The sequence below is a fragment of the Mesorhizobium sp. A556 genome, assembly GCF_054489545.1.
The window spans coordinates 56,451-111,399 of record NZ_JBTMXA010000013.1 but is presented as its reverse complement, the minus strand read 5'-3'; the positions used below and the strand labels follow the sequence as shown (position 1 = coordinate 111,399).

General features: G+C 63.4%; 57 protein-coding genes (2 of these 57 only partly in view). 23 read left to right on the top strand and 34 right to left on the bottom strand.

The window, feature by feature from the left end; all coding sequences use genetic code 11:
- The 3 genes from ACX3P0_RS21010 to ACX3P0_RS21000 all read left to right on the top strand — a co-directional run.
- On the top strand, positions 1 to 427 hold the 3' portion of the coding sequence (locus tag ACX3P0_RS21010) for an ABC transporter permease (protein ID WP_459091559.1). It extends 416 nt beyond the left edge of the window; the window shows 427 of its 843 coding nt (coding positions 417-843); the start codon falls outside the window, past its left edge; its stop codon occupies positions 425 to 427.
- Positions 424 to 1,566, top strand: coding sequence for an extracellular solute-binding protein (locus tag ACX3P0_RS21005; RefSeq protein ID WP_459091557.1), 1,143 nt, complete (start codon positions 424 to 426; stop codon positions 1,564 to 1,566). Before ACX3P0_RS21010 ends, ACX3P0_RS21005 begins: the two co-directional genes overlap by 4 nt.
- Before the next feature lie 68 nt (positions 1,567 to 1,634).
- Entirely contained in the window at positions 1,635 to 2,723 is a 1,089-nt protein-coding gene (locus ACX3P0_RS21000; RefSeq protein ID WP_459091555.1) for an ABC transporter ATP-binding protein, read from the top strand.
- Between the two features lie 13 nt (positions 2,724 to 2,736).
- Here ACX3P0_RS21000 and dapF read toward each other — a convergent pair whose 3' ends face one another.
- Positions 2,737 to 3,624: a diaminopimelate epimerase gene (gene dapF, locus ACX3P0_RS20995; protein ID WP_459091553.1), complete on the bottom strand. Its 888-nt coding sequence runs from the start codon at positions 3,622 to 3,624 to the stop codon at positions 2,737 to 2,739.
- A 91-nt stretch (positions 3,625 to 3,715) separates the two neighbouring features.
- Between dapF and ACX3P0_RS20990 the strand changes: the two genes are divergently transcribed.
- Both ACX3P0_RS20990 and ACX3P0_RS20985 read left to right on the top strand, forming a co-directional pair.
- On the top strand, positions 3,716 to 3,844 hold the full coding sequence (locus ACX3P0_RS20990) for a hypothetical protein (RefSeq protein ID WP_459091551.1): 129 nt from the start codon (positions 3,716 to 3,718) through the stop codon (positions 3,842 to 3,844).
- A gap of 150 nt (positions 3,845 to 3,994) precedes the next feature.
- A complete protein-coding gene (locus ACX3P0_RS20985) occupies positions 3,995 to 5,533 on the top strand; it encodes a trimethylamine methyltransferase family protein (RefSeq protein WP_459091549.1) in 1,539 nt (512 codons plus the stop codon).
- A gap of 69 nt (positions 5,534 to 5,602) precedes the next feature.
- On the opposite strand, the gene ACX3P0_RS20980 is transcribed toward ACX3P0_RS20985, so the two are convergent.
- Genes ACX3P0_RS20980 through ACX3P0_RS20950 form a run of 7 tightly spaced genes read right to left on the bottom strand, consistent with a single transcriptional unit; the run spans position 5,603 to position 15,098 of the window.
- The gene (locus tag ACX3P0_RS20980) at positions 5,603 to 7,162 is read right to left on the bottom strand and encodes an ABC transporter substrate-binding protein (RefSeq protein ID WP_459091547.1); all 1,560 of its coding nucleotides are present in this window, start codon (positions 7,160 to 7,162) and stop codon (positions 5,603 to 5,605) included.
- A complete protein-coding gene (locus ACX3P0_RS20975) occupies positions 7,159 to 8,193 on the bottom strand; it encodes an oligopeptide/dipeptide ABC transporter ATP-binding protein (RefSeq protein ID WP_459091545.1) in 1,035 nt (344 codons plus the stop codon). The genes ACX3P0_RS20980 and ACX3P0_RS20975 overlap by 4 nt, the downstream gene beginning before the upstream one ends.
- Complete coding sequence (locus ACX3P0_RS20970) at positions 8,190 to 9,155, bottom strand: ABC transporter ATP-binding protein (protein WP_459091543.1); 966 nt, start codon at positions 9,153 to 9,155, stop codon at positions 8,190 to 8,192. Before ACX3P0_RS20970 ends, ACX3P0_RS20975 begins: the two co-directional genes overlap by 4 nt.
- Positions 9,152 to 10,039 carry an ABC transporter permease gene (locus ACX3P0_RS20965; RefSeq protein WP_459078893.1) on the bottom strand — a complete coding sequence of 296 codons (888 nt, stop codon included), beginning with the start codon at positions 10,037 to 10,039 and terminating at the stop codon, positions 9,152 to 9,154. The genes ACX3P0_RS20970 and ACX3P0_RS20965 overlap by 4 nt, the downstream gene beginning before the upstream one ends.
- Positions 10,023 to 10,973, bottom strand: coding sequence for an ABC transporter permease (locus ACX3P0_RS20960; protein ID WP_459091541.1), 951 nt, complete (start codon positions 10,971 to 10,973; stop codon positions 10,023 to 10,025). Before ACX3P0_RS20960 ends, ACX3P0_RS20965 begins: the two co-directional genes overlap by 17 nt.
- Positions 10,974 to 10,989: 16 nt before the next feature.
- On the bottom strand, positions 10,990 to 12,999 hold the full coding sequence (locus tag ACX3P0_RS20955) for a CocE/NonD family hydrolase (RefSeq protein WP_459091539.1): 2,010 nt from the start codon (positions 12,997 to 12,999) through the stop codon (positions 10,990 to 10,992).
- Positions 12,996 to 15,098, bottom strand: a complete 2,103-nt coding sequence (locus ACX3P0_RS20950; RefSeq protein WP_459091537.1) for an oxidoreductase — start codon at positions 15,096 to 15,098, stop codon at positions 12,996 to 12,998. The genes ACX3P0_RS20955 and ACX3P0_RS20950 overlap by 4 nt, the downstream gene beginning before the upstream one ends.
- 211 nt (positions 15,099 to 15,309) lie before the next feature.
- Between ACX3P0_RS20950 and ACX3P0_RS20945 the strand changes: the two genes are divergently transcribed.
- Positions 15,310 to 15,951, top strand: a complete 642-nt coding sequence (locus tag ACX3P0_RS20945) for a TetR/AcrR family transcriptional regulator (protein WP_459091535.1) — start codon at positions 15,310 to 15,312, stop codon at positions 15,949 to 15,951.
- Between the two features lie 72 nt (positions 15,952 to 16,023).
- Here the strand turns inward: ACX3P0_RS20945 and ACX3P0_RS20940 are convergent, their stop codons facing one another.
- The 4 genes from ACX3P0_RS20940 to ACX3P0_RS20925 all read right to left on the bottom strand — a co-directional run bounded on the left by ACX3P0_RS20940 (position 16,024) and on the right by ACX3P0_RS20925 (position 21,082).
- Complete coding sequence (locus ACX3P0_RS20940) at positions 16,024 to 16,593, bottom strand: GNAT family N-acetyltransferase (RefSeq protein ID WP_459091533.1); 570 nt, start codon at positions 16,591 to 16,593, stop codon at positions 16,024 to 16,026.
- 105 nt (positions 16,594 to 16,698) lie between these two features.
- Positions 16,699 to 17,478: a Bax inhibitor-1/YccA family protein gene (locus ACX3P0_RS20935; RefSeq protein ID WP_459078887.1), complete on the bottom strand. Its 780-nt coding sequence runs from the start codon at positions 17,476 to 17,478 to the stop codon at positions 16,699 to 16,701.
- Between the two features lie 240 nt (positions 17,479 to 17,718).
- Complete coding sequence (locus tag ACX3P0_RS20930) at positions 17,719 to 20,265, bottom strand: ABC transporter permease (RefSeq protein ID WP_459091531.1); 2,547 nt, start codon at positions 20,263 to 20,265, stop codon at positions 17,719 to 17,721.
- Positions 20,266 to 20,383: 118 nt separating this feature from the next.
- The gene (locus ACX3P0_RS20925; RefSeq protein ID WP_459078885.1) at positions 20,384 to 21,082 is read right to left on the bottom strand and encodes an ABC transporter ATP-binding protein; all 699 of its coding nucleotides are present in this window, start codon (positions 21,080 to 21,082) and stop codon (positions 20,384 to 20,386) included.
- Between the two features lie 64 nt (positions 21,083 to 21,146).
- On the opposite strand from ACX3P0_RS20925, the gene ACX3P0_RS20920 reads away from it, so the two are divergent.
- The 4 genes from ACX3P0_RS20920 (at position 21,147) to ACX3P0_RS20905 (ending at position 23,744) form a co-directional block, all read left to right on the top strand.
- On the top strand, positions 21,147 to 21,791 hold the full coding sequence (locus tag ACX3P0_RS20920; protein WP_459091529.1) for an arylesterase: 645 nt from the start codon (positions 21,147 to 21,149) through the stop codon (positions 21,789 to 21,791).
- A gap of 135 nt (positions 21,792 to 21,926) precedes the next feature.
- A complete protein-coding gene (gene thpR / locus ACX3P0_RS20915) occupies positions 21,927 to 22,517 on the top strand; it encodes an RNA 2',3'-cyclic phosphodiesterase (protein ID WP_459078883.1) in 591 nt (196 codons plus the stop codon).
- A 92-nt stretch (positions 22,518 to 22,609) separates the two neighbouring features.
- A complete protein-coding gene (locus ACX3P0_RS20910) occupies positions 22,610 to 22,972 on the top strand; it encodes a YkvA family protein (protein ID WP_459091527.1) in 363 nt (120 codons plus the stop codon).
- 265 nt (positions 22,973 to 23,237) lie between these two features.
- Positions 23,238 to 23,744 carry an invasion associated locus B family protein gene (locus ACX3P0_RS20905; protein WP_459091525.1) on the top strand — a complete coding sequence of 169 codons (507 nt, stop codon included), beginning with the start codon at positions 23,238 to 23,240 and terminating at the stop codon, positions 23,742 to 23,744.
- A gap of 127 nt (positions 23,745 to 23,871) precedes the next feature.
- On the opposite strand, the gene ACX3P0_RS20900 is transcribed toward ACX3P0_RS20905, so the two are convergent.
- Positions 23,872 to 24,183, bottom strand: coding sequence for a DUF1294 domain-containing protein (locus tag ACX3P0_RS20900; protein ID WP_459091524.1), 312 nt, complete (start codon positions 24,181 to 24,183; stop codon positions 23,872 to 23,874).
- Positions 24,184 to 24,222: 39 nt separating this feature from the next.
- Between ACX3P0_RS20900 and ACX3P0_RS20895 the strand changes: the two genes are divergently transcribed.
- From ACX3P0_RS20895 to ACX3P0_RS20885, 3 genes are all read left to right on the top strand, one after another.
- On the top strand, positions 24,223 to 24,942 hold the full coding sequence (locus tag ACX3P0_RS20895) for an HAD family hydrolase (protein WP_459091522.1): 720 nt from the start codon (positions 24,223 to 24,225) through the stop codon (positions 24,940 to 24,942).
- A gap of 98 nt (positions 24,943 to 25,040) precedes the next feature.
- Complete coding sequence (gene rlmN / locus ACX3P0_RS20890; protein ID WP_459091520.1) at positions 25,041 to 26,276, top strand: 23S rRNA (adenine(2503)-C(2))-methyltransferase RlmN; 1,236 nt, start codon at positions 25,041 to 25,043, stop codon at positions 26,274 to 26,276.
- Complete coding sequence (locus ACX3P0_RS20885; protein WP_459091518.1) at positions 26,273 to 26,755, top strand: hypothetical protein; 483 nt, start codon at positions 26,273 to 26,275, stop codon at positions 26,753 to 26,755. Before rlmN ends, ACX3P0_RS20885 begins: the two co-directional genes overlap by 4 nt.
- Here the strand turns inward: ACX3P0_RS20885 and ACX3P0_RS20880 are convergent.
- Entirely contained in the window at positions 26,727 to 27,368 is a 642-nt protein-coding gene (locus ACX3P0_RS20880; protein ID WP_459091516.1) for a LysE family translocator, read from the bottom strand. The genes ACX3P0_RS20885 and ACX3P0_RS20880 overlap by 29 nt on opposite strands.
- A gap of 144 nt (positions 27,369 to 27,512) precedes the next feature.
- On the opposite strand from ACX3P0_RS20880, the gene ACX3P0_RS20875 reads away from it, so the two are divergent.
- Positions 27,513 to 28,652, top strand: coding sequence for a Gfo/Idh/MocA family protein (locus ACX3P0_RS20875; RefSeq protein WP_459091514.1), 1,140 nt, complete (start codon positions 27,513 to 27,515; stop codon positions 28,650 to 28,652).
- A 9-nt stretch (positions 28,653 to 28,661) separates the two neighbouring features.
- Here ACX3P0_RS20875 and ACX3P0_RS20870 read toward each other — a convergent pair whose 3' ends face one another.
- Both ACX3P0_RS20870 and tlpA read right to left on the bottom strand, forming a co-directional pair.
- A complete protein-coding gene (locus ACX3P0_RS20870; protein WP_459091573.1) occupies positions 28,662 to 29,702 on the bottom strand; it encodes a Gfo/Idh/MocA family protein in 1,041 nt (346 codons plus the stop codon).
- 16 nt (positions 29,703 to 29,718) lie between these two features.
- Positions 29,719 to 30,414, bottom strand: a complete 696-nt coding sequence (tlpA, locus tag ACX3P0_RS20865; RefSeq protein ID WP_459091512.1) for a thiol:disulfide interchange protein TlpA — start codon at positions 30,412 to 30,414, stop codon at positions 29,719 to 29,721.
- A gap of 36 nt (positions 30,415 to 30,450) precedes the next feature.
- Between tlpA and argH the strand changes: the two genes are divergently transcribed.
- The 3 genes from argH to lysA all read left to right on the top strand — a co-directional run bounded on the left by argH (position 30,451) and on the right by lysA (position 33,414).
- Entirely contained in the window at positions 30,451 to 31,851 is a 1,401-nt protein-coding gene (gene argH, locus ACX3P0_RS20860) for an argininosuccinate lyase (protein ID WP_459091510.1), read from the top strand.
- Positions 31,852 to 31,916: 65 nt separating this feature from the next.
- Complete coding sequence (locus tag ACX3P0_RS20855; RefSeq protein ID WP_459091509.1) at positions 31,917 to 32,126, top strand: hypothetical protein; 210 nt, start codon at positions 31,917 to 31,919, stop codon at positions 32,124 to 32,126.
- A gap of 19 nt (positions 32,127 to 32,145) precedes the next feature.
- The gene (lysA, locus tag ACX3P0_RS20850) at positions 32,146 to 33,414 is read left to right on the top strand and encodes a diaminopimelate decarboxylase (protein ID WP_459091507.1); all 1,269 of its coding nucleotides are present in this window, start codon (positions 32,146 to 32,148) and stop codon (positions 33,412 to 33,414) included.
- A 98-nt stretch (positions 33,415 to 33,512) separates the two neighbouring features.
- Here the strand turns inward: lysA and ACX3P0_RS20845 are convergent, their stop codons facing one another.
- Positions 33,513 to 34,835, bottom strand: coding sequence for an ammonium transporter (locus tag ACX3P0_RS20845; protein WP_459091505.1), 1,323 nt, complete (start codon positions 34,833 to 34,835; stop codon positions 33,513 to 33,515).
- Positions 34,836 to 35,044: 209 nt separating this feature from the next.
- On the bottom strand, positions 35,045 to 35,905 hold the full coding sequence (locus ACX3P0_RS20840; protein WP_459078868.1) for an acyl-CoA thioesterase: 861 nt from the start codon (positions 35,903 to 35,905) through the stop codon (positions 35,045 to 35,047).
- Positions 35,906 to 36,009: 104 nt separating this feature from the next.
- On the opposite strand from ACX3P0_RS20840, the gene ACX3P0_RS20835 reads away from it, so the two are divergent.
- The gene (locus tag ACX3P0_RS20835) at positions 36,010 to 37,266 is read left to right on the top strand and encodes a ubiquinone biosynthesis hydroxylase (RefSeq protein ID WP_459091503.1); all 1,257 of its coding nucleotides are present in this window, start codon (positions 36,010 to 36,012) and stop codon (positions 37,264 to 37,266) included.
- Between the two features lie 50 nt (positions 37,267 to 37,316).
- Positions 37,317 to 37,790 (top strand): YbaK/EbsC family protein, encoded by a 474-nt coding sequence (locus ACX3P0_RS20830; protein WP_459091501.1) that lies wholly within the window; start codon positions 37,317 to 37,319, stop codon positions 37,788 to 37,790.
- 24 nt (positions 37,791 to 37,814) lie between these two features.
- On the opposite strand, the gene pcaF is transcribed toward ACX3P0_RS20830, so the two are convergent.
- Complete coding sequence (gene pcaF, locus ACX3P0_RS20825) at positions 37,815 to 39,023, bottom strand: 3-oxoadipyl-CoA thiolase (protein WP_459091499.1); 1,209 nt, start codon at positions 39,021 to 39,023, stop codon at positions 37,815 to 37,817.
- A 224-nt stretch (positions 39,024 to 39,247) separates the two neighbouring features.
- Here pcaF and ACX3P0_RS20820 point away from each other — a divergent pair, with 224 nt between their 5' ends.
- Positions 39,248 to 39,685 carry an OsmC family protein gene (locus ACX3P0_RS20820; protein WP_459091497.1) on the top strand — a complete coding sequence of 146 codons (438 nt, stop codon included), beginning with the start codon at positions 39,248 to 39,250 and terminating at the stop codon, positions 39,683 to 39,685.
- A 55-nt stretch (positions 39,686 to 39,740) separates the two neighbouring features.
- Here ACX3P0_RS20820 and ACX3P0_RS20815 read toward each other — a convergent pair whose 3' ends face one another.
- From ACX3P0_RS20815 to ACX3P0_RS20790, 6 genes are all read right to left on the bottom strand, one after another.
- Positions 39,741 to 40,379, bottom strand: coding sequence for a YceH family protein (locus ACX3P0_RS20815; protein WP_459091495.1), 639 nt, complete (start codon positions 40,377 to 40,379; stop codon positions 39,741 to 39,743).
- Positions 40,380 to 40,551: 172 nt separating this feature from the next.
- Positions 40,552 to 41,331, bottom strand: a complete 780-nt coding sequence (locus ACX3P0_RS20810) for a succinate dehydrogenase iron-sulfur subunit (protein ID WP_459078863.1) — start codon at positions 41,329 to 41,331, stop codon at positions 40,552 to 40,554.
- A gap of 12 nt (positions 41,332 to 41,343) precedes the next feature.
- Positions 41,344 to 43,182 carry a succinate dehydrogenase flavoprotein subunit gene (gene sdhA, locus ACX3P0_RS20805; protein WP_459091493.1) on the bottom strand — a complete coding sequence of 613 codons (1,839 nt, stop codon included), beginning with the start codon at positions 43,180 to 43,182 and terminating at the stop codon, positions 41,344 to 41,346.
- 3 nt (positions 43,183 to 43,185) lie between these two features.
- Entirely contained in the window at positions 43,186 to 43,581 is a 396-nt protein-coding gene (gene sdhD / locus ACX3P0_RS20800) for a succinate dehydrogenase, hydrophobic membrane anchor protein (RefSeq protein ID WP_459078861.1), read from the bottom strand.
- 2 nt (positions 43,582 to 43,583) lie between these two features.
- Positions 43,584 to 44,000 carry a succinate dehydrogenase, cytochrome b556 subunit gene (sdhC, locus tag ACX3P0_RS20795; protein ID WP_459091491.1) on the bottom strand — a complete coding sequence of 139 codons (417 nt, stop codon included), beginning with the start codon at positions 43,998 to 44,000 and terminating at the stop codon, positions 43,584 to 43,586.
- A gap of 275 nt (positions 44,001 to 44,275) precedes the next feature.
- Positions 44,276 to 44,653, bottom strand: coding sequence for a hypothetical protein (locus tag ACX3P0_RS20790; RefSeq protein ID WP_459078859.1), 378 nt, complete (start codon positions 44,651 to 44,653; stop codon positions 44,276 to 44,278).
- Between the two features lie 249 nt (positions 44,654 to 44,902).
- On the opposite strand from ACX3P0_RS20790, the gene ACX3P0_RS20785 reads away from it, so the two are divergent.
- On the top strand, positions 44,903 to 45,268 hold the full coding sequence (locus ACX3P0_RS20785) for a hypothetical protein (RefSeq protein WP_459091489.1): 366 nt from the start codon (positions 44,903 to 44,905) through the stop codon (positions 45,266 to 45,268).
- Here ACX3P0_RS20785 and ACX3P0_RS20780 read toward each other — a convergent pair.
- Positions 45,252 to 46,466, bottom strand: coding sequence for a GGDEF domain-containing protein (locus ACX3P0_RS20780; RefSeq protein WP_459091487.1), 1,215 nt, complete (start codon positions 46,464 to 46,466; stop codon positions 45,252 to 45,254). The two genes, ACX3P0_RS20785 and ACX3P0_RS20780, sit on opposite strands and share 17 nt — an antisense overlap.
- Positions 46,467 to 46,529: 63 nt before the next feature.
- Positions 46,530 to 47,759: a GGDEF domain-containing protein gene (locus ACX3P0_RS20775; protein WP_459091485.1), complete on the bottom strand. Its 1,230-nt coding sequence runs from the start codon at positions 47,757 to 47,759 to the stop codon at positions 46,530 to 46,532.
- 156 nt (positions 47,760 to 47,915) lie between these two features.
- Here ACX3P0_RS20775 and ACX3P0_RS20770 point away from each other — a divergent pair, with 156 nt between their 5' ends.
- The gene (locus tag ACX3P0_RS20770; protein ID WP_459091483.1) at positions 47,916 to 48,227 is read left to right on the top strand and encodes a hypothetical protein; all 312 of its coding nucleotides are present in this window, start codon (positions 47,916 to 47,918) and stop codon (positions 48,225 to 48,227) included.
- Positions 48,228 to 48,287: 60 nt separating this feature from the next.
- On the opposite strand, the gene leuC is transcribed toward ACX3P0_RS20770, so the two are convergent.
- From leuC to rplS, 6 genes are all read right to left on the bottom strand, one after another.
- Positions 48,288 to 49,700 carry a 3-isopropylmalate dehydratase large subunit gene (gene leuC / locus ACX3P0_RS20765; protein WP_459091481.1) on the bottom strand — a complete coding sequence of 471 codons (1,413 nt, stop codon included), beginning with the start codon at positions 49,698 to 49,700 and terminating at the stop codon, positions 48,288 to 48,290.
- Between the two features lie 233 nt (positions 49,701 to 49,933).
- Positions 49,934 to 50,473, bottom strand: a complete 540-nt coding sequence (locus tag ACX3P0_RS20760) for an MgtC/SapB family protein (RefSeq protein ID WP_459091479.1) — start codon at positions 50,471 to 50,473, stop codon at positions 49,934 to 49,936.
- 65 nt (positions 50,474 to 50,538) lie between these two features.
- Entirely contained in the window at positions 50,539 to 51,174 is a 636-nt protein-coding gene (locus ACX3P0_RS20755) for a class I SAM-dependent DNA methyltransferase (protein ID WP_459091477.1), read from the bottom strand.
- Positions 51,171 to 51,977, bottom strand: a complete 807-nt coding sequence (locus ACX3P0_RS20750) for an amino acid ABC transporter permease (RefSeq protein ID WP_459091476.1) — start codon at positions 51,975 to 51,977, stop codon at positions 51,171 to 51,173. The genes ACX3P0_RS20755 and ACX3P0_RS20750 overlap by 4 nt, the downstream gene beginning before the upstream one ends.
- A gap of 52 nt (positions 51,978 to 52,029) precedes the next feature.
- Entirely contained in the window at positions 52,030 to 52,848 is an 819-nt protein-coding gene (locus ACX3P0_RS20745) for a transporter substrate-binding domain-containing protein (RefSeq protein WP_459091475.1), read from the bottom strand.
- Positions 52,849 to 53,011: 163 nt separating this feature from the next.
- Positions 53,012 to 53,566 carry a 50S ribosomal protein L19 gene (rplS, locus tag ACX3P0_RS20740; RefSeq protein WP_459091474.1) on the bottom strand — a complete coding sequence of 185 codons (555 nt, stop codon included), beginning with the start codon at positions 53,564 to 53,566 and terminating at the stop codon, positions 53,012 to 53,014.
- A 339-nt stretch (positions 53,567 to 53,905) separates the two neighbouring features.
- On the opposite strand from rplS, the gene ACX3P0_RS20735 reads away from it, so the two are divergent.
- A complete protein-coding gene (locus ACX3P0_RS20735) occupies positions 53,906 to 54,658 on the top strand; it encodes a sulfite exporter TauE/SafE family protein (protein ID WP_459091473.1) in 753 nt (250 codons plus the stop codon).
- Here ACX3P0_RS20735 and trmD read toward each other — a convergent pair.
- Positions 54,640 to 54,949, bottom strand: partial view of a tRNA (guanosine(37)-N1)-methyltransferase TrmD gene (trmD, locus tag ACX3P0_RS20730; protein ID WP_459091472.1) — the final stretch only. It continues 392 nt past the right edge of the window; the window shows 310 of its 702 coding nt (coding positions 393-702); the start codon falls outside the window, past its right edge — the gene reads right to left on this strand; it ends in the stop codon at positions 54,640 to 54,642. The two genes, ACX3P0_RS20735 and trmD, sit on opposite strands and share 19 nt — an antisense overlap.

The window sequence follows — 54,949 nt, the reverse complement described above, 5'->3', positions numbered from 1 at the left end:
GCTGCTTCTGCTACTCGGCCATATTCTGCTGACGCTGCCCTATGTGGTGCTGATCGTGCAGGCGCGGATGATCGGCATCAGCCGCACCTATGAGGAAGCGGCGCTGTCGCTTGGTGCGTCGCGCCTGTCGTCGTTTCGCGAGATCACGCTGCCGCTGCTCATTCCGGCGGTTCTGGCCAGCCTGATGCTGGCCTTCACAATCTCCTTCGACAACACGTCGGCCAGCCTGTTCTGGCGCCCGGCCGGCGTCGAGACCATGCCGACGCAGATCCTGGCCATGCTGAAAATCTCGGTGAGCCCGGAAGTGAACGCGCTTGGCACGGTCATGATCCTGGTGACGGTCGGCATCCCGCTGCTCGGCGGATTCCTATTGCAAAGCGTTACTCGATTTAAAAAGAAGACGGAAAAAAAGGGAGCGATACAATGAAGATGTCCACTACGAAAAGACTGGAGCGACTGAGCGAGAGGCACGGAAACGGCGATCTCAGCCGACGCAATTTCCTGACGCTGGCGGCGGCGGCGGCTGCTTCCACCGGCCTTTCGATGCCGTGGATGAGCCGCGCGCTTGCGGCTGCCACGGAGGTTCGTTTCGACGGCTGGGGCGGCGTGGTGCAGGAGGCGATCGACAAATTCGCCTTCCAGCCCTACACCGCCAAGACCGGCATCAAGGTCGTGCAGGGAACGTTCGGCGACGAAAACGAGATCATCACCAAGATCAAGACCTCGAGCGAGGGCGACTTCCAGGTCGTCCATTCCTCCGGCGTCAATTACTACATCAAATATGTGAATGGCGGCTACAACTCGGAACTCAACGAAGCCAATATCCCCAACATCAAGAATGTCGCCACAGCGATGATCGAGCCGTTCCGCAAGATCACGCCGAAGATTTCGGCCGTACCCTACGACTACGGCACGACGGGCATCGCCTACAACACCGACGCCATCTCGGCCGAAGAGGCGAAGGAACAGGGCGCAAACCTGCTCACCAACAAGAAATATGCCGGCAAGATCGGCGGCTACGCCGACATGACCACGCGCGTCTGGTACGCCGCGCTGCAAACCGGCCAGGACCCCAACGACATCAAGGACATGGATGCCATCTGGGCAAAGGTTCGCGAAACCCGCGACCTTGCCAAGAAGTTCTGGAGTTCGGGCGCGGAACTGATGGACCTTCTGTCGAAGGGCGAGATCGTGGTAACGGATGCCTGGTCGGGCCGCGTCGCCGCCTTGCAGCAACAGGGTAGCCCGATCGGCTATCTCGATCCGCCCAAATCCTATGGCTGGATGGAAGACATGCTGGTGCTCAAAGGGTCGCCGATGGCCGAGTGCGAGGAACTGATCAACTTCATGCTCGATCCCGCCACCTCCATCGCCGTCGCCGAAGGCCAGAACTATCCGCCTTCGCTCGATCCGACCAAGGTGAAGCTGACCGACAAGATCGCCGCCCTGCCGGCCTTCGATCCGACAGGAACGATGGAATCGATCACCTTCGCCGACCCGATCTACTGGGCCGATAACGAAGACGCCTGGACCAAGCAGTGGGACAGGGTCTCGAAAGGCGCATGACGGCAAGTTCGACAGCCACCGCCCCGGCCAATCTGGCCGGGGCGGCCACGTTCAGCGGGAAGCAAGGAATGGAACAACCTGCCGTCGAATTCCGCGACATCGACATCGCCTACGGCAAATTCACCGCCGTGCGCAATTTTTCGCTGGCGATCCGCAAGGGCAGCTTCGTCACCCTGCTCGGGCCTTCCGGTTGCGGCAAGACGACCATCCTGCGCTCGATCGCGGGTCTGGTCGATATCGCGTCGGGCCAGATTTCGATCGGCGGAAGGCGGGTCGACGACATCCCGATCTACAAGCGCAATATCGGCCTGGTGTTTCAGAGCTACGCTCTTTTTCCGCACAAGAACGTCTTCGATAATGTCGCCTTCGGCCTCAAATACCGGGATGTGCCCAAGCCCGAGATCGTCCGCCGGGTCGGCAAGGCGTTGGAGATGGTACGGCTTCCGGGCAGCGAGAAAAAATTGCCGTCGCAGCTTTCGGGCGGTCAGCAGCAGCGCATCGCGCTTGCCCGCGCCATCGTCTTCGAACCGGAAGTCCTGCTGATGGACGAGCCTCTGTCGGCGCTCGACGCCAATATGCGCGAGGACATGCGCGTCGAGATCAAGAAAATCCAGAAGGAGACCGGCATCACCGCCATCTTCGTGACGCACGATCAGGAAGAAGCCTTGTCGATGTCCGACCAGATCGTCGTCATGAACGCCGGCACGGCCGAGCAGATCGGCTCGCCCGAACAGGTCTATGACGAACCTGCCACCGCCTTCGTCGCCGACTTTCTCGGCAAGGCCAACATGCTGCAAGGCACGGTGACGGCAGCGGACGCCACAAGTGCGACGATCACACTGACTGATGGCCGCTCGGTCAAGGCGCAGTCGCCCACGCCCCTGGCACGGGGCAGCCGCGTCACCATCGTCATCCGGCCGCAGAAATTGCTGGTGGGCGCTGCAGCCATTACCAACAGGCTTTCGGGGCGGATCGTCTCGACCTCCTATCTCGGCGGCAATGCCGTCTACGAGATCGATATCGGCGACAACACGATCCTGCGCGCCAATACGCTGATCGATGGCAAACCGTTGCGCGAGGGCGAGACGGTGGATGTCGGCTTCGACCCGTCGGGATGCGTGCTTCTCGATGAGAACGGTTTGCGCATCGGGGTATAAATGAAGCCGGGCTCTACAGCCCCGCCGGATCCGCCTCGCAGTCGACGACACCCCGGCAGCAATAGGCCACCGGTCCGGTCATCACCGCCCGGTCGCCCGAAATCTCGACGGTCAGCGCACCGGCGGGAAGGTGCACCGTAAAACGGCTGCTGTGCGACAAGCCCCGCAAACGTGCGGCAAATGCCGCGACGCAGGCCCCTGTCCCGCACGCCTCGGTCAGCATCCCCGGCCGTTCCCACACCGCCAGCCGGATCGTCTCGCTGTCCAACAATTGAGCTGCCCCGACATTGACGCCTTCCGGAAACAGCTTGTGGTTCTGGATCGCGGGCGCGAACTCGGCCAGGTTTACTGCATCGAGATCGTCGACGAAGAACACCACATGCGGGTTGCCGATCCAGATGGCGAGGCCGTCCACCAGCGGGCCGCTTGAAACCGGCAGATGCAGCGTATCGACCTCGCGTGCCATCGGAAAGGCGCGCCAATCCCGGCTGATCGGCCCCATCCCGACGCTGATCTGCATCGGACCGGCACGGCTGCACGCCAGCATGCCGCCGCCGGTCTCCAGAACAAGCTCGGTTGCGCCGCTTTCCTCGAACAGCAGATGCGCCACGCAACGCGTGGCGTTGCCGCAAGCCGATACTTCGCGGCCGTCGATGTTGAATATCCGCATTGCTGCATGGGCGCCTGCGGCAATGCCGGCCGCCGAAGGTTGTTCGATGGTCAGCAATTGGTCGCCGCCGACGCCGACATGCGCGTCGCAGATGCGCACGATGTCATCCAGCCGGAAGCCGCGCCGATCGACACGACGGTCGAAGATCACGAAATGGTTGCGCAGGCCGTGCATCTTGACGAACGGCCGTCCGCTATCGGCAAGCACATCTGGCAACGAAAACTGGTTCATCCTGCGTAACCTATCGTTCTCATTGCGGACAACCAAGTCGTGACACGGCCCGCAACTTCATCCAGCGGGGAGCAGCGTCATTTGATCCATTATGCTTCGTCGAAGCAAGGGCGACGGCACTGTCGCGAACCGCACCGTAACGTTGCCGGCCATCGACCCCGGCATCCGCGTCCGCGCCACGGCTGGTTCGGATATTGCCTTCCCCGCGCGCTTCGGCTAGCCTTGTTGTACGGTCGTTTAACAAGTGGGATGTGCCCCATGATCCACGCCAGTCAATCCGAAATCGCACTTGGGCAATTCACCTGATTCAACTGCCGTACCCGCCTCAAACCGTGACCGCTGCATGATATTCCCGACCAGGAGAACAGCCATGGAACGCACCTCGATACGTCGCCGGCCGGGTCGTCCGCCGCGTGAGATCGGCGGCATCCAGCAGCGCCCCTGGAAGCAGTTGACGCGGCCCTACGCGCCGATCGAAATCCTCTCAGCCGATCAGGTCATGACCATCCACGAAATGGGCCTCACCATTCTGGAAGAGATCGGCATGAAGGTCTTGCAGCCGCAAGCCCGCCAGCTTTACCGCATGGCGGGCGCCGACGTCGACGAAGGCGAGATGCGCGTGCGCTTCGACCGCGCCATGGTCATGAAACACGTTGCCATGGCGCCGTCTTCGTTCGAACTGCGCGCCAGAAATCCGCAGAAGAACGTCAAGGTCGGCGGCCGGCACTGCATCCTGTCTTCCGTCGGCGGCCCTGCCTATGTGATGGACAACGACCGCGGCCGCAGGCCCGGCACCTATGCCGAGATGTGCGACTACCTGAAGCTGATACAGTCGTTCAACGTGCTGCACCAGGAAGGCGGCGGGCCGTTCGAACCGCTCGACCTGCATCAGAATACGCGCCATCTCGACCTGTACTATGCCGAGATCACCCTGCTGGACAAGAATTGGCAGCCGCAGGCGCTGGGCGAAGGCCGGGCGCTGGACGCGCTTGAAATGGTCGCCATCTCGCTCGGCACCACGCGCGAAAAACTGGCCGACGAAATGCCGGTATTCACCGCGATCATCAACACCAATTCGCCGCTGCAACTCGACGTTCCGATGGCCGAAGGGCTGATCACGATGGCCAGTCACGGTCAGGTCAACGTCATTACACCGTTCACGCTGGCCGGCGCGATGTCGCCGGTGACACTTGCCGGCGCGCTTTCCCAGCAGCATGCCGAAGCGCTGGCCGGCATCGTGCTGACCCAGATCGTGCGCCCCGGTGTGCCGGTCATGTATGGCGGCTTTACCTCCAACGTCGACATGAAGAGCGGCGCGCCGGCTTTCGGCACACCGGAATACACGCAGGCTGCACAGATCACCGGGCAACTCTGCCGCCTGATCGGTATCCCCTTCCGTTCCAGCAACGTCACCGCCGCCAACGCGGTCGACGCACAGGCGGCTTATGAAAGCGCCATGTCGCTGTGGGGCTGCCTGATGGGCGGCGCCAATCTCGTGCTGCATGCGGCCGGCTGGCTGGGCGGCGGCCTGACCGCCTCCTTCGAGAAACTGGTCATCGACGCCGAGATGCTGCAGATGATGGCGGCCTATTTCGAGCCGCCGGTCATCGACACCGATACGCTGGCGCTCGAAGCGGTTCGCGAGGTCGGGCCGGCCGGGCATTTCTTCGGCGCGGCCCACACCATGCAGCGCTACGAGCACGCCTTCTATTCGCCGCTGGTTTCCAACTGGGACAATTACAACCAGTGGCTCGAGCGCGGCCAGGTGACCGCCCCCGAACGCGCCAACACGATCTGGAAGCGGATGGTCGCCGACTACGAGCAGCCGCCGATCGACCCCGGCATCGACGATGCTTTGCGCGACTATATGGAACGGCGCAAGCGCGAGGGTGGCTCGCCGCTCAACTGATTTTTCGCCCATTCGAACGGAAAAGCGGCGGCAATCTCCTGCCGCCGTTTTTCGTCAAACGCGGGCGCGCTACACCTTCTTGAACAGCGCCGGATTCGGGTGGCCGTCGGGATAGATGACCGGTTCGAAATTCGACTTGTGGATGACGACCAGCGGCTGGTGGCAGATGAAGACGAAACAGCCGGACTCCTCCATCAAGTCCTCCATGCGCTGCGAAAGCTGAATGCGCTTTTCCTCGTCCACCTCAGAGACCAGCTTCTGGTAATTGGCCTCGAACTCGGCGTTGTCAAAGCCGGACCAGTTATAAGCGCCGATCTGGTCGGGCCGGAACCAGACGAGATTTTCCGACGGATCGACGCCGCCCGCGAAATCCATCAGCGCCAGATCGAGGTTCTTGTAGCCGTCGCCTTGCGTTTTGTCGCCGACGCCCCAATAGGCGGCCTCGTCATAGGGCTGGATCTCGACCTTGATGCCGGCCTGTTCGAGGCTCGCCTGGATGATCTGGGCGGTGGCGCTGCGGATGGAATCGTTCATCACGGTCAATGTCAGCGTCAGATCGCTGACCCCGGCCTCGGCAAGCAGCGCCGCCGACTTCTCGTAGTCCGGTGCCTCGATCAGGTTCTTGGCCCGGGCAAACTTGGTGCCGGGTTGCACAACGCCGGTGGAACGCTTGGTCAGGTCGTCATACACGCCTGTCAGGATTTGACTGACGTCGACGCCGTACTGCACGGCCTGGCGCACCTTCAAATCCTGGAGGCGCGGGCTGAGCATGTTGATGGTCAGCCAGACATAGCGGGTCGATTGCGCCTCGATAATGGTGGTATCGGACGGCGGGGCTGCCTTCACCGCCTTGGTCGAGGAAATGGCGATCTTGGTGTAGTCGAAGGCGTCGGCCTCATAGGCCAGTTGCGCCGCCTGATCGTCGGTGACGATGTAGATCTCGACCTTGTTGAAATCCGGCTTCGGGCCCGGCCAGTCGGGATTGGCGGTCAGCGTCACTTTCTGCTTCTGCTGCCAGTCGCTGAAAATGTAAGGGCCACAGGATGCCGGTGGTTCGGTGGTGAACTTGCCGCCGACCTTTTCGGTGGCCGCCCGGCTCAGGATATGCCCGCCATAATAAGGCAGCGAGGTCACGAACAGCGGCTGGTAGGGGTTCTTCAGATGGATGATGCCGTTGCGGCTGTCCACGACCTCGACCCGGTCGAGCGGCTCGAACTGATAGGCCCAGGGCGAAGCGAGCTTGGGATCGGCAATCCGCTCATAGGAGAATTTCACGTCGTCGGCTGTTACTGCGCCGAAGCCGTTCGACCATTTCAGCCCGTCGATGAGCGTGAAGGCGATCGATTTCGGATCGGTCTGCTCCAGCTTTTCCGCACCCCACAACGCCCATGGCGAGCCCTGTCGGATGTCGCCAAGCCGGTTCAACGTCACGTAGATGCCGCGCATGATGACGTCCTCGATGCCGCCATTCATGGTGGCGGGGTCGAGGCTTTGCAGGTCACCTTCCATACGGATGCGCAACGTGTCGCCATCGGCGGCCCAGGCGAAGCCCGGCCTCAGGGCGATGCCGGCTCCCAAGGCCCCGGCGGCCTTGAGGAAGGTTCGTCTGTCGGTACTCCATTCAGTCATGTCGTTCTCCCCTGCTGGTTTACGGAAGCGCATGAGAAGGCTTCCCTTTCTTGCCCGCCTGGTGTCAGCGGGAAATGACAGCGCACCATCCTGCCCTCGCCAAGCTGGCGATAGGCCGGTGCCTCCACGCGGCAGCGATCGCGTACGATCGGGCACCGCGTGTGGAATTCACAGCCGGCAGGACGCCGGAACACGCTCGGAATTTCGCCACTGACAGCGAGGCTGTAGCTGCGGCGACGAGGGTCCGGCACCGGTTCCGAGTGGATCAAGGTCGCGGTGTAGGGGTGCAGGGGCGCGGAAAACACCGCCTGCGTCGGCCCCGTCTCGACCAGCCGTCCCAGATACATGATGGCGAGGCGGTCGCTGACATGCCGGATCATCGCCAGATTGTGGGTCACGATCATCGCGGCAAAGCCGAGTTCGCGCTTCAGGTCGCCGATCAGGTTGAGCACGTCCCCCTGCACCGATACGTCCAGACCGGCGGTCGGCTCGTCCGCCAAAAGCAGCTTGGGCCTGGTCGAAAGCGCGCGCGCGACGCCGACGCGGCGCGCCTGCCCGCCTGAAAGCTCGTGCGGATAACGGTCGACGAAGGAGGCAGGCAGGCCGACCTGCGCCAAAAGCATCTTGGCTGCGGCGCGGCGATCAGTGATCTTCTCGCCCTGGATGATGCGCGGTTCGACCAGCAGCGAACCGACGCGCAAGCGCGGGCTGAGCGAACCGACCGGGTCCTGGAACATCATCGCCGAGCGGCGGCGCATGGCGCGGAAATCGGCCGGTATGCGCACCTCATTGCCCTCGAAAATGATGCGGCCCGCCGCCGCCGGCATCAGCCCGAGTATGGTGCGGGCCAGCGTGGTCTTGCCGGACCCGGATTCGCCGACCAGCCCCAGCGTCTCGCCCGGCATCAACGACAGGTTCACGCCGTCGAGGATATTGACGGGCGGTAGCGGAAACGGATTGACGAGGCGATTGAGCAGCCCGCCCCGCGAGAAATTTGCCGAGATGCCGTCGACGGCGAGCAGCGGCGTCATGGCGTCACCGCGTGGCAGCGCGCGACGTGGGAGGGCGAAACCTGCACCGACGGTGGGGCAATCGTGCGGCACGGCGCAAAGGCGCGCGCACAGCGCGGCGCGTAGACACAGCCGGCAATCTCTTCCGTCAGGCTGGGCAACGAACCGGGGATGGTGGGAAGCCTGTCCAGCTTTTCGCGAAAGCGCGCCGGATCGCAAGCAAGCAGTGCCTGCGTATAAGGGTGGCGGGCGCGGTGGAAGATCGCGTCGACCTCGCCGCATTCGACGACCTCGCCGGCATACATGACGTAGACCCGGTCGCAGAGTTCGGCGATGACGCCGAGGTGGTGCGAGACGACGACGATGATGCCGTTATAGTCGCGCCGCAACTGGCGCAGCAAATGGATGATCTGCGCTTCCATCGTCACGTCCAGCGCCGTCGTCGGCTCGTCTGCGATCAACAGCCCCGGATCGGTCAGCAGCGCAGCCGCGATGGCGACGCGCTGGCGCATGCCGCCCGACAGTTCGTGCGGGTAGCTCGCCATGCGGCGCTCGGCGTCGGAAATGCCGACGCGCTCCAGCATGGCGGCAATCCGCGCGCTCTTGGCGGCACGGCCCAGATCCTTGCGACGGTGCTGGAAATCGATCAACTGGTCGCCGATGGTCAGCACCGGATTGAAGGCCGTCATCGGGTCCTGGCCGACCAGAGCGATCTCGTCGCCACGCAACAGCCGTTGCCGGTGGGCATCGAGGGTGGTGAGGTCGATGCCGTTATAGACGATGGAGCCTTCCACCCGCGCGTTGTTCGGCAAGAGATTGGCCAGCGCGGTGACCAGCGTCGATTTTCCGCAGCCGCTTTCGCCGACAATGCCGATCACCTCGCCGGGATGCGCCTCGATGTCGACGTGGCGCAGCGCATGAACGCTGCCGTGCGGCGTCACATAGCGGACGCTGAGGTCACGCGCTGCAAGCGAGCCGGTCACGACGGTCGCCTCGCTTGCAGGCGCGGATCGAGATAATCCCGCAATCCCTCTCCGAGAAAGGTGAAGCCGAGCGTCGCCAGCACCAGCGGCAGCCCGCCGAAGACAACCATGAAGGGCGCCGCCCGGATCGAGGTATAGCCGTCGTACAGGATGGAGCCCCACGATGGCGTCGGCGGGCGCACGCCAAGGCCGAGGAAGCTCAAACCGGCCTCGACCATGATGACCACCGGGATATCCATCGACAAAAGGATGATCAGCGGGCCGACGACGTTGGGCAGCAGGTGGATGAAGATGATGCGCATCGCGCTGGCGTCGAGCAGGCGTTCGGCGAGAATGTAGTCGCTGTTTTTCAACGCCAGCGTCTGCGCCCGTATCAGCCGCGCATAGCTTGGGAAGGACGTTGCCGCGATGACGATGATCAACGTGCCGGTTCCGGTACCCAGGACGGTGATGATGGCGAGCGCGAACATGATCATCGGCAGGGAATTGAGACTGTCGAAGACAAGCACCAGCACAGCGTCGAGCCAGCGCGGTCCGTAACCCGCGATGATGCCGAGCAGGAGACCGATCGTACCCGCTATCGCCACGGAAACGATGGCGATCATGAGGGCGGTGCGCGCGCCATAGATGATGCGGGACAAGAGATCGCGGCCGAGATGATCCGTGCCGAACCAATGCGCCGCCGAGGGCGCCTGCAACTTGTGCAGCACGTCGATCTTCGTCGGCGAATAAGGGGCAAGCCAGGGCGCGAAAAGAGCGGTGATCAGGAAGCTCACGACAAGGATGAGGGCGATGCATGTAAACGGATCGGCCAGCAGCGCCCGCAGCAGCGGGAACCGTTGTCGGTCGGGATAAGGGGCTGATGCTTCAGCTACGGAAGACATCGCGAACCCTCGGGTCGAGCCGGGCGATCAAAAGATCGGCGGCGATGGTGATGGAAACATAGATGGCGGTCATGATCAGCACCGTGCCCATGACGACGGGATAGTTGCGGGTGTTGACCGCGTCGGTGATGAGTTTGCCGATACCCGGACGCGCAAACACCGCCTCGACGAAGACCGCGCTGGACAGGATGCTGCCCAAGCCCACCGCCACCAGCGAGATCGTCGGGATGATGGCGATGCGCAGCGCGTATTTGGAGACGATCTTCCATTCCGGCAGGCCGAAGGAACGGGCCGTGCGGATATGCGGCTCGCCCATCACCTCCATCATCGAGGCGCGCACCATGCGCGCGATATAGCCGATCCAGCCGAGCGCTATGGCGAAGGCAGGCAGGATCAGCGCCTTTGCCTGGCTGGCGATATCGCCCGCCTCGCCCGCGCCTATCGCCGGTAGCCAGCGCAGGGTGACGGCGAAAAGCAGCAGCGAATAAATGGCGACGACGAAGGACGGCACCGCGATGACGCCGACCGAGAGCACGCCGATGACCGCGTCGGCGGCCGTGCCGCGGCCTATGACCGAAAGGCAGCCAAGCGGCACGCCGACAAGAAGGGCAGCGCTAAGTGCTGCCACGCCGAGGATCAGCGTGTTGGGCAGCGCCTCCATGACCAGCGTAGAAACCGGCCGGTTCGACCAGACGTCATAGCCCAGATTTCCGGTCAGCGCGTTGCGGAAGAACTCGACGATCTGCCACCAGACGGGCTGGTCGAGCCCCATGCGCTCGATCAGCATGCGTTTCAGTTCCGGCGTGGCGCGCGGCCCGAGCGCCACGCTCGCCGGATCGCCGGGAACGAGAAACACAGCCGCATACATGGCCACCATGACGAAGGTGAGGATCAGGAGACCAAGGCCGATGCGCTTTACTGTGTATGCAAGCATGACCCCCTCCCCTTTCTCAGGCGAAATCGCGCCTGATGCGCCGTGTTGCAGAGGCGCTATGAACGAGCGTGCCCCGTTCTCGGGCCTCCAGCCGCCAACTCAGGTTGAAATGCGTCTCGTCCGCCGTCAATTCCGTCCACGCCCTGTTGTCGATGTCGGCTTCGCCGCTCTGGATGGCCCAACGGTATTCCGTGACGAGACATGCCGATAGGGGATCGTCGCCACGAATGCGCATCGTGTCGCTGTTGGAGGACGAAACCGTGATGCCGCGATCGTCGTAGCGCGTGCGGCCATGGTCCGAAGCCAGCGCGATCGTCTGCACGCCGCTGCCGACATCATCGGTGACGACGCGGCTGTCGAAGCCCGCCTGCAAGGTGGTGGATGCAACCGGCGGCGCGGTTTCGGCCTCGGCAAAGCGCACGGCGCTGTCGCGCGGCGACGGCGGACGAACCGGCAGGACGACCGTGCTCTCGCCCATGGCGACGGCAAGCGTCGCCAGTTTCGGCTGCGGCCACAGGATCGGCCAGTGCTGGTTGGCGATGGCCACGCGGATGCGATGCCCCTTCGGCACGGTCCGGCCGAAATCGTTGAGTTGCAACTTGACCCGGAACGGCGTGCCTACCGGGCAGGGCGTCGGGTGTTCGTGGCTGTCGCGATGGCTGAGATTGAGCACGCCATAGGTCATCAGCGCGGAAGTACCGTCGGGATAGACATCGCACAGCCTGACCGCCAGATTGACGTGCGGCTGGTCGACGCTCACCAGAAGGTCGAGTTCCGGCCCGCCCAGCAGTGTGAGGTCTTCGTCCAGCGGCGCGGTATCGAAACACAGCGCCAACCCGTCCTCGCGGCGCTGGTCAATCGGCATATCCGGGCAGCTTCCGCCATAGCCGCCCCAGCGCCCGCAATCGCGCCCCGCATGTGCCGGCGAACACACGGAACGGCTTTTGCCGGCAACAGCCTCGGTGCCGAGCCCCGTCTCGTTCAGATGCAGCGCGCGGCGCTCGATGTGCGGCGACGGCCATTGGTCCTCGGCCGCCCAGCGGCCGGCATGGTCGGGCAGATAGAACGGGCGCGGGCGCTCCTCCTCGGTGATCCACACCCGGTAGAGCGGCTCGTCCATGATGCCGGTCGCCTCGCCGCACAGCCAATGCCGCCACCAACGCAGGGCCTCCTGAAGATAGCCGATCAACGGCCCCGGCGAGCCACGGCACGGATAGCTGTGCGACCACGGGCCGACGATGCCGAGTTTCGGCCCCGGCAGGCGCTCGAGCAGGCGCGGCACGAAATTCGTATAGCTGTCCTCCCAGCCACACACGGCCAGCACCGCGCACTGAACGGCGGAATAATCCTCGCAGATCGAACCCTGCCGCCAGTAATCGTCGCGGCGCTGATGGTCGAGCCAGACTTCAGATAGCGAAGTGGCCGTCTCCAGCCGCCTCATCCACATCTCCCGCCAGGCATCGCCGACGATCTGCGGGTCGGGCGCCATCGCCTTCTTCACCAGCATGAAGTTCGACCACATCTCCTGCTCGGTCAGCAGCGCGCCGCCCATATAGTGGATGTCGTCGGAATAGCGGTCGTCGGTGGCGCAGTTGGCGATGACCGCCTTCAGCGCCGGCGGCCGGCGGGCCGCGACCTGCAACGCGTTGAAACCGCCCCAGGAAATGCCGGTCATGCCGACATTGCCGTTGCACCAGTCTTTTGCTGCCAGCAGGGCGATGATCTCGCAGGCGTCCTCCTGCTCCAGCGGCAGGTATTCGTCGGCCAGTTCGCCATCGGAATCGCCGGAGCCGCGAATGTCGACGCGGGCGCAGGCAATGCCATGGCCGGCAAGCCAGGGATGGATTTCCATGTCGCGCTCTACGGTGCCGTCACGGCGCCGGTAGGGCACCATCTCGACGACGACCGGCACCTTTATGTCCGTCACCGGACGCCACAGCGTCACGGCAATGCGCGTGCCATCGGCAAGCGTGAGGAATAGCGGGTCGGTACAGTCGACCGGATAGGGCATGGCGGCAACCGTCATTCCGCTGCCTCTCGGCTGTCATAGCCGCCCGCCGCATCCACGATCGGCATGTCGCGGCGATAGGCTAGTGCGGACGTCACCTCGCCCAGTTCCCGCGCCAGCTTGTGGCCGCTGTGGACCGCGTGAACGATCGCACCGGGCGCCATCGCATCGCCGATCCGGTCGACGCTTTTTATGCCCGCTGCGGCAAGGTCGGCAGAGCGCCCGCTCAGCGCCTCATGCAACTCGTCATGAGGATGGCGCAGGCCGACGAGCACCACGGAACGGCAGGGGATGCGGGTTTCCTCGCCGGTGAACATATGGGCAAGAGTGGCTTCGCTTCCATTGAAAGCCACCAGCCGGGTCAAGGTAGTGACCGGGATGTCGCGCCTCGACAGCGCCTGATGCACCAGCGGCAGTTCGTTGGTCATGAAGGTCCAGGCCGAAGCCTGGCCGGCAGGCGTCACATAGGAAACCGCATTGCCCTGCGCCGCCAGATGCTCCGCCAGAATGCCGCCCATATAGTAGTTGTCGAAATCAAACAGCAGCGTCGGCCCCTCGGGCATGCGGCCTGCGGCGATGTCGTCCGGCGTAAAAACGCCGGGGCCGTCGAGTTGGCCGACCGGAATTTCCTTCGAGGAATAGAGCATCCGCGTCCAGCGCGCGCCGGTCGCCAGCACGACGCGGTCCGGCTTCAGTTCGATTATGTCGTCGACGCCGAGATCGCTTTCGAGGAACATCGACACATTGGCCATTTCGGCCAATCGCCCAAGCCGGTAATCGCTGACGCGCCGCCAGGCGGAAAGGCCGGGCAGCCGCGTCTCGAACGTCAGCCGGCCGCCGAACGCCTTGCCCTTGTCGGCCAGCGTCACCTGATGGCCGCGACGGCCAAGCGTCAGCGCGCATTCGAGGCCCGCCGGCCCGCCGCCGACGATGAGGATTTTTTCAGGCGTCGTCGCCGGCTCGACCCGCTCGGGATGCCAGCCGCGTCGCCATTCCTCGCCCGCCGTTGGGTTTTGCGTGCAACGCACCGGCACGCCGTCATGCCAGCTCGAAATGCAGATGTTGCAGCCGATGCATTCCCGGATTTCGTCGATGCGCCCTTCCCTGATCTTGGCCGGCAGGAACGGATCGGCGATCGAGGGGCGCGCGCCGCCGATCAGGTCGAGGATGCCGCGACGAATTTGCGAGACCATCGCATCCGGCGAGGTGAAGCGGCCGACGCCAACGACGGGTTTTTTCGTCAGGGTTCTCACGAAATCGATGACAGGCTCATGGCTGCCCTCAGCGGTGAACCGCGACGCGGAACAGTCGGTCGGGCTCGAATCCATCTTGACGTCGAACAGGTCCGGTACGTCGGAAAGCAGCTCGATTGCCTCATGCGCTTCCGAGGGTTGGTTGCGGCCCGGCCGGCCGCGCAATTCTTCCAGGCTGATGCGCAGGGCGACACCGCAATCCTTGCCGACTGCGTCCTTCGTCACCTCGATCATTTCGCGCACGAAACGGACGCGGTTTGCGATGGAGCCGCCATATTCGTCGGTGCGGTGGTTGTATTCAGGCAGCAGGAACTGGGAGCCGAGATAGCCCATGCCGGCATAGACATAGACGATGTCGAAGCCGGCGATGCGCGCCTTGCGCGCGGCCTCCGCCTGCGCCTTCAGCACAGCACGAATGTCGGCCTTGTCCATGATCCTCGGGCGCAGATTGCCCATGAAACCGAGATGCGTGGCCATCCACGGAATGCCGGACGGCGAGAGCGGCGGCAACCGGCTGGTGCGGTTCATCACCGAAGCACCGCCGTGAAACAGCTCCACCCCTGCCAGCGCGCCATGGCGGTGTACCGCCTCCGTCATCAGCGCATGGGAGCGGATGTCGTTGTCGTCCCACAGCGTCGCGAAGGGCAGCGGCGTGTCGTCCGAATCCGGGTCGATCGAGCAGGCGCCGGTGCAGATCACGCCCCAGCCGCCCTCGGCCTTGGTTTCGCGAAAGGCAGCCCGGACGCGGGGCAGCGCATTGGTCATGCCGCTGGCATGCGGCACCTGGTAAAAGCGGTTCGGCGCCGTCACCGGGCCGATCCTCACCGGCTCGAAAAGCACGTCGTAACCGGAATTCCGCGCCATCCGCCTCTCCTCGCCGTCCGCGCCCAACAGGCACCAGCACGGCAACGATATCGAAAAAACATCGTCACGCAAGCAAATTATACGATCATATAGTTTCTCTGTCCGATGCCATTGCGGGCCTTTTCGGAAAAGGTTATCTAGGGGCCGCTGACCATCACGCTGCGGGCGACGCTCGTCCGATCCGCCATGCATTCGGCGCAGAGAACCAAGTTTGACCAAGCCAACGCCCGTAAAAAAGCCACGCGCGCACTTCCACCGAGCAACGCCCGAAGAGCGCAGCCGCCAACTCGGCGAAGCGGTGCTGCGTTGCATCGCCAAGAAGGGCGTCGCCGGCGTTTCCGCACGCCAGATCGCAGCGGAGGCCGGCGTCACGCAAGGCCTGATCACCCACCATTTCGGCGAAATCAGCGAACTGGTTTCCTACGCCTTCGACCTGATGTCCGACGGCATCCTCGATGCCATCATCGCCGCCACCGACGCCGCGCCGGACAACCCGCAGGCGCGCCTCGACGCCTATATCGACGCGTCGTTCTCGCCCATCATCTTCGACCGCGACGTGCTGCATGTGTGGGTGGTATTCTGGGGCCTGATCCTGCATTCGCCGCGCATGAGCGCATCGCAAAAGAGCGAGTATTCGTCCTATGTCTCCACGGTCGAGCGGCTGCTCTCGGACCTGGCGGCGGCCGAGGGTTTTTCGATCCGGGACCTGAGGCTGGCCGCCGTCGCCTTCACGGCGCTGCTCGACGGCCTGTGGCTGGCATGGTGCCTCAACCCGACCGCCTTCAGGCCGCAGGACGGGATAGAGCTTTGCCAGAACTGGATAGAGGGCCTGCGCCGGGGGAGCTATGCCTGAGCAGCCATCGGAACAGGCATCGACGATCGCCGCACCCGTGCGGCGATCACGCCTCAAACCGCAACCGTAAGGCTAACCCTGCTCCCTGAATTTTCGCTCCGGCAATGATTGCGGATCGGGCGGCGTCGTTATGCCGCCATTCATATCCAGCTGCATGAACACGGTGTCCAGCCAGCGCCCGTGCTTGTAGCCGGACCCTTGCAGCTTGCCGCTGTGGCTGAACCCCAGCTTTTCGTGCAGCCTGACCGATGCACTGTCTGGCGTGCCGTCGCCGATCACCGCGACCAGTTGGCGAAAGCCCAGCGCCCGCACGGCCTCGATCAGCGCCTCCAGCAGGAGCCGCCCGGCACCCCGGCCCTTCGCCTCCGGTGCGACATAGATCGAATCCTCGGCGATGAAGCGATAGGCCGGCCGGGCGCGGAACGCGCTGGCATAGGCATAGCCGAGAACCGCTCCGTCTTCTTCGGCGACAAGATAGGGATACCCATAGAGCGTCAACGCCTCGAACCGCTCAAGCATCGCAGCTTGCGCAGGCGGTTCCAACTCGTAGCTGGCTGTGCCGTTGAGGACGGCGTCGGCATAGATGGCCGTGATCCGGCCGATATCCGCCAATGTGGCGGGTCGCATTGCAATGCTGCTCATAATTTAGGCACCAATTTCCAGTGCCTCTCATTAATGCAAACATTGTCGCAAAAGAAAAGGGCGACCCCTTGGGCCGCCCTTCGAATAGTTCAGTCTCAACCGTTTTTAGCGGCGATCGCCCATGAACTGCAGCATGAACATGAACAGGTTGATGAAGTCGAGATAGAGGCGCAGCGCGCCCATGATCGACTTGCGGCCGGCAACGGCCGTGTCGTCGCCCTCGAAATACATTTCCTTGATCTTCTGCGTGTCGTAGGCGGTGAGGCCGGCGAACACCAGCACGCCGATCGCCGAGATGGCGAAGGACAGCGCCGAGGACTGCAGGAAGATGTTGATGACCATGGCGATGATGAGGCCGACCACGCCCATGATCAGGAACGAACCCATCGCGGTCATGTCGCGCTTGGTGGTGTAGCCATACAGCGACAGCGCGCCGAAGGCAGCGGCGGTGGCGAAGAAGGTCTGCGTTATGCTGGCCGAGGTGTAGACCAGGAAGATCGACGACAGCGACAGGCCGACCAGGCCGGCATAGACCCAGAACGTCGTCTGCGCCGCCGCTACGCTCATCGACTGGACGCGAAACGACAGGAACATCACGGCGGCCAGCGGCGCCAGAATAACCACCCATTTCAACGGCGAGGCAAAGATCGCATAGCCGAAAGAAGTCAGCATCTGGCCGCTCGGCAGGGTTGCTACTGCGGCGGACGGATCGGTCGTGATCGCCATCATGACGGTGGCGATAGCGGCAAGGCCGGTGATGAGAAGGCCAAGCCCCATCAAATTGTAGACCTTGATCATGTAGGCGCGAAGGCCTTGATCAATGTCAGCATAGGCGCCGGTGCCTACTTGGGCGGCGCGAGTCTGATAATTACGGGTATCAGCCATGGGTTTCCTCTATTGCTTCTGTCCCGTCCGGTGTCAGGCTTTCGTCAAGCCCAGGCGCCGCTGGCGGAACTCCAGCATGCCTGTGGCCGAATATGATGATTCTTTTCGTCAAGAACAAGACCGTAACCGACTGCAACGCTTCGTGAAACGCTTGGAAATCGCATTTATTGGGTCGTAGGGCCAAACATTACCGCGAATTAATCAAAACGAACCCGAAACAGCCGGCCGCAAGGCGCTGCATTACCCGACGCGCAGCACCGGTGCGGCCTTCTGTCCCAACACCCGCCATGTTCCGAGAAGGCCGAGGCCAACCGTCATGCCAAGCGACAGGACAACCGTGGCCAACGCCACTTCCGGCGAAAAATGCGACGGCAGTTTCATGATGCGCGCAACCACGAACCATGCCGCAACCCCGCCGGCAACAAGCGCGAACAGCGCCGTTGCCAGGCCGATCAACGCATATTCCAACGCGTAGGCGGCCATCAGCGTTCGCCTTGTCGCGCCCAGCGTCTTCAGCACCACGGCATCGTGGATGCGTGCCCGGTTGCCGGCGGCAAGGGCGCCTGCCAGCACCAGCACCGAAGCGATCAGCGCGACGCTTGCCGCAGCCCGGATCGCCGTGCCCAATTCGCCGACCAGTCGGTTGATGATGTCGAGCGCGTCCTTGACGCGCACTGTCGTCACCGCGGGAAAGGCACGGGTAACGGCATTCAACAGGCGCGCGTCGTCGGCCGTCGTGGCCTGCTTGTCGGCCAGCGTCGCGATCCATGCATGCGGCGCGCCGGCAAAGGTGTTGGGCGAAAACACCATGACGAAATTGATGCCCATGGTTTCCCACTCGACCTGACGGAAATTGGCTATTTTCGCCGTGACGTTGCGACCGAGGACGTTGACGGTGACGGTATCGCCAAGCTTCAGGCCGATCTGCGCGGCCTCTTCGGCTGAAAAGGAAACCAGCGGCTCGCCGGCATAGTCGGCCGGCCACCATGCGCCTTCGGTGAGTGTCGCGTTGGCCGGTTTCGCGGCGTCGTAGGTCAGGCCACGATCGCCCTTCAGCACCCAACCGCCTTCCGCCGGCACTGAAACCTTGGCAACATCGACGCCGTTCAGCGCCATCACCCGCCCGCGCAGCATCGGCACCTTGGCCAGTGTGCCGCCCGGCGCTTCTTTTGCGATCAGCGCTGAAAACGCGTCGACTTCGCCGGCCTGTATATCGACGAAGAAGAAGTTCGGGGCCTGTTCGGGCAGATTGCCGCCGATCTGGCGCCGCAGATTGCCGTCGATCAGGGCCAGCGTCACCAGAAGCGTCAGGCCGAGGCCGAGCGACAAGACCACGGACGGCGTCAGCGCGCCGGGCCTGTGGATGTTGCCGACCGCGAGCCGCAGCACGACGAAGCGGGCGCGCGGGCTTTTTCTCGCCAGCCACTGCACAAGCACGGCCACGCCGCGCAGCACCACAAATGAAACCAGGGTAGCGCCGACGAAAATCACCGCGATGCGGCGGTCGGTAGCCGAAAAGATCGCCAGCGCCGCCAGGGCAAGCGCGATGCCGAGCGCCGCCAAGCCATAGATCGGGCGGGGCAGGCCCTTGCCTTGCAGCGCCATTTCACGAAACAGCGCCGTCGCCGGAACATCGCGGGCGCGGCCGAGCGGCAGCAAGGCGAAAGCCAGCGTCGTCAACGCGCCGAACAGGGCGGCAAGCGCCAGCGCGCCGGGATAAAAGCCGCCGGCCGCCGGCACCGGAATGACCGAGGCAAGGGCGGCACTTGCCGCAAACGGCATCAGCGCGGCGAGCACGAGACCGGCGGCGATGCCGAGCCCGGCGATGATCAGGATTTGCACCAGATAGACGATGAAGACGAAGCGCCCCGAGGCGCCAAGGCTTTTGAAAGTGGCGATGACCCCGCGCTTGGAGTCGAGATAGGCGCGCACCGCATTGGCGACGCCGACGCCACCCACTACCAGCGCGGTCAGCCCGACCAGCGTCAGGAATTGCGAAAAGCGTTCGATGTTGGACGACAGCGAGGGCGCTGCATTGGCGCGGGTGCGCACCGACCAGCCGGCCTGCGGGAATTTTTCGCCGGCCTGAGCCTCGATTTCCTTGATCCGGGCATCGGCGGTGTCGGACGGCAGTCGCAGCTTGTAGATATGCTGGACCAGGCTGCCCGGCTGGATCAGGCCGGAAGCCGACAGGCCTTCGGCCGAAATCATCAACCGGGGCGCAAACCCGAAACCGTCGGAAAGCGCATCGGGTTCGGTGACGAGCTTGGCGCGCAATTCGAACGTGGCGCTGCCGAGTTTCACCCTGTCGCCAAGCTTCAAATGGAGGCGCTCGAACAAAAGATCGGGAGCGGCCGCACCGAACAGGCCGGCACGCTCGCCGAACAATTCTTCATGCGGCAGGGCCGGTGCCGTCACCAGTCCATCATAGAGCGGATAGGCGGCATCGACCGCCTTGACCTCGACCAAAGCCTGGTCGGAACCGTCCTCCAGCCGCGCCATGGAGCGCATGTTGGCGGTTTGCGAAACCGTGCCGAGGCTTTCGAGGAAGGCATATTCGGGCGCGGTTGCCGCGCGCTGGGTCAATTGAAAACGCATGTCGCCGCCCAGCAGCGATTGCCCCTGATTGGCAACGCCCGCCGAAATCGAGCGCGCCACCGAATTGACCCCGCCGATGGCCGCGACCCCGAGCGCGATACAGGCAAGGAAAATCAGAAAGCCGGACAACCCGCCGCGCATTTCGCGCAGCGAGAAGCGGATGGCAAGCGAGAGGGTGCGGGGGATCATGCGCGTGACGCCGGTAACGGCAAAGGCCGCGCCCTACGGCGGGCCTCTCTTTTGGGGCGCGACGGAGCGCGACATAGAAGAGAGGAGCAACGTCGAGCGCTTCCTTCAACCATCCTCATCAAGCCGTCGCCCTCACCAATGCCGGCGCGTCCTCGATCCGGCCGGAGCGCATTGCCACCTGACGCGAGCAGCGGGCGGCAAGGGCAGGGTCGTGCGTGACCAGCACCAGCGTCATGGCGCGCTCGGCCGCTTTCGCGAACAAAAGGTCGGCGACCTGCCTGCCCGTCGCCTGGTCGAGATTGCCGGTCGGCTCGTCGGCGATCAGAATGCGCGGGCTGGGCGCCAGCGCCCGCGCGATCGCCACGCGCTGCTGCTCGCCGCCGGACAGTTCGCCCGGATAGTGGGTGACGCGGTCGCTGAGGCCGACCGCAGCCAGTTCACGCGCAGCTATGCCAAACGGATCGGCATGACCGGCGAGTTCCAGCGGCACGGCGACGTTTTCCAGCGCCGTCATATTGGGGATGAGATGGAACGACTGGAACACGATGCCGATGTTTCGGCCCCGAAACGACGCGATCCGGTCCTCGCTTTTGCCGTTCAGCACTTCACCTGCGATACGCACGGTGCCGGCGTCGACCTTCTCCAGCCCGGCCAGCACCATCAGCAGCGTCGACTTGCCGGAGCCGGACGGTCCGACGATGCCGATCACCTCGCCGCTTTCCACGCCGAGGCTCACGCCCTTCAGCACATGCACGCGCGACGCGCCGTCGCCAAGCGTCAGCGACACGTCTTTCAGCTCGATGACGGCTTCTGCCAAGGGTAAATCGTCCTATATGGGAGGAAGAGGCGAAGGATTGCCTTGGTCATATGGGGCTTGCTGCATGGCTTTCAAACATCTCCTCGCCGCCGCTTTTGCAGTTTTTGTCGCGCTCGGTGCATGGACTTGTCCGGCTTTCGCCAATCCGGTCAAGATCGTCGGCTTCGGCGACAGCCTGATGGCCGGTTACGGTCTCGGGCCGGGCGAAGGATTTACCGACAGGCTGCAGGCAGCGCTACGCGCCACGGGCCATGACGTGACGGTCGCGAATGCCGGCGTGTCCGGCGACACCACCAGCGGCGGGCTGTCGCGGCTCGACTGGTCGGTTCCCGACGGCACCGATTTGGTGATCCTGGAACTCGGCGGCAACGACATGCTGCGCGGCATTGCGCCCGAGATCGTCGAGAAAAACCTCGACGCCATGATGGCGAGGCTCGCGGAAAGGAAAATCCCCGTCCTGCTGGCGGGCATGGTCGCCGCGCCCAATCTCGGCCATGCTTATCAGGAGGCGTTCGGTTCGATTTATCCAAAACTTGCCGAAAAATACGGTGCGACGCTTTATCCGTTCTTCCTCGACGGCGTGACGGGCGATGCGGCGCTGGAACTTGAAGACGTCATGCACCCCAATGCAAAGGGCATTGAGCGGATCGTCGAGGCGATCTTGCCGACCGTTGAAAAGGCACTCGCCGCATTGCCGGCCCAGCCATGAAACGCAACCAAAATGGCCCAAAGCTCTTTTCGTCATGAAGGCTTCACGGTTACTTGCAACCAACAAAGCGCTTGCTCCATCCGGCTATCGGTGATTCGCTGGGGACAGACTTCGATTCGATGAAGGGAGGCTCTCATGCCGCGTCTTTTCACCGCCCTCGAAATTCCGCGAGATGCCGCACTATCGCTTTCCCTGCTTAGGGGAGGCCTGCCGGGAGCCCGCTGGATCGACGTCGAGAATTATCATCTCACGCTGCGCTTCATCGGCGACGTCGAAGGGCACATCGCCGACGAGATCGCCGATGCGCTGGATCGGGTGCAGCGGCCCTCCTTCACCATGGCGCTGTCCGGCGTCGGCGCATTCGGCCAGAAGAAGCCGCATGCCATCTGGGCGGGCGCGACCGCTTCGCCCGATCTGAGCGCCTTGCATGGCGAGATCGACCGCATCTGCCAGCGGCTCGGCATTCCCGCCGATCCGCGCAAATTCATGCCGCATGTCACCTTGGCCCGCTTGCGCAACTCCAGCCCCATCGAAGTGGCGCACTATCTTTCGGCGCGCGGCAATTTTTCGAGCGCGCCGTTTCGGGTCGGGCGTTTCGTGCTGATGTCGTCGCGCGATTCGGTCGGCGGCGGCCCTTACGTCATCGAGGAGGCATGGCCGCTTCTGCACCAGGCTACGCGCCAGCGCTCCGAAGAGGCGGCCGACGCCACAGGCATCATGCGATAGAAAACGGCATCTTGCAGTCGGGCGGCGGCTTTACCACATTTGCCCGGAACCGGCATTTCCACCCGCAAATGTCGACCCAGTTGGAGAGTTCCATGGCGCAAAAACCGAACTTCGATTTCTTCGGCTTTGGCAGCAAGCCGGCTGACGAGAGCGAGGTGCGTACAAAATTCTGGCGCACAGCCAAGAATGCTGCCCGCCAGATTCCCTTCATGGAGGATGTGGTCGCCGCTTACTATTGTGCTCTGGACAGGAAGACGCCGGTGCGCGCCAAGGGCATATTGCTGGCCGCGCTGGCGTATTTCGTGCTGCCAACCGACGCCATCCCGGATTTCATCTTCGGCCTCGGCTTCACCGACGACATCGCGGTGCTGACGGCAGCGATCGCCACCGTGCGCGCCCATATCAAGCCGGCGCACCGGCTGGCCGCGCGCGAAGCGATCGCCGACGAAAGCTGACAGGCTTCGGTGTCGCCGGCGGGCGCACCGCCTCGGCTACCCAAAAGACAAACTCTCGCCGCTTTCATGTATTCCAAGTCGCGACGGGGACGTTGCGCCGCCCTGCCGGAAGGCGGCGGCGTGCAAACGGTGCTGGTTTCTGGATGGCGGAGGTCCTTTTCTCACGGAACTTCATTCTTTGGTAACCCAGATTAAATCAAAATGAAGCGAATGGCAGGACGCCAAGCCGGCCGGCCTCCGCATAATTTGGAATACGGGAAAAACAATGCGCGGATTGATTGCACTAGTTTCGGGCCTTGCCATGGCAGCGGCGGCGGCTTCGCCGGCGCTTGCACAGCAGGCGACCAAGATCGGCCAGCATAACGCCTGGGGCACCTACAGCTATCAAGCTTCCGGCGGCAAGGTCTGCTACGTGCTGACGGTGCCGACCGACAAGCAGCCGCCGACGCTCGATCACGGCGACATGTTCTTCTTTGTCAGCCAGCGTCCCGGCCAGCAGGTTTCCTACGAGCCGCAATTCATCGCCGGCTACGACTTCCAGGCAGGATCGAAGGCCACCGTCACCATCGACAAGAAATCCTTTTCCATGTTCACGCGCGGCAAGTCGGCCTGGGTGGAAAACGCCGCCGAAGAGCCGGTGCTGATCGCGGCCATGAAGTCCGGCAGCGACATGAAGGTGCAGGCCAAGTCCGGGCGCGGCAACGCGACCAGCTATGTCTTCTCGCTCAAGGGCATTTCGGCAGCCCTAAGCTCCATCGCCAACTGCAAATGACGGCTAGAGCGGCGGACGCTCGGGTAAACCCGCGCTGCCGCTCTATCCTCTTGTTTGAGCATCAGATTTTCCGAAAACCGGATTCCACTTTTCGGTCCGATGCTCTAGCCGGTATCGCCAGGCCTTTTCAGGCCGACAGCAGGCCGACAACTCTCGGTCCCATATCCGGCACCAGAAGCAAGGCCGCGACCCATGCGACCTGCAGGAACGCGATGAGGTAAAGCCTGGTCCGGAATGGTTCCTTGCGGGTCTTGTGCCGGAAGAGGTGCTGCGCCGATACCGCGCCCACCGTGCCGCCAAGAACCGCGAGCCATAGCAACGTGCTTTCACGGATCCGCCACGCGCCCGCTCGCGCCTGGCGTTTGTCCCACCAGAAGGCCAGGAACGCGGCGCCGTTGACCGCAAGCAGGGCGGCCAGGATCTGAGGCAGGGAAATCATCGAGAGAATCTGGCAAAGATAGACTAACAAGCTGCAAACATGGCGCGCACGGACATGAATTCCGCCAGACTTACGACCATAGGCTTCGATGCCGACGACACGCTGTGGCAAAACGAGCAGTTCTTCCGGCTGACCGAGGATCGCTTCGTGTCCCTGCTGGCCGACCACGCCGAGCAGAACGACGTCAAGGAACGGCTTCTCGACGCCGAGCGGCGAAATCTCGATCTGTATGGTTTCGGCATCAAGGGGTTCACCTTGTCGATGGTCGAAACGGCGATCGAGGTGACGGGCGGCAAGGTTCCCGCAAAAATCATCGCCGATATCGTCCAGGCCGGGCGGCAGATGCTTTCCCACCCGGTCGAGACGCTGCCTTACGCGCGCAAAACCCTTGAGCAACTGGCGGGAAAATTTCGGCTGGTGCTGATCACCAAGGGCGATCTGTTCGACCAGGAGCGCAAGCTCGCGCAATCCGGTCTCGGCGGCCTGTTCGACGCCGTCGAGATCGTCAGTGCCAAGCAGCCCGAAACCTACAGCCGCATTTTCAGCCGCCACGGCGACGGACCTGAAAGAAGCATGATGGTCGGCAACTCGTTGAAATCCGACATCGTACCGGTCCTGCAAGCCGGCGGCTGGGGCGTCTATGTCCCGCATGACCTGAACTGGGTACTCGAACATGCCGAAACCCCGGTCGATGAACCGCGCTTCAGGCAGGTTTCAAACCTCGGCGAGTTACCGGAACTGCTGGCGCAACTGGGTTAGCCCTTGGCAGGTGGCCGTGACGGCACGGCACAGCTGTGATATGTGGCCGGTAATCCCTATCTGTAGCCGGTCCGGACGGACTGAACCAAAGAACCACAATGACCCTTTCGCTCGATCTCACCACCGACACCGCACGCGATGCGTTGCGCCCCCGCGCTTCGACGGCTGAGAAGCCGTCGTTGGTCGGTTTGACGCGCGCGGAAATGGCCGAGGCGCTGGTGGCGTCCGGCGTCGTTTCCGAACGGCAGGCGAAGATGCGCACCAGCCAGCTCTGGCATTGGCTCTATGTGCGCGGCGTCTCCGACTTTGCGCATATGTTCAACATCTCCAAGGAACTGCGCGCGGAGTTGGACAGGCATTTTACCGTCGCACGCCCCGAAATCGTGGAAGAACAGATTTCCACCGACGGCACCCGCAAATGGCTGTTCCGGTTTCCCGCGCGGGGGGCAGGACGGCCCGTTGAAATTGAAACGGTCTATATCCCCGAACAGGGGCGCGGCACGCTGTGCATCTCCAGCCAGGTCGGCTGCACGCTGACCTGTACCTTCTGCCACACCGGCACGCAGAAGCTGGTGCGCAATCTGACGGCCGAGGAAATCCTGGCGCAATTGCTGACCGCCCGCGACAAGCTCGGCGATTTCCCCGACCGCGATACCCCCGCCGGGGCCATCGTTCCCGCCGAAGGGCGAAAGATATCCAACATCGTCATGATGGGCATGGGCGAGCCGCTCTATAATTTCGAGGCGGTGAAGAAGGCATTGCTGATCGCCTCCGATGGCGACGGGCTGGCCCTGTCCAAGCGGCGCATCACGCTTTCGACGTCCGGCGTTGTTCCGGAAATCTATAGGACCGGCGAAGAGATCGGCGTCATGCTGGCCATCTCGCTGCACGCCACCAATGACGATCTGCGCGACCTGCTGGTGCCGATCAACAAGAAGTACCCGCTGGCCGAACTGATGGAAGCCTGCCGTTCCTATCCGGGCCTGTCGAACGCGCGAAGAATTACGTTTGAATATGTGATGCTGCGCGAGGTCAACGATTCCATCGACGACGCCAAGGCGCTTATCAAGCTGTTGAGGGGCATTCCGGCCAAGATCAATCTGATCCCGTTCAACCCGTGGCCGGGCACCAACTACCAGTGCTCGGAATGGGAAACGATCGAGAAGTTCGCCGACTACATCAACAATGCCGGCTATGCCTCGCCGATCCGCACGCCGCGCGGCCGAGACATTCTCGCCGCCTGCGGCCAGCTCAAATCCGAATCGGAGCGCATGCGCAAGGTCGACCGGCTGGCGCTGGAAGCGATGATGATCGCAGGTCACGGCGAGGAGTGAACCGCGTCCTTCTTTATCTCTTCCGCTTCGCGGCCATCGTCGTCGGCTACATGGTCGCAGCCCTGGCCGCCAGCGCCTTCCTCCATTTGCTTTTCCTTGGAGCCGCAGGCTTCCGGCCCGAAGATAATTCGGCCGTTGTCGCCGGCTCGCTGCTGTTTTCGATCCCCTTCACCGCGCTGTTCGTCGGCTATTTCGCGTTCCTGCCTTCCCTCGTCGTGATCCTGCTCGGGGAAGTTCTCGGGCAGCGCAACTGGCTGTTCCACGCGCTCGCAGGTGCCGCCGTCGGCCTGGCGGTCGCTGGCCTGTTCTGGCAAGCGCCGATGGGCGAGATGGGCCGGATGGCAACAGACCCGGCACTGTCTGTCGGCCTGTTCATCGGCGCGGGCATCGTCGGCGGCCTCGCCTACTGGCTATGCGCCGGCCGCTGGGCTGGCGGCTGGCGCAACCACGCTACTTTACCTGGGCCGTCAGGATCTTAAGCGCAAAGGCCGAGAATACGCCGGCCAGCAGATAATCGACCACGCGCGTCGCCCTCGGGCTCGCTTTCATCGCCGACGAGAATTTCTCCGCGGCCAGCACCATCGGCACCGCCACCGGTATCGACAGCGTGATGAACATCACACCGAGAAAGAACAGTTTTCCCGGCGCATGCGGATCGTGCGCGGACACGAATTGCGGCAGAAAGGTCATGAAGAACAAGATGATCTTCGGGTTGAGCAGATTGACGCCAAGCCCGGCCGCGAAACTTCTGGGCAGCGAGATACGCGGCCCTTTCTTGGTCACGGGCGAGAAAGCCGAGCCTTTCGCCAGCGCCTGCCAGGCCAGGAAGACGAGATAGCCGGCACCAAAAATCTTCAGCACGAAGAAGGCCGTCGGCGAGGCGACGATCAGCGCTGAAATGCCGACGACGACCAGCGTTGTATGGATCAGCGTGCCGAAAAGCGCTCCCCCCATCGAGGCGAAGCCGGAGGCCCTGCCCTGGCTCAGCGTACGGCTGACGAACAGCGTCATGTCCGGGCCAGGCGTAGCGGCCAGCACAAGGGTCGCGATGCCGAACTGGATCAGCGTGGCAATATCGGGAACGAAATTCATGGTGGGCACCGAGTGAGAACGGGAGCGTATAACGCAAGGCCGTTTGCGACGCCAGTGCCAGCCCGTGCGCCTTTATGCCTGCGCCTTTACCGCGATGTAACGGGAGCCTGCTAGGCTGGATGCCTGTCTTTCTGGAAAGCCGGCATGAAAATCGCGTTTCTCGGCACCGGCTTCGTTGCCGACTATTATATGGCGACGCTGCCCAACCATCCCGGCCTCGAACTTGCCGGCGCTTTCGACCGTGACGCCGCACGGTTGGCCCAGTTCTGCGATTTTTATCGGGTCCGGCCCTATGAAAGCGCCGAAGCGCTGCTCGAAGACCCTTCTGTCGGCATCGTCGTCAATCTGACGCCGCCGGAAAGCCATTTTGAACTATCCGAAAGGACCTTGCGCGCGGGCAGGCATGTTTACTGCGAAAAACCGCTGGCGATGCGCTTCGAAGATGCCCGCACGCTGGTCGGGCTTGCCGATACGCTGGGGCTGACGCTGGCGAGCGCACCCGCCAACGCATTGAGCGCCGCACATAAAGCGGTCGCAGATGTGCTTGCCGCCGGCCGCATCGGCACGCCACGCCTGATCTACGCAGAGATGGAGGACGGCGCGGTATTCCGCGACAAATGGCGCGAATGGCGCTCGCGTTCGGGGGCCGCATGGCCGGGCGTCCATGAGTTCGAAGTCGGCTGCACGCTGGAACATGCCGGCTATGCGCTTTCGTGGCTCACCTGCCTGTTCGGCCCGGTCGAGGACCTCACCGCGTTCTCGGCGCTGACCTTTCCAGACAAGGGATCGGCCACGGAAAAGCTGGCCCTTGGGCCGGATTTCTCCGTCGGTTGCCTGCGCTTCAAATCCGGCCCTGTCGCGCGGATGACCTGCGGCCTTGCAGCACCCAAGGACCGGTCGCTGACCATTCTGGGCGATGCCGGTTCCATCACCGTGCGCGATCTGTGGGACGAGAATTCGGCCATCCATCTGGAAGCGGCCGGAGAGCCGCGCAGCCTGAAGCAGAGACTGGCCAACCGACTGGAAAGCCGGCTCGGCAAATTCCTGCCCTGGAAGCCGACACCGGGCAGGCGGCTTGCCTACCCGGCATCGAAAAAGACATTGCCCGGCTTTCCCTCGCAGATCGATTTTTGCGCCGGCATCGCGGCACAGGCGCAGGCGATTGCCCAAAGCCGGCAGCCGCAATTCTCCGGCGCGATGGCCTTGCACATTACCGAACTGGCGCTGGCCCTGAACAATGCCGGCAGCCTGCCCCAGCCATACACGATGCAAAGCTCGTTTTGAGCCTCGGCGTCACACCGGAGGCAGCGCCCGCACCGCGTCGATAATGGCGAGCACCGCCTTGCTGTCGGCTAACGGCATCGAATCGCAAACCGTCCTGCCCTGCCGGACCGCATCCATGACCGCAATGGTCTCGAATTGCAGGCCGCCGCCGGGAAACGGCTTTTTCTCGACCTTGCGTCCGCCGATGGCGAGGTGGTCGAGCATTTTCGACAGCGTTCCGCCCTCTTCCGAACCGGCACGCTGGACGCCACGATAATGCGTCAGCCTTTGTGCCTTCAGGAAGGGCGCCTTGAGCCGCAATGTGCCGCTCGTCCCTTCGATCAGGAAAGAATTCCCGCCGGCCCGGTCGAAGCCGCAGGACAGGCTTGCCGTCGCCTCGTCGTAGCGAAGTTCGATTTCGGCATGCATGTCGACGCCGCTTCGCGCCGCCTTCCAGCGCCCGGAAACGCCTTGCGGATGTCCCAGGAAATGCAGGGCAAGCGAGATCGGATAGACGCCAAGGTCCAACAATGCACCACCGCCTTGCGCCACGAAGAAGCGGCTGCCTGCCAGTTCCTCGCGACGATAGGACAGGTCGGCGTGGATGGCCGTTACCCTGCCAATGTCGCCGGCATCGATGCTTGCCTTGGCGCGCACCACCGCCGGCAGGAAGCGAGTCCACATGGCCTCCATGACGAACACGCCCCTGGCCGACGCCGCCTGCTCGATTTCCTCGACCTCGGCCACGGATAGCGCCAGCGGCTTTTCGACCAGCACCGGCTTGCCGGCGGCGATGGCACGCAGGGCCTGCCCGGCATGCAATGCATTCGGCGTGGCGAGATAGACGGCATCGACAGTGCTGTCGGCAAGCAGTGCGTCGAAATCGGTGTAGCCCCGGCCGGCGCCGGTAGCGGCGCGAAACGCTTCGGCCTTTTCGGCGACGCGCGAATGGACCGCGGCGACGCGCGCGCCGGCCGCATGGCCGAGATCGGCGGCAAACTGGCGCGCTATGTTACCCGTGCCAACAATGCCCCAGCCAAATGCCATACCCGCCGCTTCATCCTTCCGCAGCCCGATGCGAGCTTTTCTACCCGCCTATCGCCGCCTCGACCAGCCGCTTGGCGTCAGGGCCCGCCCATTCCGCCGGCCCGTTCATATGGGCGATCAGGCAGCCCTCGCCGTCGACCAACATGGTGGCCGGCAGGCCGAGCGCCAGGCCGCGCGTCTTCAGATCGTTGAACACGCCCATCGAGGCATCGCGATAATAGCCGAGCGAGGCGACGCCGGTATCGGCAAGGAATTTCTTCGGCTTGGTGTCGTCGCCCGTATCGACATTGACGGCGACGACCTCAAATTTTTGACTACCCATTTCCTTTTGCAAGGCATCGAGGGCTGGCATCTCGGCGCGGCAGGGCGCACACCATGTCGCCCACAGGTTGAGCAGCACCGTTTTCCCGGCCGCCGTCTTGGCTGTGAGGTCGGCGAGGCTCATCGGCTTGCCGTCCGGCCCGTTGAAGGCAAGGCTCTTGAGCGATTGCGGCGGATCGGCCGGCAAAAGCGCCGCGACCTGGCCGGTCGCCGCTGCCGCAATCGTCTTGGCGCGATCGGCCTTTGCCGCGCAGGCAATGTCGTCCTGGCTCTCGCCGACAGCTAGCTGAGCGCCAGCCGTGTTGCCAGAGCCGCTCTCCTTGACATATACCGCGACCGCGCCAGCCACCACGCCGGCAATGAGTGCGGCGACGATCAGGCGTGGGGCGGGGAAAAGTTTTTTGCCGTTTGTCATTTTTTCAAGCTGCTCCGGAAACTCAGGGTTATAGCGATGAGCGATACAAAGGCCAGCAACCAGATGTGGGGCGGACGTTTTGCCTCGGGCCCTGCGGCGATCATGGAAGCGATCAACGCCTCCATCGGTTTCGACAGGAAGCTGTACGCGCAAGACATTCGCGGCTCGCTCGCCCACAGCGCCATGCTGGCGCAAACGGGCATTATTTCGACGGCGGATCAAGAAAAGATCGCTCACGGCCTGAACACGATTCAGGCAGAGATCGAGGCCGGCAAGTTCGAGTTCTCGACACGGCTCGAAGACATTCACATGAACATCGAGGCGCGGCTGGCCGAATTGATCGGACAGGCGGCGGGGCGGCTACACACGGCGCGCTCGCGCAACGACCAGGTCGCGGTCGATTTCCGCCTTTGGGTCAAGGACGAGCTGTTTCGCGTCGCCGAGGCGCTGAAAGGCCTGATCGCGGCTTTTCTGGCGCGGGCCGAGGAACATGCGGCGACCGTGATGCCCGGCTTTACCCATATGCAGGCGGCGCAGCCGGTAACCTTCGGCCATCACTGCATGGCCTATGTCGAGATGTTTTCGCGCGACCTGTCGCGCATGCGCGACGCCGCCGAGCGCCTGAACGAGAGCCCGCTGGGGGCGGCCGCCCTTGCCGGCACCGGTTTTGCCATAGACCGGCACCAGACGGCGGCAGCATTGGGTTTCCGCGAGCCGACCCGTAATTCGCTGGACAGCGTGTCCGACCGCGACTTCGCGCTGGAATTCCTCTCCGCGTCGGCGATCTGCGCCACGCATCTGTCGCGGCTGGCCGAAGAGATCGTCATCTGGTCGACGCCGCAATTCGGCTTCGTGCGCCTGTCGGATTCTTTTTCCACCGGTTCCTCGATCATGCCGCAGAAGAAGAACCCCGACGCCGCCGAACTGGTTCGGGCCAAGACCGGCCGCGTCAACGGCCATCTGGTCGGTCTTCTGACCGTGATGAAGGGCCTACCGCTGACCTATTCCAAGGACATGCAGGAAGACAAGGAAGCCGTGTTCGACGCCGCCGAAACGCTCGACCTGATGCTGGCGGCTATGACCGGCATGGTCAGCGACATGACGATCAATGTGGCGGCGATGAAGAAGGCGGCGGGTGCCGGCTATTCGACCGCAACCGACCTCGCCGACTGGCTGGTGCGCACGCTCGCGCTCCCGTTCCGCGAAGCGCACCACGTTACGGGCCGCGCCGTAGCACTGGCCGAGGCCAACAAGGTCGGGCTGGAAAGACTGTCGCTGGCGGATTTGCAGTCCATCCATCCGGGCATCACCGAGGACGTCTATTCCGTGCTTTCCGTGCAAAGCTCGGTCAAGAGCCGCACTTCGTTCGGCGGCACCGCACCGGCTGAGGTGCGCAGGCAGATACGCTACTGGAAGAAGCGGCTGGCCAAGGCTTGAATGCGGGGTGCAAACGGCCGGAAATTCAGTTAGAAGCGGCTTCTCGGAGTTTGGCAGGTGAGACGATGACCGCAAGCAGGATGTTGGTGACGCTGACGCTTCTGGCCGCGATGGCCACGGTCGTGGCTTGCGGCCGCAGAGCCAGTCTCGACACGCCCTATGAGGCGGCCGTGCAGGCCCGCAAGGATGCCGAGAAGGCCAAGCAGCCGCTGCCGCCGGAGCCGCAGAAACCGGAAACCGACAAGCCGTTCATCCTCGACAAACTCATCCAGTAGTTTCTCCGGAATCATTGCCGTGAACCATTTCGATTACCGCGACGGCGTGCTGCATGCCGAAAATGTCGCCGTCCCCGAGATCGCGAAAGCGGTCGGCACGCCGTTCTATTGCTATTCGACGGCCACACTCACCCGTCATTTCCGTGTTTTCTCGGATGCTTTCGCTGGGCTGGACACGCTGGTCTGCTACGCCATGAAGGCGAACTCCAACCAGGCCGTTCTAAGGACGCTGGCAAGGGAAGGCGCGGGCGCAGACGTCGTCTCCGAAGGCGAGTTGCGGCGCGCGCTCGCCGCCGGCATCCCGGCCCAAAAGATCGTTTTCTCCGGCGTCGGCAAGACCGCGCGCGAAATGGATTTTGCGCTCGAAGCCGGCATCATCTGCTTCAACGTCGAGTCCGAACCGGAACTGGACCTGCTTTCCGCCCGCGCCGCGGCGCTGGGCAAGACCGCCAACATATCGCTGCGCATCAATCCGGACGTCGACGCCAAGACGCATAAGAAAATCTCGACCGGCAAGGCCGAGAACAAGTTCGGCATCGACTGGCGGCGGGCGCGCGAAGTCTATGCCCGCGCGGCCAAACTGCCCGGCATCAAGGTAACCGGTATCGATACCCATATCGGCAGCCAGATCACCGATCTGCAGCCCTTCGACGACGCCTTTGCGCTGCTTGTCACCCTGGCCGGACAATTACAGGCAGACGGCCATGCCATCGACCATGTCGATCTCGGCGGCGGCCTCGGCATTCCCTACCGCACCGACAACAACCCGCCGCCGCTGCCCGACGCCTATGCGGCCATCGTCAAGAAGCATGTCAGCGATCTCGGGCTGAAGGTGATGTTCGAACCGGGCAGGATGATCGTCGGCAATGCCGGCATTCTCGTTTCCGAAGTCATCTATGTGAAGGAAGGCGACGCCAAGAATTTTCTCATCGTCGATGCGGCGATGAACGACCTGATCCGGCCGACGCTCTATGAAGCTTTCCACGACATCCGCCCGGTGGTGCAGCAGCCGGCCTCCGCGCCGCGCATGAACGTGGACGTGGTCGGCCAGGTCTGCGAGACCGGCGACTATCTGGGCCTCGACAGAGATCTGCCGACGCTGAAGGCAGGAGACTTGATTTCTGTCGGCACTGCCGGCGCTTATGGCGCGGTGCAGGCCGGCACCTACAACACGCGCCTGCTGGTGCCCGAGGTGCTGGTCGACGGCGACCGTTTTCACGTCGTGCGCCCACGCCCGACCTATGACGAACTGATCGGCCTGGACAGCATCCCCGACTGGCTGGAATAGGTTTTTTCGCCGGTAAAAAAAGAGGCCCGAAAACTTGTCCGGGCCTCAAGGCGTCACTGCTTTGGAAAGCGGCACGCGGAATGTTTTCTGGCTGAGCCTTACGGCACCACCTCGCCATGCTGGGTGATGTCGAGGCCCTCGATCTCTTCCTGCCTGCTTGGCCGCAGCCCACCGACCAGAACCTTGACGACTTGAAGGATCACGAAGGTCGCGACCGTCGTCCAGGCGATCGTCACAACGACGCCCTTCGTCTGCGTCAGAAGCGAAGCGTTCGCACCGAGCGCATTGATCGCCGGATCGGCAAGCACGCCGGTCAGCAAAGCGCCGACGATGCCGCCGATCCCATGCACGCCGAAGGCGTCGAGCGAATCGTCATAGCCCAGAGCGTGCTTCACCTTGACCGCGGCGATGTAGCAGACGATGCCGGCAACAATGCCGATGACGAACGCACCCGTCGGGTTGACGAAACCCGCGGCGGGCGTCACCGCGACGAGGCCGGCGACAGCGCCCGAGATGATGCCGAGCACACTCGGCTTCTTGGCGACGATCCATTCGGCGAACATCCACGCCAGCGCCGCAGCCGCCGTGGCGACCTGCGTGTTGAGCATGGCGGCACCGGCAAGGCCGTCAGCGGCCAGTTCCGAGCCGGCGTTGAAGCCGAACCAGCCGACCCACAGAAGGGCCGCCCCGATCACCGAATAGACGAGGTTGTGCGGGGCCATGTTGGTGGTGCCGTAGCCTTCGCGCTTGCCAAGCACCAGCGCGCAGACGAGGCCGGCGACACCGGCATTGATGTGGACCACCGTGCCGCCGGCAAAATCGAGCACGCCGGACGAGCCCAAAAAGCCGCCGCCCCAGACCCAATGCGCGACGGGCGCATAGACGACCAGCAGCCACAGCGTCGTGAACAGTAGTAATGCCGAAAACTTCATGCGCTCAGCGAAGGCCCCGCAGATCAGCGCCGGCGTGATGATGGCGAAGGTCATCTGGAAGGTGGAGAAGACAAATTCAGGGATGTTGCCTACCGGCCAGAGCGTCGAAACGGTGATGCCCTGGTGGAACAGCTTGGAAAAACCGCCGATCCAGGCATTGGCCGCGCCGCCATCGGAGAAGGCCAGCGAATAGCCGACCGCGAACCACAGCACCGTGACGAGGCAACAAATCGCAAAGCTTTGCATGACGGTGGCGAGCACGTTCTTCTTGCGCACCATGCCGCCATAAAACAGCGCCAGACCCGGAATGGTCATCATCAGCACGAGGGCCGTGGCGGTCAGCATCCAGGCGGTGTTGCCGGTGTCGAGGACAGGTGCTGCGGCCGGTGCCGCTTCCTGCGCAAGCACGGCGCTGGCCATGGCGCAACTGGCAAGCAAGCCCGCGGGGGCAGCGCGCATCGCCGGCTTTGAGAGGGAAAAAAGAACCATTGATTTCTCCATTGGAACGCCATTCGGCACCTCGACGATTCCGTTCGCCGACTGTCCAGGAGGAATCAAGCTTCATGCCAATTGCCGAAGCGACATGTAAGCATCTGTATTAAAACAACTTTATTCATTGTCTGCACGCCATGCCGGCCAGCGCAGTCAAAAAAATGCTAAAAATTCGGGCAGATTTTCACCGCTGCCTATCTTTTAGGCTATCGGCGCAGGCGGATAAGGCCTTCCTGGGCCACCGAGGCGATCAGCGTGCCGTCGCGGGCGTAAAGGGTGCCACGGCTGAAGCCGCGCGAGCCGGAAGTGGAGGGACTATCCTGCGTATAGAGCAGCCAGTCGTCCAGCGCATGCGGACGGTGGAACCACATGGCATGGTCGAGGCTTGCCGCCTGGATATCGGGGTCGAACAGGCCCCGCCCATGCGCGAAGGTGGACGTATCGAGCAGCGTCATGTCGGACAGATAGGCGAGCAGGACCGATTGCAGCGCGCGGCTGTCGGGCGTCGGCCCCGTCAGCCTTATCCAGACGTTCTGGCGCGGCGGCAGCTTTTCGCGGCTCTCATAGTGCCTGATATTGACCGGCTTCAGTTCGAGCGGCCGCTCTCGCGCCCAGAAGTGGCGGATCGCTTCGGGCACGTGCGTCGCCTTCTCCAGCAATTCACGATGGTCCTGCAGTCCTTCCGGCGGCGGCACGTCCAGCGGCATCGGGAATTGATGCTCAAGCCCCTGCTCATCGACCTGAAACGACGCCTCCAGCGAAAAAATGGCCTGCCCATGCTGGATCGCCACCACGCGCCGCGTGGTGAAGGAGGAGCCGTCACGGATGCGGTCGACCTCATAGACGATCGGCACCTTGATGTCGCCCGGCCGCATGAAATAGCCGTGCAGGGAATGGACGTGGCGATCGGGCGCAACCGTTCCCTGCGCGGCGACCAGCGCCTGCGCGATGGTCTGGCCGCCGAACACGCGCTGCCACTCGACCTGCGGGCTGCGACCACGATACAGGTTGTGTTCCAGCTTCTCGAGGGCGAGAATGCCGAGAAGCTGATCCATGGCTGTCGTCATGTTTTCGCGCCTTTGCGGAAATAGGAATGGCCGGTTTCGGACAGGAACAACGGGTAGTCAAGGCGCGCCGGCGCAAAGACCCGCCCGCTCAAGAAAGTTCAGGCATGGCACAGAACACGGCGGACACGAAATTGGCGGCGCTCGACGTGCTGGTTGCCGGTGCCGGCTATGTCGGGCTGGCCGCGGCCGTGGCGTTGAAACAGGCGCGCCCGAGCCTTGCCGTGGCCATCGTCGACGCAGCCCCCGCCGGCGTCTGGCAAAAAGACGGCCGCGCCTCCGCTATCGCGGCCGCCGCGCGGCGCATGCTCGACCGTCTCGATGCATGGCCGGAAATCGCCCCGCATGCGCAGGCCATCACCGAAATGGTCATCACCGATTCGCGCACCTCCGATCCGGTGCGGCCCGCCTTGCTCACCTTCGACGGCGAAGTAGCCCCCGGCGAACCCTTCGCCCACATGGTCGCCAATAACGTCCTCAACGGTGCGCTGCGCAAGCGCGCCAAGGCGCTCGGCATCGACATCATCGAAGGTGTCGGGGTCAGCGCCTTCGATACCGGCAGCGGCGTGACCGTGCATCTGGCCGATGGCGCGGCGATCGCCGCGCGCCTGCTGGTCGCGGCCGACGGCGTCAATTCGAAGCTGCGCGACATGGCCGGCATCAAGACGGTGAAATGGCAATACGGCCAGTCCGGCATCGTCTGCACGGTGGGCCACGAGCGCCCGCACAACGGACGCGCCGAGGAGCACTTCCTGCCAGCCGGTCCCTTCGCCACGCTGCCGCTTTCCCCCGACAAGAACGGCAAGAACCGCTCCTCCATCGTCTGGGTCGAGCGCACGGAGGATGCCGAAAGGCTGGTCGCCGGCGACGATCTCGTCTTCGAGACAGAACTCGAACAGCGCTTCAGCCTGAAGCTCGGCGAAATCCACGTCATGGACAAGCCGCGCGCCTGGCCGCTCGGGCTGACGCTCGCCCGCGCCTTCGTCGCGCCGCGCGTAGCACTGGCTGGCGACGCTGCACACGGCATCCATCCAATCGCCGGGCAAGGCCTCAATCTCGGCTTCAAGGACGTGGCCGCGCTCGCCGAAGTGGTGGTCGAGGCCGACCGGCTTGGCCAGGATTTCGGCGCGCTCGACGTGCTGGAGCGCTACCAGCAATGGCGGCGCTTCGACACGGTGCAGATGGGCGTCACCACCGACGTGCTGAACCGGCTGTTTTCCAATGACCACGCACCGCTGCGGGCGGCGCGCAGCATTGGCCTTGGCCTGGTCCAGCGCATGCCGCGCCTCAAGGATTTCTTCATTCGGCAGGCGTCCGGCCTGACCGGCGGCACGCCGCGTCTTTTGCAGGGCGAGCCTATCTGATTTTTCCCCGCCGTTGCGCCTCTCCGATTTCTTCCATCCAAGGTTTCCGCATGTCCCTCGAATCCGTTCGCGCGTTTTTCGCTACCCACGCCCCCGACATCGAAATCATCGTCACCGGGGCCAGCTCGGCAACGGTGGCGCTGGCGGCGGAGGCGCACGGCGTCGAGCCGGAGCAGATCGCGAAAACCATCTGCCTGCGGGCCGGCGACGCGACTATGCTGATTGTCGCCAGCGGTACGGCGCGGCTCGACAACCGCAAGTTCCGCGACCGGTTCGGCGCCAAGGGCCGCATGCTGGATGCCGACGAGGTGGTGGCCGTTACCAGTCATCCGGTCGGCGGCGTCTGCCCGTTCGGCCTGCCGGCACCCTTACCGGTCTATTGCGACGTATCGCTGCGCCCGTTCGAGGCGGTGGTGCCCGCTGCCGGAGCGACCAACGCCGCCGTGCGGCTCAGCCCCGACCGGCTTACGGCGCTGACCAACGCCGAATGGGTGGACGTCTGCCGCGAGCCGTCCGCCCCCTAAACGCTTCCGCGCCGGCGGCGGTCTTCACACCCGTTCCAGCGCAATAGCAATTCCCTGCCCGACGCCGACACACATGGTTGCGAGCGCCAGCCTGGCGCGCCGTTCCCGTAGCTCGAGGGCGGCCGTTCCCGTTATGCGCGCACCCGACATGCCAAGCGGATGGCCGAGCGCGATGGCGCCGCCATTCGGATTGATATGCTCGGCATCTTCCGCGAGTCCGAGTTCGCGCAGCACGGCGATGCCCTGCGAGGCAAAAGCTTCGTTCAGTTCGATAATGTCGAAATCGGACGGCTTGATATTCAACCGCGCACACAATTTCTTCGTTGCCGGCGACGGACCGATGCCCATGATCCGCGGGGCGACGCCGGCGGAGGCGCCGCCCAGAATGCGGGCGATCGGCGTCAGCCCATGCTTTCTCGCCGCCGCCTCCGAGGCAATGATCAGCGCGGCCGCGCCATCGTTGACGCCGGAGGCATTGCCGGCCGTGACCGTCCCGCCCTCTTTTCGAAACGGTGTCGGCAGTTTCGCCAGTGCCTCCAGCGTCGTACCGGCGCGCCGATGCTCGTCCAGGGAAACGAGGATCGGATCGCCCTTGCGCTGCGGCACCCCGACCGGGACGATTTCCTGGGCGAGACGGCCGTTTTCCTGCGCGGCGACCGCTCTTGTCTGGCTGCGCAAGGCGAAGGCGTCCTGGTCGGCGCGCGATACGCGATACGCTTCGGCAACGTTCTCGCCCGTCTCCGGCATGGAATCCACGCCATATTGGCTCTTCATCAGGGGATTGACGAAGCGCCAGCCGATGGTGGTGTCGTGGATCTCGGCCTTGCGCGAAAATGCGCTGTCGGCCTTGGGCAGCACGAAGGGCGCGCGGCTCATCGATTCGACGCCGCCGGCAATCACCATCTCGGCCTCGCCGGCCTTTATGGCACGGGCAGCCATGATGACCGCATCCATGCCGGAACCGCAAAGCCGGTTGATCGTCGTCCCCGATATTTCCTGCGGCAGGCCGGCCAAAAGCAGCGCCATGCGCGCCACGTTGCGGTTGTCCTCGCCGGCCTGGTTGGCGCAACCATAGATCAAATCGTCAATTGCTGCCCAATCGACCGATGCATTGCGCGCCATCAGCGCCTTGAGCGGAACCGCGCCGAGATCGTCGGTGCGCACCGTTGCCAGCGCGCCGCCGAAACGGCCAATGGGCGTGCGTATGTAGTCGCAGATATAGGCTTCCGCCATTTTCCATCCTCTCCCGGAAAGCTTGCGCTTCCTCTCCTGCGCCGCACGCAGCGCCGTGGTCGTTATTCCCTTGTCGCGGCATCCTGATCCCACAGTGCACGCCGTCTGCGCAAGACTGCCATGGCATTCGGGCGCATCGACGCTATATTCATCGGAGCCGCGCGTTCGCGCCCGCCAAAAGTTTTCAACCCAAGGCCAAAAGTTTTCAACCCAAGGAGAGAACCATGAACCGTCACGCCACCGCCGTCTGGAAAGGCACGCTCACCGAGGGAGCCGGCACGCTCGATATGCAGAGCGGCGCTTTCAACAAGCAGCCCTATTCCTTCAAGGGCCGTTTCCAGGACGAAAGCGGCAAGTCCGGCACCAACCCGGAAGAATTGATCGCGGCGGCGCATGCCGGCTGCTTTGCCATGCAGCTTTCGCATTTCCTGGCCGAGAACGGCACGCCGGCGGACGAACTCAATGCCGAGGCGGTCGTCACCTACGGTCCTGCCGCCGGCGGCGGTTTCGAGATCACCGAAAGCGCGCTCAAGCTGACCGGCAAGGTGCCCGGCATTGAACAGGAGAAGTTCAAGGAACTGGCCGACAAGGCCAAGGCTACCTGCCCGGTTTCCAAGGCGCTCGGCGCGATCAAGGTGACACTCGACGCCAAGCTGGCTTGAACGACACCAACCGCGAAGCAGCGCCGCGAAAGGCGCTGCTTCTTTCAATCTGGATTTAGGCCAGTCGGGCGGCCAGGGCATCGAGCCGGGCGTGCAGCGCCGCGATCTCCTCCTCGAGAGCCTCGACACGGGCTTCCAGGCCGGCAGCGCCTGAAGGCGCGCGGCTCGGCATGGCGACCGCCGCAAGTTCCACGGGGCCGCCAAGCAATTGCGCGTAGCGGTCTTCGCGCTGGCCGGGGGCACGGCCTATTTCCTTGACCAGCGCCGGCCTGCGCCCGATCAGCATGTCGAGTTCGGTTCGCAAATCGTCGGCAGCCGAAAAACGCACCATGCGTTCGCTGCGCACCAGAAGCTCGGGCACCGTCTGCGGGCCGCGCAGCAGCAACAGGCCGATCAGCGCCGTCTGCGCCGTGGTCAGCGAAAAGCGCTGCGCCATCATATGTTCGTAGCGCTCCACCCGCGAACCGAACACCTGCTGCGCCAGCCCCTTCTGTTCCAGCAGCTTCAAGGTCCGGTGCACATCGCCTTGCTCCAGCGCCATCACCGGCTCACGCGCCGTCTTCTGGTTGGCTGCGGCAATCGCGGCATTGAGCGACAGCGGATAAACGTCGGGCGTCAGTTCCTTCTTCTCGATCAGGCAACCGAGAATGCGCGCTTCCATATCGTTGAGGTCGGGGAGGTCGGTGTCAGTCATATCGCCTCGTCTTTAATGGCGTCCGTGCGTCCTTCGAGGCTCGCTATCGCTCGCACCTCAGGATGAGGACCGTAGTTGCAGCCTCAAGAAAGCGTTGCCGCTAGCACGCCAGCGCGACCTCCCTCATCCTGAGGTGCGAGCGCAGCGAGCCTCGAAGGACGCACCACGCAGATCACACCCGGCGCTCGACCATCATCTTCTTGATTTCGGCGATTGCCTTGGCCGGGTTCAACCCCTTGGGGCAGGTTTGCGCGCAGTTCATGATGGTGTGGCAGCGATAGAGACGGAACGGGTCTTCGAGGTTGTCCAGCCGCTCGCCGGTGGCTTCGTCGCGGCTGTCGATCAGCCAGCGATAGGCCTGCAGCAGCGTTGCCGGGCCGAGATAGCGGTCGCCGTTCCACCAGTAGCTCGGGCAAGAGGTCGAGCAGCAGGCGCACAGGATGCATTCGTAGAGGCCGTCCAGCTTCTCGCGATCCTCATGGCTTTGCAACCATTCCTTGGCCGGCTCCGGCGAAACCGTATGCAGCCATGGCTCGATCGAGGCATGCTGGGCGTAGAAATTGGTCAGGTCCGGCACCAGATCCTTCACCACCTGCATATGCGGCAGCGGGTAGATTTTCACCGGCCCGGAAATGTCGTCGCAGCCCTTGGTGCAGGCGAGCGTGTTCGAGCCGTCGATATTCATGGCGCAGGAGCCGCAAATGCCCTCGCGACAGGAACGGCGCAGCGTCAGCGTCGGATCGATCTTGTTCTTGATGTACAAAAGCGCGTCCAGAACCATCGGCCCGCAATCGTCCATGTCGACGAAATACGTGTCGATGCTCGGGTTCGCCTCATCGTCCGGCGACCATCGGTAGATGCGGTATTCGCGCAGATTGGTCGCGCCTTCCGGCTTCGGCCAGGTTTTTCCGACCGTGATCTGCGAGTTCTTGGGGAGCGTGAGTTCAACCATGATCTGCGATCCTCAATACACCCGCGCTTTTGGCGCGATCCGGGCGAGGCTGATGCCGCCGTCTTCTTCCTTCAGCAACGGCTCGGTGTGAACCGGCCGGTAGCTGAGCGAAACCTTGCCGTCGTCGCTGAGGTACGCCAGCGTGTGCTTGCGCCAGTTGGCGTCGTCGCGGTCGGCGAAGTCCTCGCGCGCATGCGCGCCACGGCTTTCCTTGCGGGCTTCCGCGCCATAGACGGTGGTGATGGCGTTGGCCATCAGGTTTTCCAGTTCCAGCGTCTCGACAAGGTCGGAGTTCCAGATCATCGAGCGGTCATAGACCTTGATGTCCTTCAACTCGCCCCAGATTTGTGAAATCCGCTTGCAGCCGTTTTCCAGAGACTCCTGCGTACGGAAGACGGCAGCGTCCTCCTGCATGGCGCGCTGCATCCGCTCGCGGATGACGGCGGTCGGCGTGGTGCCGTTGGCGTGGCGCAATGTGTCGAAGCGGTCCATGATCTTGTCGACCGCCGCCATATTGAGCGACGGGATCGGGGCCGCACGGTCGATCACCTCACCGGCCTTGATCGCGGCGGCGCGGCCGAACACGACAAGGTCGATCAGCGAGTTGGAACCGAGGCGGTTGGCGCCGTGCACCGAGGCGCAGCCGGCTTCGCCCACCGCCATCAGGCCGGGCGACACGCGGTCGGGCTCCGCCTTGGTCGGGTTCAGCACCTGGCCCCAGTAATTGGTCGGCACGCCGCCCATATTGTAGTGGACCGTCGGCAGCACCGGGATCGGCTCCTTGGTCAGGTCGACGCCGGCGAAAATACGTGCCGATTCCGAAATGCCGGGCAGCCGCTCATGCAGCACGGCCGGGTCGAGATGGTCGAGATGCAGGAAGATGTGGTCCTTGTTCTTGCCGACGCCGCGTCCTTCGCGGATTTCCAGCGTCATGCAGCGCGAAACCACGTCGCGCGAGGCCAGATCCTTGGCGGACGGCGCATAGCGCTCCATGAAGCGCTCGCCCTCGGAGTTGACAAGGTAGCCGCCTTCGCCGCGCGCGCCCTCGGTGATCAGACAGCCCGCGCCATAGATGCCGGTCGGGTGGAACTGGACGAATTCCATGTCTTGAAGCGGGAGACCCGCCCGTGCGGCCATGCCGCCGCCGTCGCCGGTGCAGGTATGCGCCGAGGTGGCGGAGAAGAAGGCGCGGCCATAGCCGCCCGTCGCCAGCACCACCATTTTTGCCGAAAAGCGGTGGATGGTGCCGTCGTCGAGATTCCAGGCGACGACGCCGGTGCAGGTGCCGTCGTCTTCCATGATCAGGTCGAGCGCGAAATACTCGATGAAGAACTGCGCCTTGTGCTTCAGCGACTGGCCGTAAAGCGTGTGCAGGATGGCGTGGCCGGTGCGGTCGGCGGCAGCACAAGTGCGCTGCACGGGCGGACCGTCGCCAAAGTTCATCATGTGGCCGCCGAACGGCCGCTGGTAGATTTTTCCTTCTTCCGTGCGCGAGAAGGGAACGCCGTAATGTTCCAGCTCATAGACGGCGGCGGGAGCCTGGCGCACCAGATATTCCATCGCGTCCATGTCGCCCAGCCAGTCCGACCCCTTGACGGTGTCGTACATATGCCATTGCCAGTTGTCGGGGCCCATGTTGGACAGCGAGGCGGCGATGCCGCCCTGTGCCGCCACCGTATGCGAGCGCGTCGGGAACACCTTGGTGATGCAGGCGGTCTTCAGTCCCTGTTCGGCCATACCGAGCGTGGCGCGAAGCCCCGCTCCACCGGCACCGACGACGACGACGTCGAACTGGTGATCGACATAGGTATAGGCGGAAGCACCGCCCGCGTTCTTTGCGTCCTTGGCCAAGACTCAGCCTCCGAATGACAGCTTGGCGAGGGCGAAGATCGAGACGACGCCAACCGCTATGGTGAAGAAAGTGTTGAGGATGAACAGGGAGAGCTTGCCGCCCTCGCCATGGATGTAATCCTCGATGATGACCTGCATGCCGAGCCGCATATGGATCAGGCCGGCAACGAGCATGACGGCGAAAACCAGCGCCACCAGCGGATGATTGAGCGCCGAGCGTACCTCGTCATAGCTGGCGCCGTTCATGCAGATCAGGAAGCCGACGAAGAACAGGGTCAGCGGAACAAGCGCTACCGCTGTCAGCCGCTGCCGCCAGAAAAGGCCGGTGCCTTCACGCGCCGAGCCGAGGCCCCGCACCTTGGCCAGCGGGGTGCGCATGTCGGTGTTGTTGCCGCTCATGATCAGGCCCTCCCTGCGTAGTAGCCGACGATCCAGATCGCCACCGTCAGCACGACGGACGCAACCAGCGTCGCCCAGGCGATTTTCGAAGCCGTGTGTTTCTCAAGACCGGCACCGGTATCCCAGATGAAATGGCGGATGCCGCCCGCCAGATGGTGCATCAGCGCCCAGGTGTAGCCGAACAGCACAAGCCGTCCGAACCAGGAGCCGAAAATGCCGTTGACGAAATCGAAATAGGACTGCGGCCCGGCAGCGGCGATCAGCCACCAGGCGACCAGCAGCGTGCCGACATAGAGCGCGATACCGGTGATGCGGTGCACGATCGACATCGTCATGGTGATCGGCGGCCGATAGATTGACAGATGCGGCGAAAGCGGACGCGGCTTGGCCTGCGCGCGGGTGGCTGGTGATTGGCTCATGGCTCCCCCAATACAGTATCCTTGGGGTCTCAATCGGAAAGCGGCGTTGCCGCTTCCGTATGCGACTTCGGATAGGCAGGTTTCTAAAACTCTTTTTGCACCGCGTCAAAGCCGGAAAGCCTTTTCAGCGCCGGAATTGGGCGAAGATCCCTGCCCCGCGAGGCTTCAATCGATTGAGCGGCGAGCCGAAATCGCTGCACTGCGGCATAAAGCGGGCGCCAACCCGAAACGGCACGAATCCTCGAAACGGCGCGAATCCCCAAAACCTGCACGAATCAATGCGTGCAGGTCAACGGCCTCTGGCCGGCCTTCATGATCAAGGCCTCCTGGCCGTCGATAAGGATGGCGTCATGCGCTTGGCCGTAGCGGCTGGTCTGGTTGGCCGGCGAGGCCGGCAGTTCCTCGTCGATGCCATCCGGCCCCAGCAGGCGCAGCGACGTCCCCAGATTCTGGATGCGCATCATGCCGCCATCGGCGCATGTATAGGTGGCCGTGTTGGACGGCGAGGCGATTTCTCCGGAAAGAGAGGCCTTGGCAAGGCTGCCCGTCATCGGTGACGCTGCCGGTTGCGGCACGCATGCGGTGGCCAGAGACAGGGCCAGAGGCAGTGGAAGCAAGGCAAGCCATAGCCGAAAAGCGCCGCGCTCTGCCATGCCGTTTTCCCCGTCCAGATTATCCGTTTGCCGTTCCCGGTGGCGAAGCGGTGCCGAAATGGAACTGAAAGCCTGCCTCAAACGCAAATCTTGCGTCATTAACCATATTTGCACAAGGCAATTTGAGAACGCGGTTAATCTCTTAACAAAGGTTAATAAAAGGTTAATTTCTCCGAATCGGGGACTCCCGCTGCAGGAGCGCCCCTTGCGTGCCCAACCGGGGCACGGCGCTTTAACAAGGAGACGCCTATGCGTTCGGATAATGCGCGTTTCACGATCGGCAAGCCGCGCCTTGCGGTTCTTGCGCTCGCCGCGCTGGCGGCAGCCTACACGGTTCCGACTTTTGCGGGGTCGCGCCACCACGACCGGGTCTATGCCGATTCCTTCGGCAATCTCGTCATCGACAGCGCCGCCGGCTACAAGCGCATCCTCGTCGGCGAGGGCAGGCTGGCCAAGGAACTGGCCGCCTACACCAGCGCCGGCCAGCCGAAAGTCGTCTACGCCGACGAAACCGGCGGGCTGGATTGCTACCGGCCACCGGTTTTCGTGAAAGGCCGCAGCTATATGTACGGCCTGTCCGACGGAGAGATGCCGGACCTCAGTCCCTGCCGGTGAACCGGGAGGTGGCCTGGCTGGCCGCCGCACGATCCTGGACCGTGGCCGATACATGGACGCGGTCGCGGCCGCCTTTTTTCGCTTCGTAAAGCGCCTGATCGGCACGCCGAATCAGTTCGTTGAAATCTTCGCCGGAACGGAGTTCGGCGACACCGAAGCTTGCCGTACAGCGGTGGTCCCCCGGAAGCCCTTCGATCGGCAAGGCGCTGAAGGCGGTACGCGTTCCCTCGGCCAGCAATCTCGCTGTGGCGAGGTTGGTGCCGGGCAGCAGGACCGCGAATTCCTCGCCGCCGATACGCCCTGCGATGTGGTTATAGCTTGTCGCCTCACGCAGAAAGGCAGCGAACGCCTTGATGACGCGGTCGCCGCAAGCGTGGCCGAAGCTGTCGTTGACGCTTTTGAAATGGTCGAGATCGGCAATGACCAGCGACACCGGCGCACCGTGGCACAAGGCGTCGCGAAGCGCGTCCTGCGCATGATATTCGAAGCCGCGCCGGTTCATCAGGCCCGAAAGTGCATCGGTTTCGGACTTCGCCGTGGCGTCCGCGAGCACGTCGCGCACGATCATGACCATGATGAGCAGCGCTATGGCGACGAGGAAAACGGCTCCGAGAGCCTGGGACACGGCCGCATAACTGCTCTGGACGTAAGTCTGGGGGTTCGCGCCCCAGCCTCCAAGCGCCTGCGCGATGAACGGTTTTGCCGCGAACTGGGCGGCGGTTGCCCCTAAAAGCGCCATCAGGGCGTAGTCCAGTCGCTGCCGTTTGAGCGGCGAGGACCGCACGATGCCGATCGCCATGAGCGTCATGAGCGCGTAGGGCATTTGGTAGGCCATCATGCGCAGCAATGACTGGCGCGGCAGATCCTGCACCAGCGACACGACAATGGCGGCGGCCACCAGGAAGCCGACCATCAGCCGCCAGGGTGGGGCAACGTCGTATTTGTGGGCGATGGCGACATTGAACGCCAGGATGCCGGCAAGCAAGACGGCGAAGGCCACGACGACCACGGGAATGGCATTCGAGAAGGAGGGAATGCTGAATTCGATGATGAAGTAGGCCACGCCAAGCAGATAGCCGACGGCCATCCAGCGCGCCGAGATGCGGCGCACGTCGTAGACGGCAATCGTCATGAAAGCCGCCGCCAGCAGGCCGGCGACAGCCATGTTGATCGCTAGAATGAAGATTGCCCCGCCCATGGAGTTTCCCGCTTGGCCCCGAAGCAAACCATCGACGAACGAAAAAGACGTTAACGGCGAGGTTTATCCATGGGGAGCCATGCCTGTCCCGTCGTCAGGCGGCGCCTGCGGCTTGGACGTGAAGAAGGCCATGGCCGGGCGCTGATAGGACAGGCGTACGCTGTCGCGCCCGCTTTGCTTGGCTTGATAGAGCGCTTCGTCGGCGCGGCGAAGCATCGGCGCCAGCCCTTCCTCGTCGCTGCGCGCGGCAACGCCGAAGCTGGCCGTCAGCCGGATGCCTCTCAAGCCTTCCACCCGATCCGTCGAAAACAGCGTGCGGACAGCTTCCGCGAACAGCCGCGCCGCGCCCAGATCGGTCAACGGCAGCAGCACGGCGAATTCCTCGCCGCCTATTCGCCCCGCGACCCCGCGCGATCCCGCCGCCGTCCGCAGCTTGTCGGCGAAGTCCATGATGACGCGGTCGCCGGCCGCATGGCCATGCACATCGTTTACCGCCTTGAAGTGATCGAGATCGGCCAGCACCAGGGCCGCCGGCAGCTTGGCATTTGCGCAGCGGTCCAGCAATTGCGCCGCGCGCTCTTCGAAGCCGCGCCGGTTTAGCAGCTTCGACAGCGGATCGGTATGCGATTCCATCTTCAGTATGCCCATCATGTCCAGCGCGGCCGCCGTGAGCAGGGTAAGCGCGATCAGCAGGGAAAACGTCGCGTGTGCCAATTGTGTCGTCGTCCAGTAGGCCGAGGTATAAAACCCGTCATAGGAGACGAAGGCGCCGTGCAACTTCACCGCCACCAGTGTCCGCAGAAGAAAGTTGCTGGCGGCAAGCAGCGTGAGGATGAGCAGGGCCATCTGGATTGGTCCGTCGCGACGAACCCTACGCAACTCGGCAGCCATCAACAGGCAGATGCCGCCGAAAGCAAAATTCAAGGCATAAATGCGGTAGGTGATGCTCGGCTCGATAAACAGGAACCATGCGAAGGTGGCGACGCCGCCGACCGACAGGATGCCGATTGCGGCGTAAGGGACGCGTTTGCCATAGCGATAAAGGATCGCGGTGGCGAGACCGGCGACGGCGAGGGTGAAACTCACACTGGACGCCAGCTTGGTTAGCGCGAACCCGGCGAAGGGCACGGTAAAATATTGCAGCCCGAACCCCATGCCCGAGCTGATGAAGCCAGCCGCCAGCATCAGCAGATGAGGGGAGTTGCGCTGATAGAGCCATAGCGCGAAAAATGCCGCAGCCAGCACGAGCGCGATCGCCGGATTGAGCAGCGCTATGGAAAGGCCGTTCCCCAAGACAGATTTATTCCGCTGTTGCCGTTGGAGCGAACCTATCCGGTAAGCGCAAACAACGCGTTAAGCGCGATTGGCACGGCGACGGCAAAAGCAAGTTGGGAACCTGGCGGCAAAGCAGGCGTTTCGGGAGGGAGTCAAAGCACGAGAGGTTGCAGCATGACTGAGACCGTTACCCTGACCGACCACGAAACCATCCGGGACTGGGCTGCAGCCCGCGCCGGGGCGCCGGTAGTCGTGGATGTTTCGCCGGAATCGGGAACGCAGCCCATGCTGCGGATCGTTTTCGGCCAGCAGGCCTATGCCGATAACGACCGGCCCGAACGCCCGACCAATGCCGGCGGCTACGAACTGGTCGAATGGGACGACTGGTTCAAGCTGTTCGACGAAAACGCCCTGGCTCTGGTGGTTGCCAAGGATCAGCCGGGCCTGCGCGAAGCTTCCTACGAAATGATCCGCCGCCCGGATTAGCAACAAAAAAACCCGAGGCGGGTGGCCTCGGGGTTTTCCATGCAAAGCGGGTGACCGGGCTTATTTCCAGTCGCGAATGTCGACGAAATGGCCGGCGATCGCCGCCGCCGCCGCCATGGCCGGCGACACCAGATGGGTGCGGCCCTTGAAACCCTGCCGGCCTTCGAAATTGCGGTTCGAGGTCGAGGCGCAGCGCTCATGCGGCTTCAACCGGTCGTCGTTCATGGCCAGGCACATGGAGCAGCCCGGCTCGCGCCAGTCGAAGCCGGCGGCGATGAAGATCTTGTCGAGGCCTTCGGCTTCCGCCTGTTCCTTGACCAGGCCGGAGCCCGGCACAATCATCGCGTCGACGGTCGAGGCCACGGTCTTGCCTTCGACCACCTTGGCGACCGCCCGCAAATCTTCGATGCGGCCATTGGTGCAGGAGCCGATGAAGACGCGGTCGAGCGCGATGTCGGTTATTTTTGTTCCGGCAACGAGGCCCATATAGTCGAGGGCGCGAATCTTTGAGTTGCGCTTGTTCTCGTCATCGATCTCCTCGGGGTTCGGCACCACGCCCTGCACCGAGACGACGTCTTCCGGCGACGAGCCCCAGGTGACGATGGGCGGCAGCTTGGCCGCGTCGAGCACGATCACCTTGTCGTAATGCGCGCCCTCGTCGGTCGTCAGCGTCTTCCAGTATTCGAGCGCCTTGTCCCAGTTTTCGCCTTTCGGGGCGCGGGGCTTGTCCTTCACGTAAGCGAAGGTGGTTTCGTCCGGCGCGATCAGGCCGGCGCGCGCGCCGCCTTCGATCGACATGTTGCAGATGGTCATGCGGCCTTCCATGGAAAGCGCGCGGATCGCCTCGCCGGCATATTCGATGACATAGCCGGTGCCGCCGGCGGTGCCGATCTCGCCGATGATGGCCAGGATGATGTCCTTGGCGGTGACGCCTTCCGGCAACTGCCCGTCGACGCGCACCAGCATGTTCTTGGCCTTGCGCTGGATCAGCGTCTGGGTGGCGAGCACATGCTCGACCTCGGACGTGCCGATGCCGTGCGCCAGCGCGCCGAACGCGCCATGCGTGGAAGTGTGGCTGTCGCCACAGACGATGGTCATGCCCGGCAGCGTAAAGCCCTGCTCCGGCCCAATGATGTGGACGATGCCCTGCCGGATGTCCGTTTCGGAATAATACTCGACGCCGAAATCCTTGGCATTCTTCGCCAGCGCCGCGATCTGGATGCGGCTTTCCTCGTTGCGGTTGATGCCGAGCTTGCGGTCGGCCGACGTCGGCACGTTGTGATCGACCACGGCCAGCGTCTTTTCAGGGTGGCGAACCTGACGCCCCGTCATGCGCAGGCCCTCGAAAGCCTGCGGGCTGGTCACTTCATGGACGAGGTGCCGGTCGATATAGAGCAGGCAGGTGCCATCGGCCTGCTGGTCGACCAGATGGTCGTCGAAAATCTTGTCGTAGAGGGTGCGCGGTGCGCTCATATGCGTAAATCCGTCGATATCAGAAAGGAAAAAGGCCGGCGCATGCCGGAAGCGGCTGTGAAAGCGGCTCAGCGAAGTCGGCTGGTCAGCGAACCCGAAACTCGGGCGAAAAATCGCGACGGCAGGCGCTTGTGGTCCTGCAGCACGAAGCCCTTATAGGCCGGATCGCCAAAAAGCTCTTCCATCGGCCCCCTCATATCAATCTTTTGCCGAGTCGGCAATTGCGTCGAGGGTCAGGGCCCGGGCTTGTCCTTGGCGCGGCGGGCGGGCGGCGAAGGCTCGTCCTCCTTCTTGTCCTCGCTGATGTCGAAACGGGTCTCGATCGAATGCAGGAGGCCGACGACGACCAGCACCAAAAGCGTGCCGAAGGCGGCGATCTGCCAGAAGCCGAGCCCGCAGCCGAGCCCGATGGCGCCCGCCAGCCACATGCCGGCGCCAGTCGTCAGTCCCTGCACTTGGCCGCGCGAAAACATGATCGACCCGGCGGCGAGGAAGGCGACGCCGGCGGTGACGGCCTCGACGACGCGAATCGGATCCACCTTGATGGCTTCGGCCGCAAACATCGGCGCATGGACGATCTCGATGGTGAGGATGCCGAAGGTCGCCGCCGCCAGACAGATGAGGATGTGGGTGCGCAGCCCCGCCGGCCGGTTGCGCCATTCGCGCTCGAAGCCGATGACCGCGCCGAAGACAGTCGCCAGCAGCAGCCGCGCCGCCAACACCGGAAAGGACGTATAGGTCGCGTGACCGAATTCCGCGATGAGCTGTTCCAAAAATCCCTCCGCCGTTGCGTTCTCGCCCAACGGCTTGCGCTCGCTTGGGTTCCCTCACCTGATCGTCACACCACCTCGAAGACGAAGGCTTTGACCAGCACATCGGCCTCGTCGATGGCGAAGGCACGGAAGGCGGGGCTTTCTTCCAGCATTCGCCAGCGCCCGGCGTCTTCGAGCGCCTTGAACGTCGCGAAAAAGCCGCCGGCATCCAGCACCACGTCGCGCACGGTGAAGATGGCCATGCCGCCGGGACGCGTGATCCGCACCAGTTCTTCAAGGCTGGAGGCCGGGGCATGGCCTTGCGTGAACACGCCGGTCGAGAAGAACGCGGCGAAATGGCCATCGGCCCATGGCAGCGGTCCGCCCAGTGCTGCCTGCGCAAGCGCCCGATAAGCCTGCCGCGAGCCGGCGATGCCCAGCATTTCCGGGGACATGTCGAGGCCGGTAATGTCTTCATAGCCGAGAGCTTTCAACGCCGGTCCGGAAAGCCCCGTACCGCAGCCGGCGTCGAGCAGCGGCCCGGCGTCCTTTGCCACGTAGCGCGCCACCCACGCCGCGATCAGGAACGGCAGGCAATAGCCCGACGCGGCCGTCTCGCGGTCGTATTCGGCCGACCACGCGGCATAGGCTTGCGCCAGTTCCTGCGGCGTTTCTGCCGCATAGACCTGCGCCAGCCCCTCCGATTCCCGTCCCTCGCTCATGTCGCATGGCCCTTGCGCATCCGTTTCTCCAGCGCCCTGAGCGCGAGTGACAGGCCGACCGTCAGCACCAGATAGATATAGGCGACGATCGAATAGGTCTCGAAGAAACGGAACGAGCCGGCCGCATAGATTTTGCCCATCTGGGTGATGTCGGCGACGCCAAGCACCGAAACCAGCGAACTGTCCTTGACCATGGCGACGAAATCATTGCCGAGCGGCGGCAGGATGGTGCGGATCGCCTGCGGCAGGACAATCAGCCGAAAACGGCGATAGCGCGACAGGCCGAGCGCCTTGGCCGCCTCGATCTGGCCGGGGTCCACCGACTGGATTCCGGCGCGAAAAACTTCCGCGATAAAGGCCGAATAGCCGATGGTTAGCGCCATGATGGCGCGCCACAAGAGCGAAATATCGCGCACCCGCAATTCGCCGAAAAGCCCGGCGTCCTGCAGGGGCACTGTGAGCCAGTTCCATAGCGCCACAAAACCAGGCGCCCCGGCGAAGGCGATCCAGAACAACAGCACCAGGATCGGCACGCCGCGAATGATCTCGACATAGAAGCGGGCGACCTGACGCAGCAAGCGCGAACCAGACAGCGCCATCAACGCTACGCCGAGCCCGATGGCGGAAGCGAGAGTGAAGCCCACGGCGGTGACAAAGACGGTAATGCCGATGCCCTTGGCAACGGTCGAAAACACCTGAGCATAAAGATCGCTCGCCGCGATGAAGATCGCCGCAGCGATGGCGACGGTTGCGGCAACAGCCAGCCACCATGGGAAGTCGGGTTTTTCGCGGGGCGGCGGCATTCAGGTTCGACCGAGCGCGGTCATCTAAGATTATTCAGCCGCGCTTGCGACTTCACTGGCCCATCTTGTAATCAAGAAACCATTTCTTGTTCAGCGCCTCGAGCGTGCCGTCGGTATTCAACGTGGCGAGTGCGGCGTTGATCGGCGCGACAAGATCGGAACCTTTCGGGAAAATAAAACCGAAATCCTCGGTGCCGAGCGGGCCGCCGATCAGCTTCAGGCCGCCATTCGAGGCGTCCGCATAGCCTTTGCCCGCGGTGCCGTCGGTCAGCACCACATCGACGTCGCCGCTCTTCAGCGCCTGCACCGAAGCGCCGAACGTCTCGAACAGTTTTATGCGCGGGTTCTGTTCGTTGCCGTCGAGCACGCTGTAGACGGCCGTATAGAAGGGCGCGGTGCCGGCCTGCGCGCCGACCAGACCATCCTTGAACGCGCCGAAGCTGGCCGCATCGGTGAAGCGGCTCTCGTCACCCCGCACCAGCATGAACTGCTCGTTGCGCATATAGGGGTCGGAGAAATCGACCTTGGCCTTGCGCTCGTCGTTGATGGTGATGCCGGTCATGCCGATATCATACTGCTTGTCGGAAACCGCCTGGATCATCGCATCCCACGAGGCGTTCTGGTACTCCACCTTGAAATTTAGCCGCTTGGCGATCTCGTCCATCGCGTCATATTCCCAGCCGATCTGCTTGCCGGTCTTGGGGTCGACGAACTGGAGGGGCGGGTAGGCGTTTTCCGTGACCACCACGACCGTCTTGCCGGCGAGGTCAGGCAGCGTTTGTGCCAAGGCGGCCATGGGCATGAGAAGCGCGGCGATGGGCGCGAGAAGCAGGGCGAACAGGCTTGCCAGCAGCAGTTTCGACTTGGTCATGAGGGTCCCCGGAAATCTGCGCGGCACAATGCTCTGCGATCACGAAACGCCGTCGAGTTTAGCGTTTCACCGGCACCTTTCAAGCCACCGCTTTGCGCCGAACGCCAAGCGCACAAATGAAAAAGGCGGCCGAGGCCGCCTTTCGTCAATCGTCTGGCGAAGCCTACTCCGCGGCCGGCTCGGCGGCGGCAGTTGCTTCGGCAGCCTTTGCAGCCTCGTCGGCGGCCTTCTTCTCGGCGGCTTCCTGTGCGGCCTTCTCGGCGGCGAGCGCCTGAGCGGCGGCGATCTTTTCTGCCTCGATGCGGGCCTTCTCGGCATGCAGCGCCGCGCGCTCGGCATCGTTCAGCTTACGGGCGCGAACACCAGTGTTTTCCGTAATACGGGCCGACTTGCCGCGACGGTCGCGCAGATAATAGAGCTTGGCGCGGCGAACCTTGCCGCGGCGCACGATCTCGACGCCCTCGATCATCGGCGAATAGACGGGGAACACGCGCTCGACGCCTTCGCCATAGGAAATCTTGCGGACGGTAAAGCTTTCCTGGAAGCCGGCGCCGGCACGGGCGATGACAACGCCTTCATAGGCCTGGACGCGGGTGCGGGTGCCTTCCGTGACACGAACGTTGACGCGAACGGTATCGCCGGGCTGGAATTCCGGCAGGACGCGCTTGGCTTCGATTTTGGCGACCTGTTCGGCCTCGATCTGACGGAGAATATCCATCTGAAAAATCCACTTCTTGTTCTTCCGACAGTCAGAGCGCCCTGCACTCGCCTTGCAGTTCCCCCGGAAATCGGACAGGGACCGCTCGGCTATGCCATCCGTTCGAGAACGTCCGGCAGGGGCGACTACACCGTCAATGTTGACGGGTTATTTTTGCAAATCCGGCAGATACTACCGGTTCGAGCGGGCACATACAGGCATTTTGCGACTTTGTCACGTCTTGGCCCGAGACTTTTTCGCCATTGAGCCTAGCGCAACCCGTCTATATCGACGATTGCCCCATGAAGTAAGGCGTCGGATCGGCGCGGCCTCCTCTCCACCCACGGCGGTTAGCCTTCAATGTCCATTGTCGATGTCATCATTCTTTTCCTTGCAGGCTATCTGTCTGGCGTCGTCAACGCGATGGCCGGCGGCGGCACCTTCATCACCTTCGGCGCCATGTCGCTTCTGGGAACGCCGCCTATCCTGGCCAACGCCACGTCCTCGGTGACGCAGTTTCCCGGCTACATCACCTCGACGCTCGCCTATTGGAGCGACATCAAGCTTTTCTGGCGCGGCGCGCTTCTCCTGTGCGCCATCTCGGCCGCTGGCGCGCTGGTCGGTTCGCTCATCCTGCTGGCGCTGGACAGCGCATCCTTCAAGGCGCTGGTGCCGTGGCTGCTTCTGGCGGCAACGGCGCTGTTTGCCGCCGGCCCCTGGTTGAAACCCGCGCCCAAAGCCGCCGGTGAGCCAAAGGTGGGGTCGCTGGCCGGCTCCATCGCGCAATTCTTCACCGCCATTTATGGCGGGTTCTTCGGCGCCGGCATGGGCGTGATGATGCTGGCCACGCTCGGCCTCACCGAAAGCGGCGACTACCACCGCATCAACGCGCTGAAGAACATGCTGGCCATGGTCATCGCTTCGCTGGCCATCGTCGTGTTCGTCGCCGGCGGCGTGGTGGCCTGGCCGGAAGCGATCGTGATGATCCCCGGCGGTGCTCTGGGCGGCTATTCCGGCGTATGGATTGCCAAGCGCGTGCCGCAAGGCGCGGTGCGCATCTTCGTCATCGCGGTCGGCCTGCTTCTCGCGCTCTACTACTTCGTCAAACCCTGAGTGACGGCCAGCAAATCCGGCCGGCGCTCCCGCGTCAGCCTTTCTGATTCCGCCTGCCGCCAAGCCGCGATCTTGGCGTGATTGCCGGAAGTCAGCACCTCGGGGATGACGAGCCCTTCGAACTCCTGCGGCCGCGTGTAATGCGGGTGTTCGAGCAGGCCGTTTTCAAAACTCTCTTCCTCGCCGGAGCGCTCATTGCCCATGACGCCGGGCAAAAGCCGTACCACCGCGTCAAGCAGCACAAGGGCTGCCGGCTCGCCGCCCGAGAGAATGAAATCGCCGACCGACACT

What these genes read in the sequence shown, in the direction of transcription:
- ACX3P0_RS20855 (WP_459091509.1), top strand. Translation starts at nt 31,917, where the DNA reads ATGACCGCAAGCAGGATGTTGGTGACGCTGACGCTTCTGGCCGCGATG.
- ACX3P0_RS20880 (WP_459091516.1), bottom strand. Translation starts at nt 27,368, where the DNA reads ATGAATTTCGTTCCCGATATTGCCACGCTGATCCAGTTCGGCATCGCG.
- ACX3P0_RS20930 (WP_459091531.1), bottom strand. Translation starts at nt 20,265, where the DNA reads ATGATCCCCCGCACCCTCTCGCTTGCCATCCGCTTCTCGCTGCGCGAA.
- ACX3P0_RS20960 (WP_459091541.1), bottom strand. Translation starts at nt 10,973, where the DNA reads ATGCTTGCATACACAGTAAAGCGCATCGGCCTTGGTCTCCTGATCCTC.
- ACX3P0_RS20980 (WP_459091547.1), bottom strand. Translation starts at nt 7,162, where the DNA reads ATGACTGAATGGAGTACCGACAGACGAACCTTCCTCAAGGCCGCCGGG.
- ACX3P0_RS20940 (WP_459091533.1), bottom strand. Translation starts at nt 16,593, where the DNA reads ATGAGCAGCATTGCAATGCGACCCGCCACATTGGCGGATATCGGCCGG.
- ACX3P0_RS20745 (WP_459091475.1), bottom strand. Translation starts at nt 52,848, where the DNA reads ATGACCAAGTCGAAACTGCTGCTGGCAAGCCTGTTCGCCCTGCTTCTC.
- argH (WP_459091510.1), top strand. Translation starts at nt 30,451, where the DNA reads ATGAGCGATACAAAGGCCAGCAACCAGATGTGGGGCGGACGTTTTGCC.
- ACX3P0_RS20755 (WP_459091477.1), bottom strand. Translation starts at nt 51,174, where the DNA reads ATGAGCGAGGGACGGGAATCGGAGGGGCTGGCGCAGGTCTATGCGGCA.
- ACX3P0_RS20840 (WP_459078868.1), bottom strand. Translation starts at nt 35,905, where the DNA reads ATGACGACAGCCATGGATCAGCTTCTCGGCATTCTCGCCCTCGAGAAG.
- ACX3P0_RS21000 (WP_459091555.1), top strand. Translation starts at nt 1,635, where the DNA reads ATGGAACAACCTGCCGTCGAATTCCGCGACATCGACATCGCCTACGGC.
- leuC (WP_459091481.1), bottom strand. Translation starts at nt 49,700, where the DNA reads ATGAGCGCACCGCGCACCCTCTACGACAAGATTTTCGACGACCATCTG.
- ACX3P0_RS20905 (WP_459091525.1), top strand. Translation starts at nt 23,238, where the DNA reads ATGCGCGGATTGATTGCACTAGTTTCGGGCCTTGCCATGGCAGCGGCG.
- ACX3P0_RS20985 (WP_459091549.1), top strand. Translation starts at nt 3,995, where the DNA reads ATGGAACGCACCTCGATACGTCGCCGGCCGGGTCGTCCGCCGCGTGAG.
- ACX3P0_RS20950 (WP_459091537.1), bottom strand. Translation starts at nt 15,098, where the DNA reads ATGGCGCGGAATTCCGGTTACGACGTGCTTTTCGAGCCGGTGAGGATC.
- rplS (WP_459091474.1), bottom strand. Translation starts at nt 53,566, where the DNA reads ATGGATATTCTCCGTCAGATCGAGGCCGAACAGGTCGCCAAAATCGAA.
- ACX3P0_RS20790 (WP_459078859.1), bottom strand. Translation starts at nt 44,653, where the DNA reads ATGGCAGAGCGCGGCGCTTTTCGGCTATGGCTTGCCTTGCTTCCACTG.
- ACX3P0_RS20900 (WP_459091524.1), bottom strand. Translation starts at nt 24,183, where the DNA reads ATGATTTCCCTGCCTCAGATCCTGGCCGCCCTGCTTGCGGTCAACGGC.
- ACX3P0_RS20770 (WP_459091483.1), top strand. Translation starts at nt 47,916, where the DNA reads ATGACTGAGACCGTTACCCTGACCGACCACGAAACCATCCGGGACTGG.
- ACX3P0_RS20875 (WP_459091514.1), top strand. Translation starts at nt 27,513, where the DNA reads ATGAAAATCGCGTTTCTCGGCACCGGCTTCGTTGCCGACTATTATATG.
- ACX3P0_RS20735 (WP_459091473.1), top strand. Translation starts at nt 53,906, where the DNA reads ATGTCCATTGTCGATGTCATCATTCTTTTCCTTGCAGGCTATCTGTCT.
- ACX3P0_RS20965 (WP_459078893.1), bottom strand. Translation starts at nt 10,039, where the DNA reads ATGTCTTCCGTAGCTGAAGCATCAGCCCCTTATCCCGACCGACAACGG.
- ACX3P0_RS20780 (WP_459091487.1), bottom strand. Translation starts at nt 46,466, where the DNA reads ATGGGCGGGGCAATCTTCATTCTAGCGATCAACATGGCTGTCGCCGGC.
- rlmN (WP_459091520.1), top strand. Translation starts at nt 25,041, where the DNA reads ATGACCCTTTCGCTCGATCTCACCACCGACACCGCACGCGATGCGTTG.
- ACX3P0_RS20935 (WP_459078887.1), bottom strand. Translation starts at nt 17,478, where the DNA reads ATGGCTGATACCCGTAATTATCAGACTCGCGCCGCCCAAGTAGGCACC.
- sdhD (WP_459078861.1), bottom strand. Translation starts at nt 43,581, where the DNA reads ATGAGCGGCAACAACACCGACATGCGCACCCCGCTGGCCAAGGTGCGG.
- ACX3P0_RS20920 (WP_459091529.1), top strand. Translation starts at nt 21,147, where the DNA reads ATGGCTTTCAAACATCTCCTCGCCGCCGCTTTTGCAGTTTTTGTCGCG.
- ACX3P0_RS20830 (WP_459091501.1), top strand. Translation starts at nt 37,317, where the DNA reads ATGTCCCTCGAATCCGTTCGCGCGTTTTTCGCTACCCACGCCCCCGAC.
- sdhC (WP_459091491.1), bottom strand. Translation starts at nt 44,000, where the DNA reads ATGAGCCAATCACCAGCCACCCGCGCGCAGGCCAAGCCGCGTCCGCTT.
- ACX3P0_RS20910 (WP_459091527.1), top strand. Translation starts at nt 22,610, where the DNA reads ATGGCGCAAAAACCGAACTTCGATTTCTTCGGCTTTGGCAGCAAGCCG.
- ACX3P0_RS20810 (WP_459078863.1), bottom strand. Translation starts at nt 41,331, where the DNA reads ATGGTTGAACTCACGCTCCCCAAGAACTCGCAGATCACGGTCGGAAAA.
- ACX3P0_RS21005 (WP_459091557.1), top strand. Translation starts at nt 424, where the DNA reads ATGAAGATGTCCACTACGAAAAGACTGGAGCGACTGAGCGAGAGGCAC.
- ACX3P0_RS20895 (WP_459091522.1), top strand. Translation starts at nt 24,223, where the DNA reads ATGGCGCGCACGGACATGAATTCCGCCAGACTTACGACCATAGGCTTC.
- dapF (WP_459091553.1), bottom strand. Translation starts at nt 3,624, where the DNA reads ATGAACCAGTTTTCGTTGCCAGATGTGCTTGCCGATAGCGGACGGCCG.
- ACX3P0_RS20845 (WP_459091505.1), bottom strand. Translation starts at nt 34,835, where the DNA reads ATGGTTCTTTTTTCCCTCTCAAAGCCGGCGATGCGCGCTGCCCCCGCG.
- pcaF (WP_459091499.1), bottom strand. Translation starts at nt 39,023, where the DNA reads ATGGCGGAAGCCTATATCTGCGACTACATACGCACGCCCATTGGCCGT.
- ACX3P0_RS20785 (WP_459091489.1), top strand. Translation starts at nt 44,903, where the DNA reads ATGCGTTCGGATAATGCGCGTTTCACGATCGGCAAGCCGCGCCTTGCG.
- ACX3P0_RS20815 (WP_459091495.1), bottom strand. Translation starts at nt 40,379, where the DNA reads ATGACTGACACCGACCTCCCCGACCTCAACGATATGGAAGCGCGCATT.
- ACX3P0_RS20750 (WP_459091476.1), bottom strand. Translation starts at nt 51,977, where the DNA reads ATGCCGCCGCCCCGCGAAAAACCCGACTTCCCATGGTGGCTGGCTGTT.
- ACX3P0_RS20975 (WP_459091545.1), bottom strand. Translation starts at nt 8,193, where the DNA reads ATGACGCCGCTGCTCGCCGTCGACGGCATCTCGGCAAATTTCTCGCGG.
- thpR (WP_459078883.1), top strand. Translation starts at nt 21,927, where the DNA reads ATGCCGCGTCTTTTCACCGCCCTCGAAATTCCGCGAGATGCCGCACTA.
- ACX3P0_RS20955 (WP_459091539.1), bottom strand. Translation starts at nt 12,999, where the DNA reads ATGACGGTTGCCGCCATGCCCTATCCGGTCGACTGTACCGACCCGCTA.
- ACX3P0_RS20835 (WP_459091503.1), top strand. Translation starts at nt 36,010, where the DNA reads ATGGCACAGAACACGGCGGACACGAAATTGGCGGCGCTCGACGTGCTG.
- ACX3P0_RS20990 (WP_459091551.1), top strand. Translation starts at nt 3,716, where the DNA reads ATGCTTCGTCGAAGCAAGGGCGACGGCACTGTCGCGAACCGCACCGTA.
- ACX3P0_RS20820 (WP_459091497.1), top strand. Translation starts at nt 39,248, where the DNA reads ATGAACCGTCACGCCACCGCCGTCTGGAAAGGCACGCTCACCGAGGGA.
- tlpA (WP_459091512.1), bottom strand. Translation starts at nt 30,414, where the DNA reads ATGACAAACGGCAAAAAACTTTTCCCCGCCCCACGCCTGATCGTCGCC.